The organism is Streptomyces sp. MB09-01 (assembly GCF_033794505.1).
Classification (GTDB): domain Bacteria; phylum Actinomycetota; class Actinomycetes; order Streptomycetales; family Streptomycetaceae; genus Streptomyces.
On sequence record NZ_JARAYQ010000013.1, the window covers coordinates 1 to 55,317 of the forward strand.

The window sequence follows — 55,317 nt, forward strand, 5'->3', positions numbered from 1 at the left end:
CCGCCCGCCCCGCCCGGCGGCGTCCGCCCTCCCGAAGTGGGCGGCGCCCCTGCTGGACCGCATCGAGCAGGGTCCGGGGGCAGCCTCCTGACCCGGGCCGGCTCCGTCGTGAACGACAAGCCCTTCGCGCCGTACTGCGACGAGGTGCCCGAGCCGGGCGTCCTGCTGCCCTCCTCCGGCTCCCCGCAAGGGATCCGGCGCGGATTCCGGGCCTGCGCGCACGCCCTGGAAGGGCAGGGGGACGGCCCCGGGCGGTAATCTCCCGCCCGGGGAAGGGGGTCGGGTGTCCATCGCCGAATTGCAGGTGTACTCCGTCGAGGAGGCCGACGTCACGGGCGGCGTGTGCGTGGTCCGCTGCGTCGGCGGGGTGGCCCGGGCCGGGCAGGTCTACGCCGTCGGGGAGTCGCGGATGGGCCTGCGCCACATCGAGCGGTACGGGCGGCCCGTCGCCTCCTTCGACGCCGGCCACGTCGCGAAGGTCCACTTCACGGGCGCCGTGGTCGCCCTGCTCACCCGGGGGCAGGTGCTGACCTCGGTGCCGCCCGACGGGCACTCGCTGGAGGACCTGGAGGCCTGGCTGGCCACCGGGCCCCCGCTGCGGGACGAACCCCAGCCGCGGACCCTGCGCGTCCTCGCCGGAGTGCGGATGCGGGACGAACGGCTCCCCGACGAGGTCCGGCTGCGCTGGGGGCGGGTCGCGCTGGCCGCCACCCACCGGTGCGCGCAGGCCGAGGGCACACCCGCCCTGGCCGCCGCGCCCGAACTGGCCTACGTACAGGGCTACTTGATCCAGCAGTTCGGTCCGGCACGCGGTGGCGACCCGGCGGCCCTGTGCCGGGAGCTGCTGGCGCTGATCGACCTGACCCCGACGCAGGCGGCGGCGCAGGGCCGCGGCTGGCGCGACCTCCCGCACCACCGCATTCGGCACCTGCGCCGCATCAAGAGCCTGATCCCCTGGCTGACCGCCGTACGCCCGCACCTGCCGGACGACGGCCCCCTGGCGGAAGCGGTCGACGCCTGGTCGGCGGTCCGGCCCGACCTGCCGTGACCGGGCCCGGGACGATCTAGCCCGCTGCGCGCGCGGCGTTGCCGAGGACCTTGGTCGGGGTGATGCGGACGACCACGCGGACGTCCTCCGCCGGGGCGTCCCGGTACTCCTTGCCGCCGCCCGGTCCGAGGTACTCCTCGGCGATGCGGACGGCCACCGCGCGGCCGACATCCTCGGTGACGGTGGCCGTGCCGCGGATCTCGGCGTAGAGGAAGGGGTTGGCCAGGTCGAAGACGGTGACGCCGACCCGCCCGTCCCGGAGGATGTTGCGCTCCTTGCGGCGTCCCCGCTCGGTGGAGATCAGCAGGTCGCCCCCGTCGCGGCTCACCCAGATCACGGAACTCTGCGGACTGCCGTCGGGGTTGATGGTCGACAGGACGGCGGGGTGCGGGGAGTCGAGCAGCCCGCGCACGGTCTCATTCAGCTCAACAGTCATGGCGGCGAGGCTAGTCGGGGCGCCGGCGGGCCGCCGCCGGTTTCCGGGCCCTGCGGTGACTAACCGAAGTCGGTCAGTTCCAGGGGATGTTGAGCCACGGGCTGGCCGGGTCGGTGGTCAGTGCGACGTGTGCGGCGAGGGCCGTCGTGTACCAGGTGCCGAACTCCTCCTCGTCGAAGTGCAGGCACCGGCCGAGGACGTACCCGGCGGAGAACTCCTCCCACGAGCGGTACGTCTGGCGGGCGGCGTCCCCGGCGCGCAGTACGGCCTTCTCGGCCTCGTGGAGGGTGCCGTAGCGGCAGCCGATGCCCCAGCGGGCCATCTGCGAGGCCCGGCCGAGGTCCCAGGCCTCCACCGAGCGGACCCAGCCGTCCTCGGGGAGCAGCCCGTCGGCGCGGAAGCGCTGCTCGTAGCGGGCGATCCGGCCGATGAGCCGCTTGACGCCGGTGATCTCGCCCTCCACTTCGGCGGTGGGGCGCGGCTGGGCGACGGTGACCCCGTCGGGGGTGAGCTGCGGCTCGGCGGAACGCTCGGCGCTGCGGCGCAGGCTGGCCTCGGCGGCGTGCCGCCAGTGCTCGATGTCGACCGGCCCCGCGAAGTCGGAGGCGAGGACGCGGCGGACGCGGAGCGCGAACTCCCAGACGGGGCTGACCACGTCGACGGTCAGGAGCTGCTCCAGGGCGGAGAGCCAGCCGGCGCGGTCGGTGATGCTCCAGCTCTTCGCGACGCGGCGGCGCTCGTGCTGGTAGCCGCTGCCGTGGTAGGCGAGGGCGTTCCAGAACTCGCCGTTCGTCACGGCGAGATGGCCGCCGACGGCGAGGCCGTGGGCGATGGGCCCGTGCAGCGGCCCGCCGGTGAAGAGGGCGTGGACCTTCCCCTCGGGGAGGCCGTACGCGGGCGCGGCGTCCGCGTGCGCGCGCCAGCGGGCCAGGTCGGCGGGGGCGGTGGTGAGGTACGCCTCGGTGGGGGAGCCCGGGTTCACGGCGAGGAAGGCGGGATCCCCGGGGCCCCAGACCTTGGAGAACCAGCCGAGGCTCCGGGACTCGAAGACCGTTTCGGGGGCGGGCGCGGGCAGCATGCCGGCGGTGTGGACGACGAGCATGCGGTCCGGGGTGGCGTGGAAGAACACGGAGTCGGGATGCGCGTCGGACTGGACGCGGTGCTGGACCAGGTAGAGCTGGGCGCGGGCGAGTACGTCGAAGTACGCGGCCCAGTCGCCGGCGGCCTTGGCCTCGTACAGCTCTCTCTCGATGACGCTCGGCGCGATCCAGGTCCCCATACGGGGACCTTATACGGGCCCCTCCACGGGCCGCCCGGCCCGTACGGCCCTCTCCCTGACCGGCGCCTCCCGGCGTAGGCTCCGGGGCATGACCCGGTTCCCGTGCGTGAAGTCCGTCCACCCGGCGGCGAGATGAACGACGGCGCGATGAACGACGGCGCGATGAACGACGGCGGGACGAGCGACGGCACGGCGAGTGACGGCACGGCGAGCGGCGTCACGATGTACTGGCGGCCGGGGTGTGCGTTCTGCATCAAGCTCCGCACGCAGCTGCGCCTGGCCCGGATCCCGTACCGGAAGGTCAACATCTGGCGGGACCCCGAGGCGGCGGCCTTCGTCCGCAGCGTGGCCGACGGCAACGAGACCGTTCCGACGGTGGTCGTCGGCGACCACCCGGCCATGGTGAACCCGTCCGTACGCCGGATCCGCGAGGCCCTGCAGGGCTGAACCCGCGACGGCACGGCAGTCGGTGCCGGGCCCTACCGGCCCGAGGCCGCCTTCATCGCCGCGAAGACGGTGATCACGACCGTGGCCAGGACGACGACCTGGTTCCGCTTCCCCTGCAGGCGCCTGCGCTCGGCGGGCGCGATGCCGCTCTTGTCCGCGGCGCTGCGCCAGGGCTTGGTGGCGCGCCAGAGGAACGTGACGGCGAGGGCGGCCACGGCAAGGGTTCCGACGACCTGCCCGGCGGCGTAGTTCTGCGAGGCGGGGTCCACGGACAGGGGGATCATGAACCGCATCGTATGCGTGATCGAATGGCCCGTGGATCACGATCGGGCATCGTCCGAGCCGCCCGCGCGCGTGCGGGTCCGGCCGCCGCCGAGGCGGCCGCCCTGACGGGGCGTCACCTGGAGGTGATGGGGTATCCGCTGGTCAGGGGCGTAGGTACGCCGGTTGCGCGGCGTGTCACCGGCGGGCCGGCGGGCTCCAGCGTCGTGACCGACCTGGTCGCCGCCCTCGTCGCCCTGCTCACCGGCCTCGGCCAGCCCGGATTGCCCGGCCTCCCGCTCCCCGTTCCCCCGCTTCCCGTCAAGTAGCCCCCGAGCGCCGCCGCCCGGCCCGGGGGAGGTCCGGGCGGCACGCCCCCCGTGCCACCGCGCGACCGTGCGGACCCCCTTGACGCCCCCCGGTGGGGGAGGGACGCTCGCGGGTCTCGCATCCGAGCGGTTGCACACTGGGGGGCCGGTATGCCGGAGGAGTCTGTCCAGACGGTGGGGGAGCTGCGGGCGCGGCTGGCGGCGCGGGGGGCGCGCTGGTCCGTCCTGGAACACCTGGCCGACGAGGAGCCGGTGCCGCGGCCCTCGCTCGGCCTGGAGCCCGGGGCGAACCTGACGCGCGCCGAGGACGTGGGGCCCGTCGATCTGCGGGGGATCATCGGGCACGAGAGCGGGAATCCCCACCTGACCCGGCGCCGGGCCGCCCACGGGTTCCTGCCGGGCCCGGCGACGACCGGCGCGGCCCGGCCCGCCGCCGTGGACTGGCGCAGCCGCTGGGGCGTGCCGTGGATCACCAAGGTGAAGGACCAGAACCCGTGCGGTTCCTGCTGGGCCTTCGGCGCCGCCGGCCTGGTGGAGTCCATGGCCCGCATCGAGCACTGCGCGTGGGCGGAGCGGTCCGAGGGGGACGTGCACGACGGTCTGCGCTTCACCTGCGGGCAGGGTTCCAATCCGGAGACCGCGCTCGACTGGATCAAGGGCAACGGCGGGCTGGCCGACCCGGACTGCTGGCCGTACAGCACCCCGCCCGCCGGGCTGCCCGCCGCCCGCCGCGACGCCTGGCGCGCCGAGTACACGCCCAGCTGGGACCGGTCCGGGCGCACCGTCCGGATCACCGACTACGTGCGGCTCGGCGACGTCGAGCAGCAGAAGGTCTGGCTGGACACGGTCGGCCCGCTGACCGCCTGCTTCGACGTGTACGACGACTTCTTCGGCCTCGGTTCCGGCGTCTACCACCGCACCAGCGACCAGCTCGCGGGCGGCCACTGCGTGCTGATCGTCGGCTACGACGACGCGGCCGGCTGCTGGCTGTTCAAGAACTCCTGGGGGACCGGCTACCACGTCGGCGGCTACGGCCGGATCGCCTACGGCGAGGTCGCCATCGACCACTGGGCCAAGTGCGGCCTGCGCGGCACCAACATCGACCCGTGGACCAAGCGCCGCCTGCACACCGGCAACGTCTACGAGAGCGGCAACGGCCGCGCCCACCGCAACTTCGAGCTCCTCGCCACCACCACCGGAGGCCGTCTCCAGCACTGGTGGCGCGAGGGCGACGCCCCCTTCGCGTGGGCCCGCGCGGACGCGTTCGCGCACGACGCCTCCGGCCAGCCCGCCTTCACCGGGACCACCTACAACCGCAACATGGAGTCCCTGCACGTGACCACCGGCGGCCGGCTGCGCCACTGGTACTTCGAGCAGTCCGTGCGCGTCTGGCGCGACGGCGGCGCCTTCGGCCCGGGCGACGCGGCCGTCGGCTCGACCCCCGCCTTCATCCAGAGCGACTACGGCCGGCCCGGCAACTTCGAGGTGGTCGTGCGGACCGCCGACGGCCGCCTCAACCACTGGTGGCGCATCAACGGCGCCCCCTGGACCTGGAACGACGGGGGCCGCTTCGCCTCCGGCATCGCCCACTACGGCCCCGCCCTCGTCCAGACCCGCAGCCGCCACCTCGACCTCGTCGCCGCCCGCACGGACGGCCGCATGCAGCTGTGGTGGCGCGACGACCCGAACGGCTTCGCCTGGCGCGCCGGGGAGGTCTTCGGCAGCGGTACGGCGGCCGTCTCCGCGCCCTGCATGATCGAGGGGCAGTACGGGGCCGCCGACGAGGACACCGCCGGGAACTACGAGCTGTGCGTGGCCGTCGCCGGCGGCCGCGTGGAGCACTGGTGGCGCGGCAACGCGGGCGGCTCGGCCTGGAGCCGCAGCGCGGTCTTCGGGCACGACGTCGCCGCGGTCACCGGGATGCTCCAGGGCAGTTTCGGGTTCAACCTGGAAGTCGTCGTCCTGCGCACCGACCGCCGCCTCCAGCACTACTGGCGTGGGGGCACCTCCCGGACGGAGTCTGGGGGAGGCGCGGGCTGGCACGAGGGGGCGGTCATCGGCCCCGTCGGCTGAGATCCGACAGCGGAGAGGACCTGCCGGGCGTGGAGGTACGGAGCGTCGTGCTGAGCCCTGGTGAACCGTACGAGCTGCGGCTCACCGGGCGCGGCGCGCGCGGGTACGTGTGGACCTGGCAGGTCACGGGGGACGCGGACGTGGTGGCGGTGACGGAGGGGCCGACGGCCTCCGGTGACAGCCTCCCCGGGGCCCCGGTCGAGCGGACGTACGTCGTACGGGGCCTTCCCCCGGGCGGTGGCCGGGCCCGGATCCGCTTCGCCCAGGTCCGGCCGCCCTACCCGCAGGAGGCTGCGTACGACGAGTTCGTGCTCGACGTGGAGGTCACCCCGCGGACGGGCGGCGCGGCCTGAGGACCGCGTGCTGCACGGCCTCCAGCGGACCGCGCTCGAAGCGGCGCAGCCACAGCCACGCCCCGGCCGTCAGGGTCAGGCTCACTGCGGCCCACAGGCCCATCACCCACCAGGGGCCGCTGCCGCCCAGCCGGGCGGCGAGGCCCAGCCCGATGCCGTAGCAGAGCAGCATGCAGAGCAGGTTCTGGCCGACGTAGCAGGACAGGGCGGTGCGGCCGACGGAGCCGAGGGCGGTGGTCATGGAGCGGGGGACCCACAGCCGGTCGAGGGCGATGCCGATCAGTCCGATGTAGCCGAGGGCGACCAGCGGTGCGGCGCCGTAGCGGCCCAGGGCGAAGAAGTCGTCGCCGCCGAGGGCGGTCGCGGCGTTCAGTGGCAGTCCGAGGCCCAACCCCCAGGCGGCCAGCCGGGCCCGGATGCGGCGGCCTGCGCCGGTGGCGGTGAAGGCGCCGGCGCGGTGGAGCCGCACCCCGAGGAGGAAGAGGAAGACCAGCAGCCCGAAGGAGAAGACGGGCTCGATGCGCAGGGCGAGGGGGTTCTCCAGGCGGAAGGCGATCTGCGCGCCGTAGCCGCCGTGCGCGTACAGCTCGACGGCGGCCGGATCCGGTCCGTCCGGTGCGCCGTCCGTCCGGCTCAGCGAGTCGAGCGTCACCAGGGCGACCAGGGCCAGGTGCACCCCGCCCGCCGTCCACATGGCCACCCGCCGGACCTTCTCGGAGCGGGCCAGGAGCCGGGCCACCAGCAGTGCGGTGACGGCGTAGCCCATCAGCACGTCCCAGGCGAAGACGAGGACGAAGTGGACCGTGCCCTCCAGGAAGAGGAACGCGGCCCGCCGCGGGTAGCGGCCGGGCCAGGGCTCGCCGCGGCGGGCGGCGGAGTCGTACTGGATGGCCAGGCCCACCCCGAACAGGATCGTCAGCAGCGCCAGGAACTTGCCGTCGGCGAGGAACCGGAAGACGGCCTCGGCGAGGTTCGCCGCGGAGGGGTCCGCGATCGGGTCGGGCGTTCCCAGACCTCCCTGGAGCACGCTCCACTCCGAGCCGGGGGAGGCGAAGATCCAGACGTTGGTCATCAGGGTGCCGAGGACGGCGGCGCCGCGCAGGACGTCCAGCAGGGGGAGCCGGGTGGTCGTGCGGACCACCGGGGCGAGGGTGTCGGCCATGACTCCAGGCTCCCGGCGCGCGGGGCCGCGTACGTCCTGCGGCCGGACGAAGACGCGGTACATCCTTCGATGCAGAGGGAGCGCGAACGGGTCGGAGGCCGGGCCGGTCCGCATCCTGGACCGGGCCCGACCATGCACCTGTGTTGTATCTATGCTGTGCGCATGTCCGCCGCCCCTGCCGCCACCAGCACCGCGACCGCCGCCGAACGCGTCTACCGGCACGTCAAGCACGGTGTGCTCGACCGCCGCTACGAAGGCGGCACCCTCCTCACCGAGGGCGAACTCGCCGAGGCCGTCGGAGTGTCCCGCACCCCGGTCCGCGAGGCGCTGCTGCGCCTGGAGACCGAGGGGCTGCTGAAGCTGTACCCGAAGAAAGGCGCGCTGGTGCTGCCGGTCTCCGCGCAGGAGATCACGGACGTGCTCGAAACCCGCCTGCTGGTCGAGGAATTCACCGTACGCAGGGCCGTACCGGCGCCACCCGGCCTGCTGGACCGGCTCGCCGCCCTGCTGGAGGAACAGCGCCGGCACGCCGCCGGGGGCGACCTCGCCGCGATGATGGCCGCAGACCGGGGCTTCCACGCCGAGATCGTGCGCAGCGCAGGCAACCAGATCCTGTGCCGCCTCTACGACCAACTCCGCGACCGGCAGCTGCGGATGGGCGTGGCCCTGCTGCACGCCCACCCCGACCGGCTGGAGCGCACCCTGGCCGAGCACGCCGAGATCCTGGACGCGCTGCGCGCCGGGGACGCGGACACGGCCGCCGCGGCGGTCCGCGGCCACATCGGGCGGGTCGGGGAACTGGTCCGGGGGCCGGGCCGGTGACCGCCCGGGGGAGCGCGCCTCAGCCCGTCGAGGACCGGCCCGGCGGCGGACGGGCCGTCGCCGTCTGGTCCATCGGCGTCGCCGTGTACTTCGTGGCGGTGATCTTCCGCACCAGCCTGGGCGTTGCCGGTCTCGACGCCGCCGACCGCTTCCACGTCAACGCCTCGGCGCTGGCCACCTTCTCCCTCCTCCAACTGCTCGTCTACGCGGGCATGCAGATACCCGTGGGCCTGATGGTCGACCGGCTCGGCACCAAGAAGGTGCTGACGCTGGGCGCGGTGCTCTTCACCGTCGGCCAGCTCGGCTTCGCGCTCTCTCCCTCCTACGGGATGGCGCTCGCCGCGCGGGCGCTGCTCGGCTGCGGTGACGCGATGACCTTCATCTCGGTGCTGCGGCTCGGCACCGGCTGGTTCCCGGCCCGGCGCGGGCCGCTGATGGCGCAGCTCGCCGGGCTGGTCGGCATGGCGGGCAACCTCGTCTCCACGCTCGTCCTCGCCCCCGTCCTGCACGGCGTCGGCTGGACCGCGGCCTTCGCGGGGAGCGCGGTGGCCGGGCTGGTGGTGCTGGTGCCGCTGGTGCTGTTCCTGCGGGACCACCCGGAGGGGCACGAGCCGGCGCCGGCCGGCGTCCGGGCCGCAGGGGCTGCCGCGGGGCCTGGCGCCGGGGCTTCCGCGGGGGCTTCCGGGGGGTTCGTCCGCCGTCAGATCAGGGAGTCCTGGAGCGAACCGGGCACCCGCCTCGGCCTGTGGGTGCACTTCACGACGCAGTTCCCGGCGATGGTGTTCCTGCTGCTGTGGGGGATGCCGTTCCTGGTGGAGGCGCAGGGGCTGTCGCGGACCACCGCGGGCGGACTGCTGACGCTGGTGGTCGCCTCCAACATGGCGCTCGGACTCGTCTACGGCCAGATCGTCGGACGCCGCCAGTCCGCGCGGATCCCCCTCGCGCTGGGCACGGTCGGCCTCACGGCCCTCCTCTGGGCGGCCGTCCTCGCCTACCCGGGGGACAGTGCGCCGATGGGCCTGCTGATCGCCCTGTGCCTGGTCCTCGGCGGCTGCGGTCCGGCCTCGATGATCGGCTTCGACTTCGCCCGTCCGGCCAACCCGGCGGAGCGCCAGGGCACCGCCTCCGGGATCACGAACATGGGCGGCTTCATCGCGTCGATGACCACGCTGCTGACCGTGGGCGTCCTGCTCGACGCCACCGGCGACAACTACCGCATCGCCTTCTCGACGGTGTTCGTCCTCGAAGCGCTGGGCGTCTCCCAGATCCTCCGGCTGCGCCGCCGCGCACTGGCCCGGGAGGCGGCCCGGGAGGCGGCCCGCCACCGCATCACGATCCCCGCGCCCGCACCCGTACCCGCAGGTGGGGCCGTACGCGGCGGCGCCGGACCGGGTAGGGACCGGGGTGCGGAACCGGGCCCGGAACCGGACCCGGTCTCCCGCGCGTGTCCCCTGCCGGACGCCGCAGGGCGCGAGGGACCGTAGGGCAGCCGTCCCGGGAGGGAGCGGCACCAGGAGGGGGAACCGCAGGAATGTGGACGAAGCTGTCCGCCGACGCCGTGCCGGTGGTGGAGAGGTTCGACTGGTTCAACGACGTCGTCTCCCACTCGCTGATGCCGCTCGCCCTCGCCAGTGAACGGTCCGCCGACTTCCAGGCGGAGGCGGCGGTGCTGGACCTCGGCGTCGTACAGGTGTCGTCCTTCGCGTACTCGCACGTACGGTCGCGGCGCACGCCCGCACTCATCCGGCGCGGGGACCCCGAGCAGTACCAGCTGTCGCTGCTGACCCGCGGCCGGATGTGGATGTCCCAGTGCGGCGGCGAAGCGGAACTCGCCCCCGGCGACATGATCCTCTGGGACACCTCGCACCCCTTCGAGGCCGACTGCCGCCCCGGGAAGGGCACGCTCGGGGCGCTGGTCGTCCAGCTCCCGAGGACCGCGCTGCCGCTGCGCGCCGGCCGGATCGACCCGCTGCTCGGCCGCCGCATCGGCGCGGAGAGCGGGATGGCCGCGATCCTGGCGCAGTTCCTCACCTCACTCGGAACGCACGGCTCCGAATGCTCGCCGCAGGAGCTCCGGCGGCTCGGCACGGTGGCCGTCGAACTGTCCGCCGCCGTCCTCGCCCAGCGCGCCGACGCCTACGGGGAACTCCCCGCCGAGACCCGCACCCGCGCCCTGCGCGAGCGGATCGACGTCTTCGTCGAGCACCATCTCGGGGACCCCGAACTCACCCCGGGCCTGATCGCCGCCGCGCACGGGATCTCCGTACGCCGCCTGTACCTGCTGTTCCGCGAAGGACCGGAGAGCGTCTCGGCCACCGTCCGGCGCCGCCGCCTGGAACGCTGCCGCGACGATCTGGCCCGCCCCGAGCTGGCCGGCCGGCCCGTCCACGACATCGCCGCCCGCTGGTGCTTCGGCAACGCCGCGGCCTTCAGCCGCGCCTTCCGCGACGCGTACGGAATCAGTCCTACCGAATTCCGCCGCGCCGCAGCGCGCGTCGAGCAGCCCCGGCAGCCGCAGCAGTCCCGCCAGTCCCGGCAGTCATAGCCGTCCCGGCAGTCCTAAGGCGTCACGGAGAACTGCGTGAGGATGGCCTCCGCGAGCTCCGCGTCGCCCTCCACCTTCACCCGGTCGGCGACGACGTGCGCCCGCACCCGCCCCGCCGCCAGCCGGACGTACGTCTCCCAGTCCAGCGTCAGCGTCACGGCCGGGCCCAGCGACGGCGACTTGTCCACCGTGCCGCGGCCGTCGGCGTCCACCCGCACCGTCCGCATGAACTCCAGCGCACCGTGCACGTCGATGACCACCGCCGAGTTCACCGGCGCCCCCGCCCGCTTCGCCACCACCTTCGGCAGCCCGGCCAGCAGGAGGTCCCGCGTCACGTACGCGCCCGGCGAGTCCCAGTTCCCCGGCACGCCCAGCGCCGCCCGCAGGTCCTGCTCGTGGATCCACACGTCGAACGCGCGCAGCCGCAGCGCGTGCTCCAGCGTCACCTGGTCACCCAGCGGACCCCGCACCATCGTGTCCGGATCCCGCTTCTCGTTGCGCAGCTGCCGCGAGCGCCGGATGACGGTGTACTCCAGCTCCGAGGTCATCTCCGGCGCGGTGTGGTGACGCCGCACGTCGACCTGCACCTCCATGTACCGGCTGAACTCGTCCACCACGTGCCGCAGGTCCCGCGCCACGGTGTGGATCGGCCGCGGGTCCCCGAGTTGCTCGCATTCGATGCCGATGATGTGTGACACGACGTCACGCACCGACCAGCCGGGACACGGCGTCGCCCGGTTCCACTCGCCCTCGGTCAGGGGGAGGACCAGCTCGGATATCGCCTCGATGGAGTGGGTCCACGCGTCGGCATAGGGCTGAAGGCTGGGATGGACGGTCAACGGGACCCCTCGCGGTGCTGTTCAGTGGCGCGTTTTCGGAAGCAGTGGACTCAGTTTCCAAAACTACGCTGCCGGTGAGCACCCCGGCAGTGCTTTCGTGTGACGATCGTAGGCCCGAGTTGACGGCTTGAACGCCAGGACGGTGGTAGTGTGCGCGCCTCGCTGATCCAAATCGCAGTGAACGAGGGCGAGTCGGTGACTTCCCGACGCGCCCGCGTGGCCGAGCTCGTTCGCGAGCAGGCGGACTCCGACCTCGTCGTGCTGCCGGAACTGTGGCCCGTGGGCGCCTTCGCCTACGAGCAGTTCGAGACCGAGGCGGAACCACTGGACGGCCCGACCTACGAGGCCATGTCCAAGGCCGCCCGCGACGCCGGGGTCTGGCTGCACGCCGGCTCGATCGTGGAGCGCGCGGGCGACGGCTCCCTCTACAACACCGCCCTCGTCCTCTCCCCGGCGGGCGAGCTGGCCGCCACCTACCGGAAGATCCACCGCTTCGGCTTCGACCAGGGCGAGGCGGTGCTCATGTCGGCCGGCGACTCCCTGACCACGGTGGAGCTGCCGGAGCAGACCCTCGGCATCGCCACCTGCTACGACCTGCGCTTCCCGGAGCTGTTCCGCGGCCTGGTCGACGCCGGAGCCACCACGATGGTCGTCGCGGCGGGCTGGCCCGCGCGCCGCCGGTCGCACTGGACCCTGCTCAGCCGGGCGCGCGCCGTCGAGGACCAGTCGTACGTCCTGGCGTGCGGGCTGGCCGGCACCCACGCGGGCGTCGAGCAGGCCGGGCACAGCCTGGTGGTGGACCCGTGGGGCGAGGTCCTGGCGGAGGCGGGCCCCGGCGAGGCGGTCCTCACCGTGGACCTGGACCCGGCCAAGGTGCCCGACACCCGCGCCCAGTTCCCGGCCCTGAAGGACCGCCGCCTGGGCCGCTGACCCGGTCAGCCGGTGTGGAACCAGGACCGGACCGCGAGCGCGGTGGGAACCGGGCAGGCCAGGGCACCCAGGAGGAGCAGCCGGCCCGCCACGGCCAGCCGGCGGATTCCGGGAGCGAAGGCCAGAGCGGTGAGCGCCGCGGCGGCGCCCACGGTGATCAGGGCGACCCGCAGCACGAGACCTCCGACCGGGGCCCCGGCCGCCGCACCCCAGACGACGGCGAGGGCGAAGAGGCCGGCCAGCCAGGCGAGCGAAAGGGAGGTGACCGTCCACAGCAGGGCCGCGAGCACGGCGACGACGGGCCGCTCCTCGGGAACGGCTCTCGTCGGCCGCCCCGGGCCGTACAAGGCCGCGTACGTGCTGGGGTTCACCGGGGGCTCCTTCCGTGGGGACGTGCACGATCCTCGCCCCCGGCCCGCCGCCACGGCATGAGCGCGCGTGCTCACTTCCCCCGGGCCCGCACGTGGGGCACGGAGGCGGGCACCGGCACGTCCTAGAGGCCGTCCTCCCGCTCCTCCTCCGCCATCCGGATCACGCACACCGCGACCGCGACCAGCAGCGCCGCGTCCGCGTCCTCGCGGACCACGTCCACCGCGTACGTCTCGCGGACCCGGTACCACTGCCGTGAGATCAGCGCGAGCAGTTCCCCGTCGTACTCGACCTTGAACTCCCGGTCCAGGATCCGCCCGCTGACGTCGAGCTCGGTGCCCTCGGCCATGGTCACGCGGAAGTGGTTGCGCAGCAGCGAGAAGCGTTTCCTGCGGATCACCGCGAGCCGCCGCTCGTCCCGCTCCAGGGTCATCGCTTCGCGGAAGCTGAGCATCTTCTCCCGCAGGGTGATCAGGATCCGCCCGTCCGGGTCCTTCAGCTCCAGGGTGTCCCGGACCCGCAGCGCCTTCCCGTCGACGAGGAAGGCGTGGCGCCCGTCCTCGTCCTCGATCCAGTAGTCGTCCCCGATGGCCAGCACTTTGTCCCGTACGAGGTATTTCATGCGCTGATCAGTGCCCGCGATAGGTTTCCGCCATGCCACTCCTCTACGTGACCGACCTGGCCTACCCGGCGCGCGGCCGCCGCTACTGCGACGAGGACATATTCCTCACCTCCCGGCTGCGGGCCGACTTCGAGCTGGCCCTGTGCCACCCCGCGGACGCCGAGGTGCTCCTCCCCCTGGGCTTCGACGCGGTGATCGTCCGCAACAGCGGCCCGGTCCTGCACTACCAGGAGGCCTACGACTCCTTCCGCGCCGCCGCCCTCGCAGCCGGCACGCCGGTCTACAACCCCCTCACCGGCCGCGGCGACATGGCGGGCAAGCAGTACCTCCTCGACCTGACGGCCGCCGGCTACCCGGTCATCCCGACGATCGACGACCCGGCCCGGCTGGCGGAGCTGCCGCAGGTGCCCCAGTACGCGGTCAAGCCGAAACAGGGCGCCGACTCCATCGGCCTCACCTTCACCGCGACACCGGACGGCCCGGCCGGGGCCGTGCTGATCCAGCCGCGCATCGACTTCACGTACGAGGTGTCCTTCTACTTCGTCGACGACGCCTTCCAGTACGCGCTCCACGCCCCGGATCCGTCCCGCCGCTGGGAGCTGGAGGCCTACGCCCCGACCGAGGCGGACCTGGCCTTCGCCCGCGCCTTCATCGCGTGGAACACCCTCGAGCACGGCATCCAGCGCGTCGACGCCTGCCGGGCCCCCTCGGGCGAACTGCTCCTGGTCGAGCTGGAGGACCTGAACCCCTACCTCTCCCTGGACCTCCTCCCGGCGGAGGTCCAGAACACCTTCGTGGCGGCGCTCACCCGGTCGCTCCGCAGCTTCATCGATTGATCAGAGGATCTCTCCATTCCCTCCAGGAATCCTTCGCAGGCGATGTCAGTGCCGGGTGCCAGGCTTTTCCCATGGACAAGCAGACGTTCTGGCAGCTGATCGAGACGGCCCGCGCGGGCAGCGATGCGGACGAGGTGGCGGGGCGGGCGGCGGAGCTGCTGGCCGCCCGTCCGGCGGGGGAGATAGCCGCGGCCCAGCAGGTGCTGTGGGACCTGCTGGCGGAGTCCTACCGCAGCCCGCTCTGGGCCGCGGCCTACATGATCAACGGCGGTTGCTCGGACGACGGCTTCGACTACTTCCGCGGCTGGCTCCTCACCCAGGGCCGGGACGCCTTCGAAGCGGCCCTGGCCGACCCGGACTCCCTGGCGGCCCACCCGGCGGTCCGCGAGGCCGCGGCCGACGGCCACGAGCTGTGGAACGAGGAGGCGCTCTCGATCGCCTGGACCGCCTACGAGTCCGCCACCGGCCGCGAACTCCCGGCGGACTCCTTCACGATCAGCTACCCGCCCCTGGACCCGTCCTGGGACTTCGACTTCGACGACACGGCCGAACTCGCGCCCCGCCTGCCGCGCCTGAGCGCCCTCTTCTACTAGGCCGTCTACTCGTAGCGGTACTGCAGCGACTCGCGCTCCTGCCGCCGGATGTCCTCGATCGTCAGTCCGGGCAGGTCCAGGTGGGAGAGGGTGACCTCGGCGGAGCTCGGGGCGGCGTCCTCGGCGAGCCACTGCCCGGGCTTCCACGCGTTGCCGCGCAGGAACGCCTTCGGGCAGTGCTGGTAGGCCTCCTCGACCGCCACGACGATCGCGCTGCGCGGGGGCTTGCCGACGGCGGTCAGCTGCTCCAGCAGCCGCGGATCGGCGGAGACGCAGGCGCGCCCGTTCACGCGCAGCGTGGTGGCCCGGCCGGGGATGACGAAGATCAGCCCGGCCCGGCCCGTCTCCACGATGTTGTGGGCGGTGTCGAGCCGCTTGTTGCCGGTGGCGTCGGGGACGGCGAGGGTGAACTCGTCGAGGACGGCCACGAATCCGGGCGGACCGCCCCGGGGCGTCACGTCGCAGCTCCCGTCGGCGCCGGCACTGGCGACGAACACCAGCGACGACCGCCCGATGACCGCCCGGGCGGCCTCGTGGATCCGGTCCACGGCCTTGCGCCGGGCCATCTCACCCGGATCCTCGTACAGCTCGCGCAACTGCTCCGTGCTCCGGACGGCGGTGGCGTTCACGGCGTCGAATATCGTCACGCCTCCGCACGCTACCGGGTGATCACCGGTCAGAGCCCGCTGGTGTCGAGCTCGATCCCGAACGGCTCGGGCAGCGGCACCGGCGTCCCGAACGGATGCGGCCCGTCCACCTTGGTGTACTCGAGCCGCCCGGGCTCGGCGAACAGCGTCACCGCCTGCTCCATCCGGTCGACCAGCAGGTACAAGGGTGCGCCGTATTCGGCGTACCGCTTGCGCTTCACGACCCGGACGGTCTCGGCGTTCGACTCGGAGGTGATCTCGACGACGAGCAGCACCTGGGCCGGCACCAGCGCACTCCCGCCCTTCGCCAGCGCCTTGGGGACGACGGCGAGGTCGGGGACGTACCAGTTCGACGAACCGGGAAGGTCCAGGTTTCCCGAGCCGGTGACGCAGCCCAGCTCCTTGACCCGGGGGCGGATCTGATCTCGGATCTCGTCGGCGGCGTTCTCGTGGTCCCAGCTCGGCGTCACGTTGCTGATGACCCCTTCAACGATCTCGGTGCGGTCTTCGCTGTGGTGCTGGACGGCGTACTTCAGCGCGCGCTCGGGATCGATGCCTTCGCTGTAGTCGTGCGCGGTGGCCATTCCGGACGCCTCCCTTGCTTCCCGTGACCAGACTCCCACGGGCTCCCACCGCCCGTCGTCACCCCTGCGGGTGCGCCAGGACCTGTGACCCGGTGTTCATACCCGGATGGCAAGCTTGAAGGATGAACGATGCTGCCCCGGCGCCCACCCCCGCGCCCGCGCCCCGCCGTGCCCGTGTCCGTGCCCCCGAGCTGATCGGCAAGGGTGGCTGGCTGAACACCGGTGGTAAAGAGCTCACCCTCGCCGAGCTGCGAGGTAAGTGCGTTGTTGTAGATTTTTGGATTTCCTGAACCAATGTGCGCACTTCTCGTTAGCGTGGGGACGTGCACCAACACACCACTGCTGACCTGTACTTGCGCCTGTCCCTGGACCGGGAGGGCAAGACCGCGATCGACCGCCAGGAAGCCGACTGCCGGGCGTGGGCGGAACGCAACGGACTGACCGTCCGCAAGGTCCACATCGACCGTGGACGTTCCGGCTACAAGAACGTCAGTCGCAAGGGTTTCGACGCGGCGATCACAGCAGCCACGGCCGGCGTCGTGGGCGTCCTGATCGTCTGGAAGCTCGACCGTCTGTCCCGCAAGGGCATCGGAGAGGTCGGCAAGGCGCTGGACGATATAGGCCGGGTCGGCGGACGGCTGGTCTCCGTCATGGACGGGCTCGACACGCGGAACGACAGCGCCCGCGTCACCATCGCGATGCTGGCGGAACTCGCGCGCAATGAGTCGCGCAATCTCGGGATGCGTGTCGGCAGCGCAAAGAGATACCTGCGGCAGCGCGGGCAATGGATCGGTGGGCAGCCGCCCTACGGGCTCCTGGTGGACCCGGAGACGAAGAAGCTCGTCCACGACCCCGAGACCGCCGTCTACGCCCGCCTGATCGCTGACGAAGCACTGTCCGGGAAGGCTCTCGTTCACATCGCCCGACTGCTGAACGAGAACGGGGTGGAGTCGGCCCGCGGAGGAGAGTGGAACTCATCCAGCGTCATGCAGCTCCTTCGCTCACCGGCCTTCGCCGGTCTCATGCCGCAGACCGAGTACGAGGAGCAGCCGGATGGGACACGCAAGTACATGAACCGGGTCTCTCCCTACCGGGACCCGGAGACGCTCGAAACCGTGAGTATCGGCGAGGGGATCATCACGGTCGGGGAGCGTGAGCTCATCCTCCGCCAGCTCGAAGCGCGCACGTTTCCTCTGGCGGGGAAGCGGCACGGTCACAAGCAGGGGAAGTCGCTGCTCACCGGGATAGCGCGTTGTGGGCTCTGTGGGGCCCGGATGAGCAAGGCCGGCACGTCGTACCAGTGCTCCAGCCACCGGATGGGGCGAGGATGCTCCGGCGTATCGGCTCGGGTGGAGAGCATCGACGACTACGTGACCCGGGCGTTCCTCTCACGCCTGCCGTCCCTGGAGCCCCAGGACCCGCTGCTCGCCGTGATCGCCGATCGCTGGGTACAGAGGGAGGACCCGGAGGTTTTCGCGAAGCGGGACGCGATCGAGGCGGAGATCGCGGACGAAGGGGCCCGTCTGGCGGACCTGGAGGAGGCCAGGTACGTCCGTGGTGAGTTCACCGGCGCAGACGCGATCGACCGGTACAACCGACTCGCCGGGCGACTTCGTACCCGCATCGAGGGGCTGCGCGCGGACCTACTGCGGATGCCGACCCCTTCCGTGGACATCTCTCCGCTCCTGGACGCGAGCCTGCTGCGTGAATCTTGGGAAGCCGACGATGCGGCCGGAAGGCGTGAACGCCTTGGCCTCGCAATCGATCGCGTGGAAGTCCGGCGAGGCAGGGTGGGCGTGAGGTTCAACGGTGACGAGCGCTGCCGGATAGTCTGGGCGACCAGAGGCGAGGCTGGGGCGGAGTCAACGGGTGACGAAGTGACGGAATGACGGTCGAAGCCCATTACCCCTTTAAGAGATGTTCTGAGTCTCTATAGATGGAATAGAACAAAACGTCATTCCGTCACTGGGGCCATCGGAGGGTCGGCGCGAAGTTGCGCTGTGGTCACCATCCCGACCCCGGCCCCAGCTCGGAACGCGCACGCTGGGTGCGACGCCGTTTTTCGGGCTCATCATGGCTCTGACCAGCGCATATCGACCGCCCAAGGCGCGAGAGCGGCACAGTTAACGCCCTGCAAAGCCCGCCGAAGGCCCCACGGAGCCGCCCGGCGGCCGGTGGAACACCCTGAGCCCCCGTGCTCGTCGCCCCTGATCTGGGCAGCGGGTGCGGGGGCTTTCGTCCGTTCGATGACAGCCCAACCGCCTTGTCTGAACGCCCTCTTGCGCGGCTCAGTCGCAGGGGTGAGGCTCGTGCACGCTGGTGCAACCCACGCGACGGCGGGAGCGACCATGACCCTAAAGTTCCTCGGCATCATCCCGAACACGCCGACTGACGAGTCTCCGACGATCTGGCTCCATGAGGAGACCGGCGACCTTCTGATTCAGTCGTACAGGGCGACCGAGGACGAGGTGAAGACGTGCCAGGAGATCGGTTCGATCCCGGGCCACTCCACGGACGTTCCGGACCACGAGACGATCATCCGGCTGCCCGCGGTGATGCTGAAGTACATCCCGCGCCCGGACGACAACTGAGAGGCAGGCCGCGTGCAGCCACCCGCCCGTCATGCACTGGCACGAGCACAGCACTCGGCGGTGCACCTTGAGTTGCGTGACAGCTACATGCTCGATGACCCTGAGTTCATCGCGTGGCGGCAGGGGAAGCGCCTCGACCCCGCTGACCTGTATTCGTGGTGGGGCGGCTGGCACGACGCGGTGAAGGAGGCGACGGCCCGCGGGGTCGTGGTCCGTCGGGTCCGGATCGTGTCGGAGCCGATCAGCGACTACGTGCGGTACGAGTACGACTGCACCTTCACGAACATCGCGGCGGGTGAGCTGGTCCGGTGGCTGCCCCGGCGGCAGACCACGGACTTGGCCTTGCCGGGCACCGACTTCTGGCTGTTCGACGGCGCGCAGGCGCTCTTCCACCACTTCACCGGGAGCGGGCAGCTCGACCAGGACGGGCGGGAGTACAAGGACGACCCCGAGCGGGTGAAGCTGTGCGCCGGCGCCTTCGAGGCAGCCTGGCAACGGGCCGTTCCACACGAGGAGTATCGACCGCGCTGAGCTGTCACCCACCATGGCCGTCTCACCCTCATCAAGCGCACAGCAGGCCCGGCAGGCTCTGGCGAATCGACTCGCTGAGCTGTGCCGGGATGCCGGCCTCACCGGACGGGACATCGCCCGTCTGTGCTCCTGGCATCCGTCCAAGTCGTCGCGGATCATGAACGCGCGCACGCCCCCGTCCGCTGACGACATCCGGGCATGGTGCCGGGCGTGTGGCTCGGAAGAGCAGACGGAAGACCTGTTGGCCTCGCTGCGCACCGCCGAAGGCATGTGGGTCGGGTGGCGGCGCAGGAGCGCGCCGGGCTCAAACAGGCACAGGAAGCCCGTCTCCCGCTCTTCGAGCGAACCCGCCGGTTCCGCGCCTACTCCTCGTGGTTCGTTCCGGGCCTGATCCAGACCTACGGCTATACGGAAGCCGTTTTGCGCGCGGTCCAGCGCAGACGGGTCGAAGTGGACGACGTCGCCGATGCGGTCGCCGTCCGCATGGAGCGTCAGCGCGTGCTCTACAAGGGTGATCGGCGGTTCGCGTTCCTGGTTGAGGAATCGGTCTTGCGGAACGGGCTCGGCGGGGCGGAGGTACAGGAGGAACAGCTCCGCCACCTCCTCACGGTCGGCTCTCTGCCCAGCGTCAGCCTGGGCGTGGTCCCCACGTATACCGAGCGATCGCGGATGCCGGTGGAGGGGTTCTGGATCTTCGACACCGGACAGGTCAACGTCGAGTTGGTCTCGGGCTACCTCACGCTGACCCAGCCCAGCGAGGTTGCCGCGTACGGGGACACGTTCAGGGAGCTGGCCGACATGGCGGTCTACGGAGCGAAGGCGCGAGTACTGATCACCAGCGTGATTCAGACCCTGCGGTGACAGCCGTGCAATCTCATGCAATCTCGTGGGAAGTGCGACCTCGGCGTTCCTAGCGTGGTCACCATGCGGACGACACGAGATCGGGCCGTGAAGCCGATCACCTATGCGCAGGCCCCGGTAGAGCTGCCGCTGCGAACAGATCCGGAGCCCGTACCGGCAGCCGGCTGCGGAGTCTGCGCCGCCCTGGCCGTGCAGCGTCGAGAGGCCCGCCTCGAAGGCGACGGCTCCGTGGTCAGTGACTGCAACGTGGAGCTCCGGAACCACCCGCACCCCGGGGAGTCGACGTGAGCGTGAAAGCCGTGCTGCGGTACGTGAGGTACATCATGCGGCGCCACCCATCGGCCGAGACCACGGCAACCGCGCAGTGCCTGAACCCGGAATGCCGGTGGACCTCCGAGCCGACCGGGAACGCGGACGTGTGCACCGACATGTGCATACAGCACACTGGCCGGACCGGGCATATGACCTACCTCCGAGAATTCTCGGAGGTCGCCGTGGTGGAGCGGATCCCATAGCTGCGCGGGACAACGGCGTCGTACGGCCGTGATCCGGTGTTCATGGGCCAATGGCAAGCTTGAAACATGAACGATGCTGCCCCGGCGCCCACCCCCGCGCCCGCACCCCGCAAGCGTGCCCGTGTCCGTGCCCCCGAGCTGATCGGCAAGGGTGGATGGATCAACACCGGCGGGAAGGACCTGAAGCTCGCCGACTTCCGAGGTCGCACATTGATCCTCGATTTTTGGACCTTCTGCTGCATCAACTGCCTGCACGTCCTCGACGAGCTGCGCGAGCTGGAGGAGAAGCACCGCGACACCGTCGTGATCATCGGTGTGCACTCGCCGAAGTTCGTGCACGAGGCCGAGCACGCCGCCGTCGTCGACGCCGTCGAGCGGTACGAGGTGCACCACCCCGTGCTGGACGACCCCGAGCTCGCGACCTGGAAGCAGTACGCCGTACGCGCCTGGCCCACGCTCGTCGTGATCGACCCCGAGGGCTACATCGTCGCCCAGCACGCCGGTGAGGGCCACGCCCACGCCATTGCGAAGCTGGTCGAGGAGCTGGAGGCCGAGCACGAGGCCAAGGGGACGCTGCGGCGCGGGGACGGGCCGTACGTGGCGCCCGAGCCGGTCGCGAGCGACCTGCGGTTCCCCGGGAAGGCGCTGCTGCTGCCGAGCGGGAACCTGCTGGTGTCGGACACCACGCGGCACCAGCTCGTCGAGCTGGACGCGGACGGGGAGAGCGTCGTGCGCCGCATCGGCAGCGGCGAGCGCGGCTTCGGCGGGGACACCTTCAGCGAGCCGCAGGGGCTGGCGCTGCTGCCCGACGGGAGGGTCGTGGTCGCCGACACCGTCAACCACGCCCTGCGGACGTACGACCCGGCCACCGGGCACGTGGAGACCGTCGCCGGGACCGGGCGCCAGTGGTGGCAGGGCTCGCCCACCTCCGGGCCCGCCCTGGAGGTGGACCTGTCCTCGCCGTGGGACGTGGCCTGGTGGCAGGGCAAGGTGTGGATCGCCATGGCCGGTGTGCACCAGCTGTGGACCTGGGATCCGGAGAACGGCACCGTCGCGGTCGCCGCCGGTACCACCAACGAGGGGCTGCTCGACGGGCCGGCCGCCGAGGCCTGGTTCGCCCAGCCGTCGGGGCTCGCGGCCGCCGGGGACCGGCTGTGGATCGCCGACTCCGAGACCAGCGCCCTCCGGTACGTCCACCCCACCGACACCGGATACGCCGTCACGTCCGCCGTCGGGACCGGCCTGTTCGACTTCGGGCACCGGGACGGGGACGCGGGCCAGGCCCTGCTCCAGCACCCGCTCGGAGTGACCGCCCTGCCCGACGGCTCGGTGGCGGTGTCCGACACGTACAACCACGCGCTGAGGCGCTACGACCCCGCCACCGGGCAGGTGTCCACGCTCGCCACCGATCTGCGCGAGCCCAGCGACGCCGTGCTGGTCGGCGCCGACGTCGTGGTCGTCGAGTCCGCCCGGCACCGGCTGACCCGGCTGCGGCTCCCGGAGGAGGCCGTACGGGTCGAGTCCGTGGCCCACCGTACGCAGCGGGCCGCCACCGAGGTGGCGCCCGGCACGCTCCGGCTCGACGTGGTGTTCCAGGCGCCGGCCGGGCAGAAGCTCGACACCCGCTACGGGCCGTCCACCCGGATGCTCGTCTCCTCGACCCCGCCCGAGCTCCTCGCCGGGGGCGAGGGCGCCGGGACCGACCTGTTCCGGGAGCTGGCGCTGAACCCGGAGGTCACCGAGGGCGTGCTGCACGTCTCCGCGATGGCGGCGTCGTGCGACGACGACCCCGCCAACGAGTACCCGGCCTGCCACGTCCACCAGCAGGACTGGGGGGTGCCCGTACGCGTCGGCGCCGACGGCGCCTCCCGGCTGCCCCTCGTCCTCGCCGGGATGGACGAGGAGGGGTGACACCCCCCTGAGGCCCCAGGGCCTTCCTGGGGTCAGCCCTCCAGGAAGGCCACCAGGGCGTTGGCGAGGAGGTACGGGTCGTCGGCGCCGCACAGTTCGCGCGCGCTGTGCATCGACAGGATCGCGACGCCGATGTCCACGGTCTGGATGCCGTGGCGGGCGGCCGTGATCGGGCCGATCGTCGTGCCGCACGGCATGGAGTTGTTGGAGACGAAGGTCTGCCACGGCACGCCGGCCCGCTCGCACGCGCTCGCGAACACCGCGCGCCCGCTGCCGTCCGTCGCGTACCGCTGGTTGACGTTGACCTTCAGGATCGGGCCGCCGTTGGCACGCGGGTGGTGCGTCGGGTCGTGCCGTTCCCCGTAGTTGGGGTGGACGGCGTGCCCGGTGTCCGAGGACAGGCAGATGGTGCCCGCGAAGGCCCGCGCGCGGTCTTCGTACGAGCCTCCACGGGCGAAGACTGAACGTTCCAGCACGTTCCCCAGCAGCGGGCCGTCCGCGCCGGTGTCCGACTGCGAACCGTTCTCCTCGTGGTCGAAGGCGGCCAGCACCGGGATGTGGTCGAGCTTCTCGGCGCCCGAGACCGCTGCCAGCGCCGCGACGCCCGCGTGCACCGACAGCAGGTTGTCCATGCGCGGGCCGGCCACCAGCTCGCGGTCGCGGCCCAGGTAGGCGGGCGGCTCGATGGAGTGGACCATCAGGTCCCAGCCGGCCACCGAGCCCTGCTCCAGGCCCTCTTCCTCCTCCAGGAAGGCGATCAGGTCGCCCTCGTGCACGTCGCCCAGGCCCCAGATCGGCTGCATGTGCCGCTGCTTGTCGAGCTTGAGGCCGTCGGTGTTCACCGACCGGTCCAGATGTACGGCGAGTTGGGGCACGCGCAGCAGTGCGCGGTCCACGTTCACCAGGCGCTCGCTGCCGTCGCGCAGGGTCAGCCGGCCGGCGAGGCCCAGGTCCCGGTCCAGCCAGGTGTTGAGCAGGGTGCCGCCGTAGATCTCGACGGCGATCTGCCGCCAGCCCTGGGAGCCCGTGTCCGGCTGCGGCTTGACGCGCAGGTTCGGGGAGTCGGTGTGCGCGCCGACGATCCTGAACGGGGTGTGCGCGGCCGCGCCTTCGGGGACGTACCAGGCGATGAGCGCACCGCCGCGGAGCACGAACTTGCCCCCGGTGCCCGCATCCCAGGCGTCCGTTTCCGACAACTGCCTGAAGCCTGCCTTCTCCAGCCGCTCGGCCGCGTTGGCCACGGCGTGGTACGGCGACGGACTGGCCGTCAGGAAGGTCATCAGATCGTCGGTGTGGCCGCGGTCGAAGCGGGCGGGAGAGCTCATGTGGTTCACCTTAACGACGGTCGTGTTCGTCATGGCCGGACTGCGACGGATGGCCGGAGGTCGGGGGCCGCAAGGTGGGTGATCTGCGGTCCCGTCGGTTTTCAGCCCGGCGGGCGCTCGAATCGGCGCTGCAGCTGTCTGCGCTCGCCCCGGCGGATGCGCGGGAGCATCTCCGGGGTCTGCGGGGAGCGCTGCGCGCGTCTCTTGCGTCCGGCGCAGAAGATACAGGCCTCACCGGGGGGTGCATCGGGGTCGATGGGCGCACCGGGGTGCTCGGAGCAGCCGGAGGCGTTGCGCGGCCGGGACAGCTCGCGGGCGACGATGAAGGCGCGGTGGAGGTCGTCGGCGATGCGGACGAAGTCCTCGGCGGGGGAGGACAGGCCCAGGTGGAACCGCTGGTCCTCGACGGTGCGCACGCACGCGCGCAGTGCCTGGAGCGTGTACGGGCCCTCCGGTACGGGGTACCCGAGGCGGCGCTGTTCCCCGGCGGGGGCGGCGGCCGGGCCGCCGTGCCGGCGCTGTCCGAGGCGTCGCCGGTCGTTGCAGATGAGGCAGCGGCCCCAGCCGTCGGGTGCCTCGGGGTCGAGGGCGCCGTTGGGGTGCTCGGAGCAGCCGGTGTAGCTCTTGGCGGGGGCGAGTCCGGCGGCCGTCTGGAAGGCCACGTACAGCGCGTCGGCGATGGCGTCGTACTCGGCGGGGTGGGCGCCTTCGTACAGCTCGCGCAGGTGGTCGCCGAGACTGCCCAGGCTCGCCTGCAGCTCCTTGAGGGCGTACGGGCGTCCGGTGGGGACGGAGTACCCCCTGCTGCCGTGCTGATCCTGTGGACTCATGCGTACGAGCGTCCCATGAACGACTGACATCGGGGGAAAGCCGCAGGACAGGGCCCTGGGGCGGACCGGGCAGCGCATGCGCCAGCGGCCGGGACCCCGTGCTGGGGACCCGGCCGCTGTGCGTACACGGCGTACAGGTGTGGCGGGCGGGCGGTGCCCGCGCGCAGCCTAGAAGGCGGCTTCGTCGAGCTCCATGAGGGAGTTGTCGACGGCCTCGGCCAGCGCGCGCTGGACCGAGACGCCCGGGAGGACCTCGGCCGCGAAGAACTTCGCGGCGGCGATCTTGCCGGTGTAGAAGGGGACGTCCTTCGCGGAGGCCGTCGCAAGCTTCTCGGCGGCCACGGCGGCTCCCCTGAGCAGCAGGTATCCGACGACCACGTCGCCGGAGGCCATCAGCAGGCGGGTGGTGTTCTGGCCGACCTTGTAGATGTTCTTGACGTCCTCGCCGGTGGCGGTGAGGTCGACGATCATCTGGCCGACGATGGCCTCCAGGTCCACGGCGGCCTTGGCGAGCGCGTCGCGGGCGCCGGCCAGCTCCTCGCCGCCGACGGCCTCGGCCAGGAACTTCTTGATCGTCTCGGAGAGGAGGTTCAGCGAGGCGCCCTGGTCGCGGACGATCTTCCGGAAGAAGAAGTCCTGGCCCTGGATGGCCGTGGTGCCCTCGTAGAGGGTGTCGATCTTGGCGTCGCGGATGTACTGCTCGATCGGGTACTCCTGGAGGTACCCGGAGCCGCCGAAGGTCTGCAGGGACTGCGCGAGCTGCTCGTACGACTTCTCGGAGCCGTAGCCCTTGACGATCGGCAGGAGCAGGTCGTTCAGGCCGATGAGGGCGGAGGCGTCCTCGCCGGCGGCCTGCTTGACCTGGATCTCGTCCTGGACGGTCGCGGTGTGCAGGACGAGGGCGCGCATGCCCTCGGCGTACGCCTTCTGCGTCATGAGCGAGCGGCGCACGTCGGGGTGGTGCGTGATGGTGACCTTGGGCGCGGTCTTGTCCATGAAGTTCGCCAGGTCGGGGCCCTGCACGCGCTCCTTGGCGTACTCCAGCGCGTTCAGGTAGCCCGTCGACAGGGTCGCGATGGCCTTCGTGCCGACCATCATGCGGGCGAACTCGATGATCATGAACATCTGGCGGATGCCGTCGTGCTTGTCACCGATCAGCCAGCCCTTGGCGGGGTGCTGGTCGCCGAAGGTCATCTCGCACGTGTTGGAGGCCTTGAGGCCCATCTTGTGCTCGACGTTGGTGGCGTAGACGCCGTTGCGTTCGCCCAGCTCGCCGGTCTCCCAGTCGAAGTGGAACTTCGGGACGAGGAAGAGCGACAGGCCCTTGGTGCCCGGGCCGTGGCCCTCGGGGCGCGCGAGGACGTAGTGGAGGATGTTCTCCTCCATGTCGTGCTCACCGGAGGTGATGAAGCGCTTCACGCCCTCGATGTGCCAGGAGCCGTCGGCCTGCTGGACGGCCTTGGTGCGGCCGGCGCCCACGTCCGAGCCGGCGTCCGGCTCGGTGAGGACCATGGTGGAGCCCCAGCGCTTCTCGACGGCTATCTGGGCGACCTTCTTCTGCGCCTCGTTGCCCTCTTCGAAGAGGATGCCGGCGAACGCCGGGCCGGAGGAGTACATCCAGATGGCCGGGTTCGAGCCGAGCAGAAGCTCCGCGTAGGCCCAGATCAGGGAGCGGGGCGAGGTGGTGCCGCCGATCTCCTCGGGCAGGCCCAGGCGCCAGTACTCCGAGTCCATGAAGGCTTCGTAGCTCTTCTTGAAGGAGGCCGGGACCGGCGCGGTGCTGGTGGCCGGGTCGAAGACCGGCGGGTTGCGGTCGGCGTCCGCGAAGGACTCGGCCAGCTCGTTCTCGGCGAGGCGGGCGAGCTCGGACAGGACGCTCTTGGCGGTCTCGGTGTCCATCTCCTCGAACGGACCGGTGCCGTACTGCTTGTCGCGGCCGAGCACCTCGAAGAGGTTGAACTCGATGTCGCGGAGATTCGACTTGTAGTGCCCCATGGCGACGGCTCCGTTAAGGCTCGGGGAGAGAGGTTCCTCGTACATACCAATCGGTAACGTAATGATGCTACCCGTCGGTAATAAGGCGCAACCCCTGACGACTGTGACCAGCGTCAAGCCTGGCGGGAAATGCGTGTCCGAGCGCGACGGGCCGGTCGGTAGTCTTCCCCCCATGTACGGCTACGACCAGAACGTGAGCGCAGGGCAGCAGTACGCCGCCCCGCAGCAGATGGCCGGCGGGTACGGCGAGCAGCCGCTCTACCCCGAGCCATCGCCGCCGTCGCTCGCCGACGCGGTGCGGGCCTTCACCACCGGCTCCCTCTCCGCGGAGGACTTCCAGCAGATCTTCGCCACCTCGAAGGTCTACTGCCCGCGCGGCGAAACCCCCGGATTCCTGGCGCTGCACAACACGCAGCAGCCGGTCATCCCCATGTTCACCACGCTCAAGGAGCTCCGCCGGTACGCCGGCAAGGAGTCCAAGTACTTCGTGATCACCGGCGCCGAGGTGATCGACCTGCTGCCGACCGGGTACGGCTTCGTCCTCGACATGGAGGGCGACCACCGGATGGTCTTCGACGCGAAGGCGGTCGAGCAGATGGTCGACTTCGCCATGCGCCGCATGTACGGCTAGACGCCATTGCTGCGCAGACGGCTGGACGCCGGTGCTGCGCAGACGGCTGGACGCCGGGCCTGACGGGGGGCGGCATTGCTGAGGGTGCACTTCACGGCCGAGGACCTGTTCAACGTCACCTTCGCGAGCGGGCCGCTGCCGATGGTGGAGCTGGCCATGGCGCTGGTCGTGGCAGCGCACCGACGAACCGGCGGTTTTCGGCCGCTGGCGGGACAGGACCGGCCGGGAGCTGCCCGGCCGGGTGCGCCCGCTGCTCGACCTGCTGCGCCCGGACGGTGACAACCCCCATGTGCTGATGTACCCGGCGATGACCCCGCTGCCCCTGGTCGGTTCCGGTCCCGCGGAGCGCGCGCTGGACGCGCTCCTGGGCCGGACCCGCGCGGCGGTGCTCCAGCAGCTGGTGCAGCGGCGCACGACCAGCGAACTGGCCCGGGACCTCGACATCAGCCTCCCCTCGGTCTCGGAGCACACCCGCACCCTGCGCGCAGCCGGCCTGATCACCACCGAGCGGGACGGCAAGGCGGTCCTGCACTCGGTGACGGGCCTGGGCGCGGACCTGCTGCGCAGCGGCGGCTGAGCCGCGCGGGCGTACCGAACAGGGGTCAGGGGGCCCGGGTGAGCAGGACCGGAAGCGCGCCGACCTCGACCGTCCGATCGCCGCCGAGGGCCGAGACGGTGCCGTCGAGGCGGTGCACCGCCGCCGTCTTCCGTGGGGCCGGGACACGGGCGGTGCCCGTCGCGTGCCAGACGATCACCAGCTCGGAGCCGTCGCGGTCGAACCGGCACTGCCAGACGCCGACCGGGAGCCCGGCGGCCACACCGGTCCCGCACGAGTGGATCCGCGTCCCGTGCACCCAGCGGCGCAGCTCCTCGACGTAGAGGGCGGCCCGGGTCGGGGGCTGCCCTTCCGGCTGCATCACGATCGGGATCTTGGTGCCGCCCCAGTTGTAGTAGTACATGCGCGGGTAGCGCGCGTACAGGCCGACGAGGAAGAAGCGGACGGCGTACGCCGACGCGGTGCTCTCGTCCAGCGGCTTCTGAAGGGCGATCTCGTACGAGGTTCCGGTGCTCCACAGCTTGGGGTGTGCGCCGCCCCGGTGGAACGCGCGGTCGATCTCCTCGACCAGGCCGAGCAACTGCTCGGGCGGGTCCGAGGCGGAGCGCTGGTACAGCTTGACGCCGGCGACGTCGCAGGAGTCGTAGCCGCGGAGCTCGGCGAACCGCTCCAGCGTGCGCAGGGCGTCCGGCTCCCAGAGCCGGCCCATGGACGGGCAGACGACGGTCGCGTCGGGGTCCACGGCGTCGAGCACGGCCTTCGCGCTGCGGGTCATCTCGGCCAGAGCCTCCACGTTCCCGCTGAAGTAGCGCGAGTCGTTGCCCATGACCCACAGCTCGTACGCGTCGATGCGACCCCGGTAGCGCTCGGCGACGGCGGTGACGAAGGCCTGCCAGTCGGCCGGGTCGTCGGGCGGGCTGGTGCGCGAGCCGTCGTCGTAGGCCGTGCGGGGGCCGTGGGGGCTGGCCCAGTCGGGTGTCCCGCCCATGGTGAAGACCACGGGCAGGCCCGCCTGGTTCGCGGCGGTGACGAGCCGGTCGAGGACGGACCAGTCGTAGGTGCCGCGCCGCGGCTGGATGTTCGCCCATCTCGTACGGGTGTCCCAGAGGCGGACGGTGTCGACCTGGAAGGTGGGCATGGCGCCGGTGCTGGAGTTGAGGGTCATGCCGAAGAGGCCGTTCGACACCGGGACCGGTGACTGGGCCCAGGGCGCGGGCCCTTGCCCGGCGGTGGCTCCGGGGAGGGGGCGGGACGGCGCCGGAGGGGCCGTGGCATGCGTGGATCCGCTCAGCGAAGCCACGCACAGCAGGATGAAGGCCACGGAGGCGAGGGCCAGCCGGGCGCCGCCGGGCGGGGACGGCGCCGTACGGGGCGCGGCCGGTGGCGGTACGGCCTGCACCGGTAGGCCCTGGACCGGTACGCCCTGCACCGGTAGGCCCTGCACCGGTAGGCCCTGCACCGGTACGCCCTGCACCGCCGGCTCCGGGGAGCGGTCCTCCCCTCCACCCGCGGTGTCCGGCTCCGTCTCCCTTTCGGTCTCCGGGGCGGAGGCGGCCGCCCAATGGCGGTAGAGGTCCGCCAGTTCGCGGGGAGTCGCCCTGCATATCCGAGCGATTCTCTCCGCCGCGCCGAATTCTGCGGGAATGATGATTCCCCGGCAATACCGGTGTACGGACGAGCGGCTCATGTGTGCCTTGCGGGCCAGCGTTTCGTAGCTGTGGCCGCGCCGGTCTTTCAGCTCGGTGAGCAGGTCGGCGAAATCCTGTCGGCTTTTGGTGCGGTCAAGCGCCCCCGGCGGCGTGCCCTCCGGTTGCTCTCTGGCGGATTCACTCACGAAAAATTCCCCCCTCCGCGCCGGACTCCCGTCCCATGGCACGGCATATCCGCAGGTCAGGGCGGATGAATTATCCCAGCGTCCCAGCCTAGTCCAATCGGTTGCGAGCTCGCAGTGCTCTCTTTCAGGCTGTGTCTCAGCGGGGGGCCGAAATCAGTCGCAGACAAATGGCTACAACGGAGGAATGAGAGACATGTCTTTTCTCGACACGCGTCACCGGATGGAATCGGTCATGGTTATCGCGGCTGCTCTCGCGGGCCTTTCCGTTGCTGCGGCCCAACCTGCTGCGGCCGCAGTCGATGGGGCGACCGGTCAGTCCTGTTCCTGGGCTTGCGGGAAGCTGACGAATTCAACCAACGCCGGCCTCTGGGCCACGGTGGAATGGGGGACGTCGGACTCGGAACGCTTCTACTGGAAGCGCTGGGTTCCCGCCGGCACTTCCATGGGCGGCAACAGCAGCGGGGTCGACGTCGACGGGGTGTACGTCGCGGGCGGATGCGTGGCGTCCGGCTACGTGGCCGGCATCCTCAGCCGCCCGGTCTGGTGGAGCGGCGGCTGGCACAAGATCTCGGGCGACGAGCACGTCGTGCTCTCCGGCCTCTCCTGCTAGCAGCCGGCCCGCGACCTTTCGGGCTGGAGCGAAACCATCGCGGCGCGGGTGTGCCGCGCCGGAACATCAGTGCCGCGGGGGACGTCACGGCGTCACGGGGGCCCCGCCCATTCACATCAAGGAGACAGCAATGGCTCGTATGTCGATCCGCAAGAAGGTCGCAGCAGTGGTGGCCACCGGCGTGATGGCGCTCGGTACGGGGGTGCTCGGTGCGGGGCCGGCGCAGGCGGACTCGTTCCAGTGTCCCGAGGGTGACGTGTGCATCTACGGCCAGAACGCGGGATGGGACACCACGCCGACCAACCAGTACCGGACTGCGGGCGTCCACAAGCTCTACAACCAGTGGGGGTCCCACATCGTCTACAACAACCAGACCCACGGTTGGACGGTGCAGCTCTGCCGGACGTCCTACGGGACGGACTGCCTGCCCAAGATGAGGCCCGGCGACGGCTGGCCGGAGAACCTCACCCCGATCAACTCGATCCGGATCGCGTCCTCGTGAAGGTGAAGGAGGCCCTCATGGACCGGAAGACGGTGCTCCGGAGTCTTGCCGTCGCGTCGGTGGCGGCGTGCGGCCTGCTCGTCGCGGTCGCCCCCGCCCATGCCGTCCCGCCGGCCCCTGCCGTCGTCGGCGGCGACGTCATCCGGCACGACGGCATCCAGAACCTGATCATCGCCAAGGACATCGCCGCCACGAACGTCGGGCGCGGCAGCAGCTGCTCGATCTGGAACTGGGACGGCGGCAGCGCCGGCAACCCGGTCAATCCGGGCGGCAACTGCCGGACGACCAGCATGAACGGCAGGACGTACAGCTGGACGGTGTACAGCGACACGGATGCCTTCACCGTGCGGGACGAGGCCTACTGGCTGAACATGCACGGCACCTGGCACCGCATCGGGGCCAGCATCTACACGAAGATCAACGACGCGGAGAACGCGCACTGCTATCGGGAGTCCGACGGTGTGAACTGCTACGTCGAGTGGGGCTGAGCCGCACCGCGCGCCTGCACCTGAGCCCGGGGGGAATTCCCCCCGGGCTCCTTCTGTTCTGCGGGGTGTGGCAGAAAGTTCGAGTTTCAACTAAACTCGAAGCAGAAGGAGGTCCTGACCATGCCCGCAGTGACTGTTGAGAACCCGTTGACGCTTCCGCGAGTGGCCGAGCCGCAGGCCGCCGTCCCGCGCAAGGTGCTGGCCGTCGTCTCCGCTCCCGGTGGGTTCGAGGGCGAGGGATTCCCGGTGCGCCGCGCGTTCGCGGGGATCAACTACCAGTACCTCGACCCGTTCATCATGATGGACCAGATGGGCGAGGTGGAGTACGCGCCGGGCGAGCCCAAGGGCACGCCCTGGCACCCGCACCGCGGCTTCGAGACCGTCACGTACCTGATCGACGGAACCTTCGTCCACCAGGACAGCAACGGCGGCGGCGGAGTCATCAACGGCGGTGACACGCAGTGGATGACCGCCGGGTCCGGACTGCTGCACATCGAGGCTCCGCCGGAGGCCCTCGTCGTCAGCGGCGGCCTCTTCCACGGCCTCCAGCTGTGGGTGAACCTCCCGGCCTCCGACAAGATGATGCCCCCGCGCTACCAGGACATCGGCGGCGGCCAGGTCCAGCTGCTGACCACCCCGGACGGCGGCGCCCTGCTCCGCGTGATCGCCGGCGAGCTCGACGGCCACCAGGGCCCGGGCATCACCCACACCCCGATCACGATGATCCACGCGACCGTCACGCCGGGCGCGCAGATCACCCTGCCGTGGCGCGAGGACTTCAACGCGCTGGCGTACGTCATGGCCGGCCGCGGGTCGGTCGGCGAGGACCGCCGGCCCGTCCAGACCGGACAGACGGCCGTCTTCGGCGAGGGCGGCTCGCTCACGCTGCGGGCGGACGAGTCCCAGGACTCCAACGCCCCGGACCTGGAGGTCGTGCTCCTCGGCGGCCGCCCGATCCGTGAGCCGATGGCGCACTACGGTCCGTTCGTCATGAACAGCAAGCACGAACTCCAGCAGGCCTTCGACGACTTCCAGGCCGGCCGGCTGGGCCGCATCCCCACAACCGCGCGCACCGGGCTCGGCCACCGCGGCGCCGGCGACGCGGAGGACTGACCCGCCCCGACGGGCTCCCGGCCGGGAGCCCGTCCCGCTCTACGCGGCGTCCGCCGGATCCACGGGTCCGGGGGGCGCCGCGTCGGCGTACAGGGCCCGCAGCTCCGAAATCACCCCGAAGAGGGCCGCGGCCACCGGTACCGCGAGGAGCATTCCGAGGATCCCGGCCACGCTCGCCCCCGTCGGTGATGGCCAGCATCACGACGGCCGGATGCATCTGCACCGTGCGGCTCTGCACCACGGGCTGCAGCACGTACCCCTCGATCATCTGGACCAGCAGCACCAGGCCCAGGGTCCACAGCCCGATGATCCAGCCCCGGTCGGCGAAGGCGACGAGGACCACCACCGCGCCCGAGAGGAACGCGCCGAGGTACGGGATGTAGGTCACGAAGACCAGCGCGGCCAGCCCCAGCGCGCCCGGCACGTCGAGGACCAGCAGACCCACGCCGATCAGCACGGCGTCCACCAGGGCCACGAAGGTGGTCCCGCGCATGAAGCCCTCGACCGCCTCGAAGGCGCGCCGCCCCTTGCCTCCATGGATCGCCCGAGCGGCTCGGCACCAGTGAGCGCAGCGTTCCCACGGCCCGGTCGGAGTCGCGGAGGAAGAAGAAGATCAGCACGAGTGCGAGCAGCACCATCGCGAGCACCGAGCCGACCACGCCGAGGCCGGCGACGAGGCCCGAGGCGGCCGTGCCGCCGAACTTCTCCAGCAGCTCCGCGGAGTTCTCGGCGATGTCCTCCACGAGGTCCCCACCGCCCCGAAGGCTCGGAGAGCGTCCGGCCGGCCCGCCCCAGCGCGTCGACGATCTCGTCGCCCGTCTCCACGAGCGCGAGGACGACCAGGTACGCGGCCCCGCCGACGACGGCGGTCACCGCGAGGCAGGTCAGGGCCGCGGCGAGGGAGCGGTTCATCTTCATGCGGACCAGGCGCCGGTGCATCGGCCCGAGCAGGGCCGTACCGAGCACGGCCAGCAGGACGGGCGTGACGGCGGTCTGGAAGACCACGCACAGCCGGACGGCGACGGCGAGGACCCCGTGACGAGCAGGAGGACCCCGCACCAGGCGGCGGGCCGCCGAACGGGCTCCGGCAGAAGGGGAACGGGAGCATGGGGCACGGAGCATCCGACCACGGCGCGCTCCGGCCGCCGGGGCTCACACCACGGGGTCGGCGTCCGTCTTCGACTGCTCGTGCAGCTCGAACCAGATCGACTTGCCCTCGCCCTGCGGGTCCACCCCCCAGGTGTCGGCGAGCATCTCCATCAGCAGCACCCCGCGGCCGCTGGAGGACATCTCGCCGGGGTGCCGCTTGTGCGGGAGCTCGTCGCTCCCGTCCGCGACCTCCACGCGCAGCCGGCGCGCGCCCAGTTCGCCGACCGCCTCCGCCACCAGCAGTGCGTCGCCGTCGGTGTGCATCAGAACGTTCGTGACCATCTCGGAGACCATCAGCACGGCCGAGTCCACCTGGTCGGCGTCGGCCCAGTCGTGCAGCAGGTCGCGGACCTGCCGGCGGGCGCCGGCGATCCGCTCCGGTTCGGCCTGGGCCACCGTCAGCACCGTACGGCGCGCCGGGCGGGCCGGATGCGTCAGCGGGGCGCCGCAGCCGCAGTCCTCGCCCTCGCGGCCCAGCAGCACCACGGCTATGTCGTCCTCGCGGCGGTCGGCCAGCGGACCCGTGGTGTGGTGCGAGGACGGCCCGTGCACGGCCTGGACCAGGAGGTCGGCCAGCCTTTCGAGGTGCGGGGGCCGGAAGTGCCCGGCCGCCGCGTCCTCCGGCTCGTGCGCGCTCCCGGACCCGTGCGTGTCGGACTCCAGGACCGCGCGCAGCCGCGCCCAGCCCGTGTCCAGGTCGTGCCCGCCGGTCTCGATGAGCCCGTCGGTGCACAGCATCATCGTCTCGCCCGGCTCCAGGGTGAACCGGGTGGTGGGGTAGTCGGTGTCGGGGACGATCCCGAGGGGGAGCCCACCCGCGGTGGGGCGCATCAGGACGGTGCCGTCGGTCATCCGGATCGCGGGGTCGGGGTGGCCGGCGCGGGCCACCTCCAGCATTCCGGTCTTCGGGTCGCACTCGACGTACAGGCAGGTCGCGAACCGCGGGCTCTGGAAGTCCGCGTCCAGCTCGGCGGCCGACCCCGATCCCGTGCCGGTGCCCGCGTCCTCGTACGGGTCGGACTCCGGCGAGGCGCACAGCCCGGCCAGGAAGCGGGAGGCCCGCGAGAGCACCGCGTCGGGCCGGTGGCCCTCGGACGCGTACGCCCGTACGGCGATCCGCAGCTGGCCCATCAGCCCGGCCGCCCGGACGTCGTGGCCCTGCACGTCGCCGATGACCAGCGCGAACCTGCCCGAGGGCAGTGGGATCATGTCGTACCAGTCGCCGCCCACCTGGAGCCCGCCACCGGTCGGAACGTACCGCGCCGCGATCTGCATGCCGGGGATCTCCGGGCCGAGCTGCGGCATCATCGACCGCTGCAGGCCGGTGGTGAGCTCCCGCTCGGATTCGGCCACCCCGGCGCGCTGGAGCGCCTGGGCCAGCATCCGGGCCACGGTCGTCAGGACGGAGCGCTCGTCGGGGGAGAAGGACGCCGGGTGCTTGAAGGCGGCCATCCAGGCGCCCATGGTCCGCCCGGCCACGGTCAGCGGCAGGAAGGCCCAGGACACCCGGTCGAAGCGCTGGGCGAGCGGCCAGGTGGCCGGGAACCGCCGCTTGTAGTCCTCCGGGGTGGCCAGGTAGATCGCCCGGCCGGTACGGACGACCTCGGCGGCCGGGTAGTCCGTCTCCAGCAGCATGTCCGTGAAGGGCTCCTCGTCCCCCGGATCGTGCCCGTGGTGGCCGATGATCGACAGCCGCTCCCCGGCCACGCCGAAGACGGCCAGCCCGTCCGGGCTGAAGCCGGGCATGGACAGCGAGGCCGCGACCCGCAGCACCTCGGCCGTGGACCGGGCCTCCGCCAGCGCGCGCCCTGCGTCCAGCAGGAAGGCCTCGCGGGAGCGCCGCCAGTCGCCGGTGATGGGGGTGTGGGCGGCGGTGGTGCCGGGCTGCGGCTCGGCGATCTCCTGGATGGTGCCGATCAGCTCGTAGTCCACGCCGCCGTCGGCGGACCGGCTCTCCAGCGGTTTGGAGCGGCTGCGCACGGTCCGCAGGACCCGCCCGTCCACGTCCATGATCCGCAGCCGGGCCTCGGCGAGGGTGCCCTCGGCGACGGCCAGGTTCACGATCCCGTTGATCTCGTTCCAGTCCACCGGGTGGAACCGGGACCGTACGGAGACCTCCGGCAGCACCACGGGCTCCGGGGGCAGCCCGAGGAGCCGGGCGGCCTCACCGTCAAGCGTGACCGTCCCGGAGGCGTTGTCCCACCGCCACAGGCCCGTCGCGATGGCGGCCAGGACGTCCTCGGTGCGCACCCGGCCATCTTTACAGGTCATATCCGTCAGGTGCCTGTTAAGAGGGACAGCCGGACGCATTTGCGCAGGCTGGAGGGAGTGCCCGACCCGTCACCTTCCCGGACGGTAACCTTGGGACGGTTGAATCCACCCTGGTATCGCGTAGAACTGGATGACTGATGCATCGGTACAGGTCCCACACCTGCGGCGAGCTCCGCGCTTCTGACGTCGCCGCCGACGTCCGGCTGAGCGGCTGGCTGCACAACCGTCGAGACCTGGGCGGCATCCTCTTCATCGATCTGCGGGACCACTACGGCATCACGCAGCTCGTCGCCCGGCCCGGCACCGCCGCGAACGAGGCGCTCAGCAGCCTCACCAAGGAGACCGTCGTCCGCATCGACGGCAAGGTCGTCTCCCGTGGCGCGGACAACGTCAACCCCGAGCTGCCGACCGGCGAGATCGAGATCGAGGTCGCCGAGGTCGAGGTGCTGGGCGCGTCCGCCCCGCTGCCCTTCACGATCAACACCGACGACGGTGTGAACGAGGAGCGGCGCCTGGAGTACCGCTTCCTCGACCTGCGCCGCGAGCGCATGCACCGCAACATCATGCTGCGCTCGGCGGTCATCGCCTCGATCCGCTCCAAGATGGTGGCCCTCGGCTTCAACGAGATGGCGACCCCGATCCTCACCGCGACCTCCCCCGAGGGCGCCCGTGACTTCGTGGTGCCGTCCCGCCTGAACCCGGGCAAGTTCTACGCCCTGCCGCAGGCCCCGCAGCAGTTCAAGCAGCTGCTGATGATCTCCGGCTTCGACCGGTACTTCCAGATCGCGCCCTGCTTCCGCGACGAGGACGCCCGCGCCGACCGCTCGCCGGGCGAGTTCTACCAGCTCGACGTGGAGATGTCGTTCGTCGAGCAGGAGGACGTCTTCCAGCCGATCGAGCGCCTGATGACCGAGCTCTTCACCGAGTTCGGCAACGGCCGCGAGGTCACCTCGCCGTTCCCGCGGATCCCGTTCCGCGAGTCGATGCTGAAGTACGGCAACGACAAGCCCGACCTGCGCGCCAAGCTGGAGCTCGTCGACATCACCGACGTGTTCGAGGGCTCGGAGTTCAAGGCGTTCGCCGGCAAGCACGTGCGTGCCCTGGCCGTCCCGGACACCGCCGGCCAGCCGCGCAAGTTCTTCGACGGCCTCGGCGAGTACGCGATCTCGCTGGGCGCCAAGGGCCTGGCCTGGGTGCGCGTGGGCGAGGACGGTGCCCTGACCGGCCCGATCGCCAAGTTCCTCACCGAGGAGAACGTCAAGGTCCTCACCGAGCGCCTGGGCCTGGCCCCCGGCCACGCGGTGTTCTTCGGCGCGGGCGACTTCGACGAGGTCTCCAAGATCATGTCCGGCGTTCGCGTCGAGGCGGCCAAGCGCGCGGGCCAGTTCGAGGAGAACGTCTTCCGCTTCTGCTGGATCGTCGACTTCCCGATGTACGAGAAGGACGAGGAGACCGGCAAGATCGACTTCTCGCACAACCCCTTCTCCATGCCCCAGGGCGGCATGAAGGACCTGGAGGAGAAGGACCCGCTCGACATCCTGGCGTGGCAGTACGACATCGTCTGCAACGGCATCGAGCTGTCCTCCGGCGCCATCCGCAACCACGAGCCCGAGGTCATGCTGAAGGCCTTCGAGATCGCCGGTTACGAGGCGGAGACCGTCGAGCGCGAGTTCGCCGGCATGCTGCGCGCGTTCCGCCTCGGCGCCCCGCCGCACGGTGGCATCGCCCCGGGCGTGGACCGCATCGTGATGCTGCTGGCGGACGAGCCGAACATCCGCGAGACGATCGCCTTCCCGCTGAACGGCAACGCGCAGGACCTGATGATGGGCGCGCCGACGGTGCTGGAGGAGGCCCGTCTGCGCGAGCTGAACATCGCGCTGCGCAAGCCGGTCGAGACGAAGGCGGCGGAGCGTCCGGTCTCCGACGCGGTCGTCCCGGACGCCGGGTCCCCGCGGGGCTGAACCCGCCGAACACGCCGAAGGCGGCGCCCCCTCTCCTTGCGGGAGGAGGCGCCGCCTTCTGCGTACGGCCGGGGGCGGGGCCTAGAACCGGTCGAGGACGCCCTTGAGCAGGGCGGCGGAGGTCAGCTCCGTGGGGGCCGGGCCGGCGTGGAAGAAGCCGGCGTTCTCGGCGTCCAGCTTGCGCAGGAAGTCGAAGGCCTTGTTCTCGTGGTCGCCGAAAGCGACGAACTGCCAGTGGATGCCGGGCGCGGTGGCGGCGGCGTCGGTGATCGCCTGACGGGCGGGCTGACGGTTGTCGGGGGCGCCGTCGGTCTGGAAGACGACCAGGGCGGGGCCCTCGCCGCCGTCCTTCTGGTAGCGCTCGACGACGGCCTCGACGGCCACGTGGTAGCTGGTGCGGCCCATCCGGCCGAGCTCGGCGTGGCGGGCCTCGACCCACGCCGCGTCGTGGGTGTCGAGGGCCAGGTCGGCGGTGCCGTCCACCTCCGTGGAGAAGAACACGGTGTGCACGGTCGCCGCGTCGTCGAGGTGCGCGGCGAGGGCGAGGGCGTGGTCGGCGAGGTACTGCGCGCTGCCGTCCTTGTAGAAGCCGCGCATCGACCCGGACCGGTCCAGGACGAGGTACACCTTGGCCCGCGCCCCGGTCTTCCCCTTGCTGCGGAGCACCTGGCCGGCGGCCTTGTACGCACCGACGACCTCGGGCGCGCGACGCCGTACGGCGGCGAGCGCGTGCGCGGCCGTCTGGGTGGCCCCGTCGACCTCGTCCGCCGTCTGGGTGGCCCCGTCGACCTCGTCCGCCTGCGGGGTGGCCCCCTCGACCTCGTCCGCCTCCGGCGCGGGTACGTCGGCCTCGGCGGCCAGCGGCTCCGCCTGCGGCGTGGCGTCGGCGTCGGGCTGCTCCTGCGCCTGCGGCGCGGCGGCTTCGGCTGCTGCCGGCTCCGGCGCCGCCTCCGGCTCGTCCTGCGCCTGCGGCGCGGTGTCGGGCTCTGCCTGCTCCGCAGCCGCGGTGGTGTCCGTCTCGGCCACCGGTGCGGTGGCTTCGGCGGCCAGGGGCTCGTCCTGAGCCTCCGGCGCGGCCACGTCGGCCTCTGCCGCCGGCGGCTCGGCCTCGGGCTGCTCAGCAGCCGCGGGGGCGTCCGCCTCTGCGGCCAGGGGCTCCGGTTCGGCGGATCCGGCAATCTGCGGGTCCGGCTCGGCCGCCGGTGCGGCCCCCGCCTCCGGCGCGGGTGCGCCGGCCTCGGCGGCGGCAGGCTCGGGCTCCGCAGTGGTGGCAGCCGGCTCGTCCTGTGCCTGCGGCGCGGTGTCGGGCTCCGCGGTGGCGGCCAGGGGCTCCGCCTCCGGCGCGGGTGCGCCGGCCTCGGCGGCGGCAGGCTCGGCCTCGGCGGCGGCGGCAGGCTCGGCCTCGGTGGCGGCAGGGTCGGGCTCCGCAGTGGTGGCAGCCGGCTCGTCCTGTGCCTGCGGCGCGGTGTCGGGCTCCGCAGGGGCGGCCGGGGCCTTCGCCTCCGGGGCGGGGGCCTCGGTGGCGGCAGGCTCGGGCTTCGCAGGGGCGGGAGCCTCGGGCCGCTCCGCTGCCGGCGGGGTGGTTTCCGGGCCGGGCGCCGCCGCAGGCGAGGGCGCGCGGCGGGCTTCGGGGACCGTGGGGTCCGCCGCCGGGGCGGGGGCCGTGAGGACCGTCCCGGGCTCGCGGTCCCGCGGGGCGGACTGAGGAGGAACAGTGGGGTTGTCGAAGGACGCCGCCACCAGATCGGCGGCCACGTCCAGGGGAGTACGTTCCGCCTGGTTGGGGACAGCGGCCGAGGGGGCGTCCGTAGTCTCCGGAACGGGTTCTTCAGACCGTCCGAACACCTTGCGCAACAAGCTCCGAATACCCATGGGCCAGGCCTTTCGCATGAGTGCGTGCGTCATTTGTCCGTGCTGCGCGGATGATCCCTGCCCAGAGTGGACACGTAAGGTTATCGGCCGCCCGGCTGGATCTTCGGCAGGGTCGCCTTTCGTGGCGTCCGGCTTCCAAACACCCGCAGACCGCCCTCGAACTGCCGCTCCGACGTGCCGGGTTCACCGACCGTTCATCCCCGCGCCGCCGCTTCGGCGCAACCCGGGCCTAGCGTCACGGCTGGATCGTTCCGACACGTTGTCGGCGCTCACGCAGCTACTCGGAGGACACTCGTGCGCAAGCTTCTGCCGCTCATCGGCAACCCGCATGGGAGCGGCCGGTCCGCTCTCACCTGTCGTTACCGCTGTGGCGACGCCTGCTTCCACGAGGTGCCGAACACCAGCGACAACGAGTACGCCGGCGACGTCATAGCCCGCGCGTACTCCCGCCGCTCGATGCTGCGTTCCGCCGCCGTCGTGACGGTCGCCACCGCCGCCGGTACCGCCGTGGCCCTCAGCGGCCCGGGGCAGACCGCGAACGCCAGCCCCTCCGGTGAGGCCGCGGCCGCCGGCGCCGGCAAGGGCGGCGAGGCCGCCCGCGGCCTCCGCTTCAAGGCCGTCGCGCCCAACACCGACGACAAGGTCACCATCCCCGAGGGCCACGAGCAGAACGTGGTCATCCGCTGGGGCGAGCCGATCATCAAGGGCGCTCCGGGCTTCGACCCCGACAAGCAGACCGCCGCCGCGCAGGCCGGTCAGTTCGGCTACAACAACGACTTCCTGAGCCTCCTCCCGCTCGGCGGCGACTACGAGCGCCAGCAGCTGCTCGTGGCCAATCACGAGTACACCGACGAGATCCTCATGTTCAAGGGCTACGACCCGGCCAAGCCGACCCGCGAGCAGGTCGAGATCGCCTGGGCCGCGCACGGCCTGTCCGTGGTCGTCGTCCAGGAGGACCACCGCAGCGGCAAGCTGACCGCCGTCACCCGCCACCAGCTCAACCGCCGCCTGACGGCCACCAGCGAGTTCAGGCTGACCGGCCCGGCCGCGGGCAGCGCCCTGCTGAAGACCTCCGTCGACGCCACCGGCACCAAGGTGCTCGGCACCCTCAACAACTGCGCCGGCGGCACCACCCCGTGGGGCACCACCCTCCACGGCGAGGAGAACTTCAACCAGTACTTCGGCAACGCCGGCCAGGTCACCGACCCGGCCGCGGCCGCCCGCCTGAAGCGCTACGGCGTGACCGCCGGCGCCACCGAACGCAAGTGGGAGCTGTTCGACAAGCGCTTCGACGTGGCGCAGGAGCCCAACGAGTCGCACCGCTTCGGCTGGGTCGTCGAGCTGGACCCGTACGACCCGAACTCCGTCCCGCGCAAGCGCACCGCGCTGGGCCGCTTCAAGCACGAGGCCGCGCAGCCCCGCCTGACCGAGGACGGCCGCCCGGTCGTCTACATGGGCGACGACGAGCGCTTCGACTACTTCTACAAGTTCGTCTCGTCGAAGCAGATGAAGAAGGGCAACTCGCGCGCGGCGAAGGAGCACAACCTCACGCTGCTCGACGAGGGCACCCTCTACGTCGCCAAGCTCACCGGCGACTCCCCGGCCGCCGAGCTCGACGGCACCGGCAAGCACCCCTCCGACGGCGAGTTCGACGGCTCCGGCGTCTGGATCAAGCTGGCCACCGGCAACGTCTCGCACGTCGAGGGCATGACGGCCGAGGAGGTGTACATCTTCACGCGCCAGGCCGCCGACAAGGTGGGCGCCACCAAGATGGACCGCCCCGAGGACGTCGAGCCCTCCCCGCGGACCGGCCGCGTCTACGTCGCGCTGACCAACAACACGGACCGTGGCAAGCCGGGCAAGGAAGGCGCGACCGAGGCCAACCCGCGCAATCTGAACAAGCACGGCCAGATCCTGGAGCTCGCCGAGAACTTCGACGACCCGGCCGGCGACGGCTTCGCCTGGCGCCTCTTCCTGGTCGCCGGTGACCCGAACGACCCGGCGACGTACTTCGCGGGCTTCCCGAAGGACAAGGTCAGCCCGATCTCCTGCCCGGACAACGTGGCCTTCGACCCGCACGGCAACCTGTGGATCTCCACGGACGGCAACCAGCTCGGCTCCCACGACGGGCTGTTCGGCGTCGCGACGGCCGGTGAGCGCCGCGGTGAGCTGAAGCAGTTCCTGACCGTTCCGCGCGGCGCCGAGACCTGCGGCCCGCTGATCCAGGACAAGCGCGTCCTGGTGGCCGTCCAGCACCCGGGCGAGATCGACGGCGCGTCCGTCGAGAAGCCGCAGTCGGTGTGGCCCGACGGCCCCGGCAAGATCGTCCGCCCGGCCGTCGTCTCGGTCTGGCGCAAGGACGGCAAGAACATCGGCGTCTGATCCGGTGGTCGGGCCGATGTTCCACGTGAAACACAGCTCACGTGAAGCGTCGGCCCCACATCGGCCCGTCGGCGTCAACTTCCGTCGGGCAGCCGCCCGACCGGAAGTCTGAGTGTCGTCAGCGCGCCCCCGTCGGGCGCGTTGGCGAAGCTCAGCGCGATCTCCAGCACCGCCGCCTGCCCCGCCACGATCGTGAGCCCCAGCCCGTGGCCGCGTCCGCGGCCCGGGTCTCCGGTGCGGAACCGCCGGGGGCCCTGCTCGATCAGCTCCGGCGGATAGCCGGGCCCGTGGTCGCGGACCGTCACCACCGGGCCCTCCACGCTCACCTCGATCGGCGGCCGGCCGTGTTTGTGGGCGTTGACCAGCAGGTTCGCCAGGATCCGGTCGAGGCGCCGCCGGTCGGTGAGCACCACCGCGTCCCGGACCACCCGCACCGAGGCGGCCGGCCCGGCCGCGGCGACGGCCCGCTCCACGGCCCGGCCGAGTTCCACGCGGGCCAGATCGGCCCGTTCCACCCCCGAGTCCAGCCGGGAGATCTCCAGCAGGTCCTCGGTCAGCAGGTGCAGGGCCTTCAGCCGGTCGTTGATCATCTCCTTGGGGCGCCCCTCGGGCAGCAGCGCCGCCGCGGCCAGTGAGCCGGTGAGCGGGGTCCGCAGCTCGTGCGCGACGTCCGCCGTGAAGCGCTTCTCCGCCTCCAGCCGGTCCTGGAGGGACCCGGCCATCGAGTCCAGTGCGTGCGCCACGTCCCGTACCTCGTCCCGGTCCCGGGAGCGGCGGCCCGGCCGCCGGCCGTCCGCGCGGGAGGGAAAGCCCACCCGGGCGTCCAGGTCCCCGGCGCTGATCCTGCGGGCCACGGCGGCGGTGGTCGAGAGCCGCCGGCTGATCCGGTCGGCGAGGAAGAGGCCGGCCAGCGCCACCACGCCGGCGGCGAGCGCCGCGGAGGCGAGGATCGCGGTGTCGATGTCCCGCAGTCGGCTGCGGGTGCCCTGGAACGGGATCCAGACGGCGAGTGCCTGTTCGTCGGCGGGGGCGGCGGCCCACATGACGGGCTTGCCGTCGTACGAGCCGACCATGCTGCCGGTGTCCCCGCGGGCGACGAGTTCACGCAGCAGGCGGGGCAGCTGGGGCGGGTCGAGGACGACGTTCACGTCGCCGTGCGTGGTGCCGTACTCGTAGTGGCTGAGGGCGTGCTCCAGTGCCGTGTCCGCGTCCTTGCGGACCTCGCCGACGATCTGCTGGGCGACCACGTTGTGCACCAGGATCCCGAGCACGGCGGCAACCATGCAGCACACCGCCGTGGTGGTCAGGGCGATCTTCCAGCGGAGGCTGCTCAGCGCGTGCATCGCTGTGCGTCCGGGCTGAGGGGGACACCCGTGAGGGACGAGCAGTCGTCCAGCGTGAGCTGGGTGAGGTTCATGGTTCGCGCCTTGGGGTCCCACACGTAGTCGGAGACGGCGACGTACGCGGGGTTCGAGGTCGGTTCGCGGACCGCCAGGTGTTCGGCGGCCACTTCCACCCCCTCCAGCACTGCCCGCCGGGACAGGATCCTGGCGATCCTCCCGTCGTCCTGGACGGTGTAGACGCGCAGTTCGCTGAGCCGGCCGTCGAGGTCCAGTGCGGTGATCAGCTCTTCCCGGCCGTTTCCCGTCAGGTCGTGCAGGACCGCGCGGCGCACCGGGCAGTCGGGCCCGCCGTCCACAGCCTGTGTGCAGAGTGCGAGCCGCTGCACGGCCCGGGGGTCGACGAGCCGGCCCGTCCCCCCGTCCTGTTGCGTCGCCGAGGTGATGTCGGCCCGTACGACGGACAGCGCGTCCACCCCGCGCATGCTCAGGTCCACCACCTTGGGGAGCCCGGGCACCACGGCGGCCGTGCCCGGCTTCTGGTCCGGTTCGGGCGGGTCGGGGCGGATGCCCTTCCACAGGCTCTGCGGGGCGTGCACGGTGCCGAGGTCGCCCTCGCTCTGCAGCCCCTCCACGTCGGCGCACCCCGCCAGGAGGACGGCGAGGACGATCACGGCGGGGGCGCGGTGCATGCTCCGATGCTCTCCCGCCGGGCGGCTCCCGGCCCGGACTCAGGCCCATCCGGGGGACCGGTCCCGCACAGAGCGCCGGGCGGACGGCCGCACCGGGGCTCTGCCGCGAGCCCGCGCGCCGAACGCCGACGGGGCCGGATTCGTCAGGGCTCCGGCTGGGCGATGGCGCGGGCGGCCGCGACCTCCTGGTGGACGGGGGCCAGGACGCTCGACGTCCCGCCCGGGAGCTCCGCCTCGACGCGTACCGGGACGGTGCTGCTGCGGACCCGCCCGGCCAGTTCGCGGAGCTGGCGTGCGATCCCCTCCACCTCCTCCGCGTCCGGCGGCGCCGCGCCGTGGTTGACGCGGACCCGCGCGGCGGTGGTCGCGTCCACGATCCGCTCGACGGCGACCACCAGCGGCCACCAGGCGGCGGCGCGCGCCCCCGTGGGCGGCGGCTCGGTCAGTGCCCGCTGGAACTCGCTGCGCACGCCCGACAGGTCGCGGTAGATGCGCCGCCGGGCCTGGAGGCGGGCGGTGCGCGCCGCCGCGTGCGCGGCCTCGTCGGCGGCCGGCGCGAAGGCCCGTTCCACGTAGCGGGCGGCGTCGTACACGGTGTCGGCGAGCCGGTCCCCGATCCGGGTGTGCCAGCTCTCGGGCCACAGCAGGTATCCCGCGACGAGGGTGATGGCGCAGCCGATCAGGCTGTCCAGCAGCCGGGGGCGGATCAGGTCGAAGCCCTGGTGGTTGAGCATGTCCGAGAGCAGCAGGATCACCGGGGTGATCGCGGCGGTCTGGAAGGCGTACCCCTTGACCGAGAAGGCCGGGATCAGCCCGGCGAGCACCATCATCACCGGCACGACCGCCCAGCCGCGCGGTACCTCGGCGAGTACGGCGGCCGCGATGACCAGTCCTCCGGCGGTGCCGAGCGCGCGCAGTACGGCCCGCGAGAACACCGAGCCGAAGTCGGGCTTGAGGACGAAGGTGACGGTCAGCGCGACCCAGTAGGACCGCTCGAACTCGATCACCGATACGAGCACCTGCGCGAGCCCGATGCACAGTGCGAGCCGCAGCCCGTACCGCCAGGAGGCCCTGGACAGCATCATGTCGCGCACGGCCCGCCGGGCGCGCACCCGCAGCGCGGCGGGCCGGCCGAGGCGGTCGTCCACGTTGTACGGGTCCGGTTCGGCGAGGTAGACGATCCTGGCCGCATGGCGCAGGGCCCCGTCGACGGCCCGCTCGGCCGGGGTGTGCGCGGCGGGCAGCTCCAGTACGGGGGTTCCGGTGCGGCCCTCCTCGACGGCGGTGGCGAGGGACCGTACGGCCGCCGGGATCTCGGGTGGCAGCGGCCTGCCGCGCAGGTGTGCGGCAGGCGCGGCCTCCACGAGCGGGATCACCACGTTGAGCTGGGCCAGCATCCGCACCAGCGAGGGGCTGCGCCCGTGCACCCGGGCACGGCGGCCGAGCACCAGGTCGTAGGCCCGGTTCAGGGTCTGGGTGACCTCCAGGCGGCGCTCGTCGTAGGCGGCGCCGGGGCGCCCGGCGGCCTCCAGGGCGTCGGCCAGGGCCCGGTAGGTGGCGGCGACCGCGGCCCGCTCGGGCTGCCTGCCGCGCAACGGCCAGCCCAGCAGGCTGAGCGCCAGCACGAACAGTCCGCCCGCGCTCAGCAGCAGCGGGGCCGTCCACCAGGGCTCCGGCATCGGGATCCCGGCGCCGATCACTGCGTTGAGCAGGAGCAGCAGCCCGGACACGGAGGCGACCGTGCCGATGGAGGAGATCATCCCGGAGACGAGGGCGACGAGGGTGAGCACGCCGACGGCGAGCCAGCCCTGGCCGTAGACCAGGGTGCCCAGGGCCACGCCGACGGCGCCGAAGAACTGCGGGACGGCGATGTTGAGGACCCGCATCCGGTAGGCGTCGGCGGTGTCGCCGATGACCCCGGAGAGGGCGCCCATGGAGACGAGCGCGCCGTACTCGGGCTCGTCCAGGGCGAAGCCCACGGCGAGCGGGGCGGACAGGGCGACCGCCGCCCGGGCCACGGCGGCCCAGGGGATCGGTGCGGTACTCGGCTTCAGCCCCTGGAGGAGCCAGGCGGGGGGAGCCAGAGGACGGTGCCGGGCTCGCCGCGACGATATGTTTTCGGTGCGTTCGGTGCTCATCCCGCTTCCGTGCCGCCGCTCGCGAATCGGTTCTTCTGGGCTCTTCTGCGTCGTTCTGCGCGTGATTGGTACCTTCCGAGCTTATGGGGTGCGGCGCACTCGGCCCATCACCCATGCGGCCAGTGCGGCGGTGAGCCCGATCACGAGCACCACCGAGGCGGTGGTGCGCAGGAACGCGGTGAGGGCGTCGTACACGGCGCCGGCGGCGGGCCGGTCGATGTCGGCGGGCAGGTCGTCCAGGGTGAGCCGGCGGCACACCTCCACCGTGAGCCACAGCAGCCCCGCCCCGACCGCGAGCCCGAGGCCGGTGGCCATCACGGCGCGCCGCCGGTGGACGGCGACCGCGATGGCCGCCGCGGCCAGGACCAGGGTGAGCACGGGGAGCCAGACGCCGGCGATCTGGAGCATGTGGAAACCCTCCCGGAGAGCGCCGAGGTTGTCGTACTCCATGACCTTCACGGACAGGTGCGTCACCGGGATGCGGTCGGCGAAGGGCACGCCGCCCTCGACGAGTTCGCCCTTGACCTCGGCTATGACGGGCGCGAGGTCGATGGTGAGGGCGTCGCCGTGGCCGGTGGTGAGCGCGTCGAGGAAGGCGGCGTGGGCGGCGCGGTTGGCCGCGTCCCAGGCCGTCTGGTAGGCGGGGGTGCCGGCGAAGGAGTGCAGGGCCTCGCCCAGCAGCGCGTCCACGCCCATCTGGAAGGGTCCCGCGTCGATCTGTCCGGCGAGGGCGCGGGTGACCTGGGTGATGACGACTTCCTGGACGTCTCGGTTCGCGGCGAGGGGGGACATGGCGGCGGTGTAGCGGTCGGCGTTGCCGAGCTCGTGGTCCGCCCAGTACGCGACGGCGCTCGCGGGCACCAGGAGGGCCACGAGCGCGATGAGTACCGCCGACAGGATGGTGCGCACGTCACCAGGGAATGCGGGCGCGGGGCCGGGCGCGAGCGGTGTTGCTGCGGTTGGGGGAGGACCGTCCGGCGGCGCGGCACCCTTGCCTTCCTTATCCTGGATATCTAATATCCAGGATATGAAGATGAGCGAGGGCGTCGAGTGGGCGCTGCACAGCTGCGTCAACCTGGCCTGGAGCGGCCCGGACCGGGCGGTGTCGGCGGCGCGGTTGGCCGCGTGGCACGACCTGCCCGCCGCCTACCTCAACAAGCAGCTGCAGGCGCTGGCCCGGGCGGGCATCGTCACCTCCGCCCCCGGCCCCCGGGGCGGCTTCAGGCTGGCCCGCCCGCTCGCCGCCATCTCGCTCATGGACGTGGTCGCCGCCGTCGAGGGGCCCGAGGAGGCCTTCCGCTGCGCGGAGATCCGACGGCGGGGCCCCGGCGCCGGCGAACCGGCGGCCGACGCCGCCGACTGTGCCATCGCGCACGCCATGACCCGGGCCGAACTGGCCTGGCGCAGGGCACTGGCGGCCCAGAACCTCGACGAGATCCGGCGTCAGGCCGAACGGCAGGCCCCCGAGGCCCCGGCGCGGCTCCGCGCCTGGCTCGCCACGCGGTAGCACCTGCGGCGGCGCCACGGCACGTACGGAGGTGCGGCGCCACGGCACGTACGGAGGTGCGGCGCCACGGCACGTACGGAGGTGCGGCGCCACGGCGCGTACGGAATCGGAAACGGCAACGTGAACGGCAACGCGAACGGAAACAGGGAGCTCGGAATGACGCGCAGCATCATCAACCCGGCCGGACTGCACACCCCGACCGACTACGGCTACAGCCACATCGTCTCCGCCCCCGGCGAGCAGGTCTTCATAGCCGGCCAGTACGGCTCCGACGAGAGCGGCCACGTCGTCTCCGAGGACTTCGCCGACCAGGTGGAGAAGGCCTTCGCGAACCTCCGGACCGCCCTCGCGGCCGTCGGCCTCGCTCCCGCCGACGTCGTCCGCATCGGCACCTACGTCGTCGGCCACGACCAGCGCAAGCTGGAGGTCCTCCTCAAGCAGCTCCACGCCACCTGGGGCACCGAACTGCCCGCCCAGACCCTGATCGGGGTGGCCTCACTCGCCCTGCCCGGCATGCTCTTCGAGATCGACGCCGTGGCGGTGCGCACGCCCTGACCGTTGATCCACTTGCCGGTCCGGGGTGGCGGGTGTGCTCTGGATGATGGAAGAGAGGAGCCCGTCATGGCACATGCGGCACCCACCGCCCACCGGCGGCCCACCTGGCAGTCGGCGGACATGGCCCACCTGAGCAAGAGCGCCTACGTGCGCCCCCTGCTCGCCGGACTCGTGTACGGCGTATGGGCCGCCTTCATCCAGCGCCAGACGGGCCCGGTCGACGCGGGCAACGTCTTCTACGGGATCCTGTGCGGCGTGCTGTTCGCCGGGATCATGTTCGCCCTGGCCCGGATCGGCCCCCGCCTCAGGCGGGAGTTCCACGCCGCCGCCTACGGCGTCTTCACCGGCGTCGCCGCGGGCTACCTGCACAGCCTCACCAACGAGTCCGTGCTCAGCTCCACCGTCATCGGCCTCTTCGTCGGCCTGGGCGTGGGCCTGGCGGCCTTCTACCGCTACTACACGCGCGAGGACTGACGCAGGGGACGAGAGGGACGGTTTCCGAGGCGCCCGCAGGCCGCACGGCCCTGCGGGCGCCTCGGGGCGCTCCTACCCGGCCGAGTCGGCGGCCTTCTGCTGCGGTTCACTCTCGGACTCGTCGGCGACCGCGACGGACACGGCCTGGGCCTTCGGTGGCTCGGCCGGCTCGGTCTGACGGACCGGCGGGGTGAACCGCGTGACCTCGGCGCGAAGCATGGCGTTCAGAGCGGCGTACGGGTCGATGGGCATGGCGGAACCTCACGGTGCTCAGGGTGTGGGGGCTGCGCTGTCACTGGGGGTGTCGCGGGGATGTCCTGCCGGTAATGGGGCCGGACAGCTCCTCGGTCCTCTCAGCAGCGCAGGACCACACTCCGCACCGTCCGCAGGGACAGGGCCGGTTCGGCCGTTTTTGCGATCGGCCCGCACCGCGGCGCATCCGGGTGTTTCACGTGAAACACCGCGAGCGGTGTCCGCCGTACGCCCGGCAGCCCGCGCGCGATGCTCCGCACAGCCGTCCGTGCCTCGGGGTCGGCGGCCGGATCGGACGGGCCCTCGCCGGGTTCGCCCGGCTCGGAGGGCGCGGTGGAGGCGGGACGGGACTCCGCGGCCGCGGCGCCGGCCGGACCGGCGCCGAACACGCACAGCAGCACGACACAGGCCGCCGTCAGGGCCCTGGTCAGTGCCGAACGTGCGCGTTGCTTCCCACTCATGCGAGGGGTGTGCCCCGACACGCCGGACGACTCCCGGACCGGCCCCAAGAAGCCCCCGACCGGAGGACGAAGACACCCCCCACGGCTGACAGACGGCCGTAGGAGGTGGGTTGGGTCTGCGGGCGGGGCGCGGGGCGGCGGGCTCGCCGGACCGGGTCAGCGGGTGCGGCGCTGCCCGGTCAGCCGGGCCAGCACGGCGGTCTCGCCGCCGAGCAGCCGCAGTTGGGGCCGGCCGGCCGGATCCTCGCGGACGGTGGTCTCGCCGGGGGAGACCCGTACGACGGTGAACACGGCCGTACGGCTGTCCGCGCGGGGGATCTCGATGGTCCGGCCGCGCCGCAGCTCGCCGAGGCGCAGCCCCTCACCGGTGACCACGGCGGTTCCGGCCGCCCCGGGCGCGGGACCGTCGGTGTCCCAGGAGACCTCGTCGCGGTCGTCGCCCACGGGCACGTCGACGTCCAGGCTCGGGATCCGCAACCGCAGCGGCTGCGCGGGTCGCAGGGGACCCGTGACCGTTCGCAGCGGCCCGGCGGCGGTTCTCGGCGACCGCTCCCCCCGGCCGGGGACGTGCTGCCCGGACTGCTCCAGCTCCCGCACGAGACGGCGGTGTCCGGAGATCCCCAGTGCCCGCGAAGGCAGCGCGTCGTCGGTGGTCACCGCAGCGGGCTTGGCGCCCTCGGTCCGTTGCAACACCACGATGCCGGTGGACAACAGAGCCACCGTCAGCGAGGCGACGACCCACTGGGCGCGGGGCATGGGAATCCCTCCTGTCCGGCACGTGCGGCCGGGTCATGTGAGCAGTGGACACCTCCTCTGCCCATCGGGACCCGGTGAAACACGGGAGACTGACGATGCGTCACGGGCGTGTCGTCCCCGGATCGGCGCGTTTCCGCAGCTCGCGGCGGATGCCCGCGCCCTGCGCCGGCAGGGGGAGGGATGCCCCCGAACGGGTGAGACGGCAAGCGCGAGTCCGGCAGCCGGCGCCGCCGGCCGAGGTCTCACATGACGACGGCGGCCGTGCCCGCGCCCATCAGGACGGCGGCGAGGTGCACGGCCGGGTGGCCGTAGTCGCCGTACCAGAGATGGCGGGCCAGGCCGCCGAGGGCGGCCAGCGCGGCGATGATGCCGATCTGGCCGAACAGTGTGACCGCGCAGCAGGGGGCCAGGAGCAGCAGGAACGAGTTCAGCCAGAACGGGGCGGCGCCCGTCCAGCCTCGCCATTCCCTGATCGCCGTCGGCATGTGCTACCGGCCCCCTCGTGGTCAACTCGTCGGCTGCACAGCCTCCTTGGGTGTGGAGGCGGGCGCAAGGGCCCGTTCGGCTAGATAGCCGAAGGCCAGGCCGAAAGTCGTCCACAGTGCGGTCTGGATGGCCAGGGACGCGAGGCGGAAGTCCCAGATCAACGCGGCCGGGAAGTCCGCCGGGACCTCCTTGATCCCGGGCAGGACGGCGTACGAGACGCCGATGACCAGGACGAAGGCGGCGCCGGCGACGATCGACGCGTTCCAGTTGCCGAGCTTCGGCGCGAGCCGCCGGCCGAGGATCAGCGCGCCCGCCGCCAGCAGCGCGCTCAGGGCGATCATCAGGAGGTAGAGGGCGGTCCGCCGACCGGCGGTCTCCGGGTCGCCGACGGCGGGGGGATTGGCGGGGTACTTGAAGAACGGCACCAGGGTGACGGTGACGAACAGGGCCGCGGTGACCAGCGCGGCCGTGGCCAGCGGGCCGAAGCGGCCGATGCGGCCCAGCGCGTAGCAGTAGACGAGCGCGGCGATGCCGCCGAGCGCGACTCCGTAGAGCAGGACGCCGGTGCCGAGGCCGGCCGTGGCCTGGAGGGCCCGGCTGACCGGGGCCTCCTCACCGTGGTCGTGTCCGGCCGCGGCGGCCTCTTCGATCGCGATGGCCGCGTCCACCTTGGACTCACCGAGGAGGTACGCGACGAGGAAGGCGGCCACGCCGGCCAGCAGACCGGCGAGCATGCCCCTGACGAGCAGCGTGCGGGGGGAAACGTTCATGGTTCGGTTCCCTTGCGGAGACGGAGGTCTGTGGCAGGGGAATCAGTGGCAGGGGAAACCGAGGAGGTGGCGGCCGTCGTGCAGCCACTCGTGGATCGTCTCGCCTTCGAAGAGCGCGGTGGCGCCCTGCTCGGCGCCGACGAAGTAGAGCAGGACCAGCATCAGGATCCCGACGAACACGGCCCAGGGGGCCAGCGCGGAGAGCGAGATCGGGGCAATGGCGGGGGCGTTCGTCGTCGGCGCGGCGGAGTGGGCCATGGCAGAACCTCCAGAGGGAACACGCGTCCCGGTCAGTGGTGCTCGCGACGACGGTGACGGGTCTGACTTGCCTCCCCCTCCGGGAGGTTTCACAGTGGCGCGACCGTGCCGGATTCTCACCGGTGCTTCCGTCCTACCGTCGTCATGCAGTTGTCTCGTCCGGACCGTACCGCGCATACGCTCCCCTTATGAAGACCCCGTTGATACGTGTCCGTCTTTCCAGGCTCCCACTGGACACGGCGGCCCGCCTGGGCCGCTTCGGTCACGCGCAGCCGTGCCCGGGGTACGAGGGCCTGCGCGGCCTGGACGCGGGCGAGTGGGCGGGGCGCACCCTGGACGGGGTGGCGGCCGAGGATCCGGCGGCCCTGCACGCCTGGATGACGGACCCCGGGTACGCGCCACCGGGCGGCGAGTCCGTGGACGCGCTGATCGCCCGCGTCGGGGCGGAGCTGGCCGGGCTGGCCGCGGGCACCCACCGGATGGCGGTCGAGCAGGCCGTCGTACGGGCGGCCGTGGTGTACGCCCTGGAGCTGCCCGCGGCGGCCTTCTGGCGGCTGGACGTGCGGCCGGAATCGGTGACCACCCTCACCGGGCGGGCGGGGCGCTGGAACCTCCTGGTGGGCCAGCCGGAGGACGCCGATCAGACGGCGCAGCGCTTCGGCCCGGACCCCGCGACGCGGTCCGGGCCGAGCACGTCTTCCTGACGGGTGTTACGCGACGATCCAGTCGGACGTGGCGATCACCGGCTGCACGCCGTCGCGGTGCACGGTGCCCTCGATCAGCCCGTACATCCGGTCCGCCGCGAAGTAGACCTCGTTGTCGTTCTTGAGGCCGAAGGGCTCCAGGTCGACGAGGAAGTGGTGCTTGTTGGGGAGGTTGAGGCGCACCTCGTTGACCTTGGGGCAGTTGTCGAGCACGCGCTCGGCCATCTGGTTCAGGGTCTGCTGCAGCGAGTACGAGTACGTCTCGGCGAAGGCTTCCAACATGTTCTTGCGGACCTTCTTGTACGCCTGGTCCCAGTCGTACGAGGAGTCGTCGGCGGCCAGCGCCGAGTGCGCCCAGCGCGCGGTGACCTTGGTCGCCAGGATGCGGTCGTACGCCTCTTGGAGGGTCGTGTACTTGTCCTTGATGTAGCCGTGGAACTCGGAGTTGGTCGAGTTCATCACCGTGAGGTCCTTCAGACCGGAGATGACCTGCAGGCCCGTCGTCTCGCTGTAGGTGATCTGCGCCGTGCGCACCTCCTGGCCCTTGCGGACGAAGGAGTGCTGCTCCTTGCGCGTCGGGACCGGGATGCGGTCCCACACGTACTCCTCGATGCGGATCTGCGCCTCGCGGATGGGCTGCTGCGAGGAGACGAAGTGCTTGGCGAGCAGGATGCCGAAGGCCTCGGGGGAGTCGATGCCGTGCTCCTTGCCGAAGGCGTAGACCGTGTTCTTGGTGGTGTCGGTCGGCAGGCAGTTGGCGTTGTTGCCGGTGAGGTGGACGTCGCGGAACTCGCCGCGGAGCGCGACCGAGACGTTGAGGTCGCGGATCTCGTGCCAGGAACCGTCGCCGCCCTTGCGGGTGACCTTCACGATGCGATTCTCGGCCTTGCCGTACTGGTTCTGTGCCAGGACGTGCTTGCTCATGGCTGTCTTCCTTCGGGTACACGGAGTCCGGCTGACTGGATCCCGTACGCCCGGCGTCCAGCGGAAGGCCCGCTCCCCGCCGTTCGGTCACGGAGGACCGCCCCGGGACTGACGTGCATCCCGGTTCGTAGGTGCTCTGTTCGGATTTCAGCACGTTCACGTGCTGTTCGTAATGGCGCGGAACATCCAAGACAGGCACCCACGGATTGGGCGACCGTATGTTTCGGCAGATCAGATCGTGTGCGCGTCGGCCACCGAGAGGGCCTGGCCGAGGATCTCCAGTCCCGTGGCCACGTCCTGCGGCGCGATGTTGCAGGCCGGCGCGACGTGGATGCGGTTGCCGGCGACGAGCGGCCAGACCCCGCCCTTCTTGCACGCGGCGGCGAACTCGGCCATCGGCGCGTTGTCCGCCCCGGCGGCGTTGTACGGGACCAGAGGCTCGCGCGTCTCCCGGTTGCGCACGAGCTCCAGGGCCCAGAAGGTGCCGAGGCCGCGGACCTCGCCGACCGACGGGTGCCGCTCGGCCAGCGCGCGCAGGCCGGGGCCGAGCAGGTCCGCGCCGGTGCGGGCGGACTGCTCGACGATGCCCTCCTCCTCCATGACGTTGATCGTCGCGACGGCGGCGGCGCAGGCCAGCACGTGCCCGGAGTAGGTCAGCCCGCCCGGGTAGGGCCGGCGGGCGAAGGTCTCGGCGATGGCGGCCGAGACGGCGACGCCGCCGAGCGGTACGTAGCCGCTGGTCACGCCCTTGGCGAAGCAGATCAGGTCGGGGGTGACGTCCCAGTGCTCGGAGGCGAACCACCGGCCGGTGCGCCCGAAGCCGACCATGATCTCGTCGAGGATGAAGACGATGCCGAAGCGGTCGCAGAGCGCGCGCACGCCGGCCAGGTAGCCGTCGGGGTGCACGAGCACGCCCGGGGCTCCGCCGACGGTCTCCAGGATGATCGCGGCGATCGACTGTGGGCCCTCGAAGACGATGGTGTCCTCGAGGTGGCGCAGGGCCCGCTCGCACTCCTCGGCCTCCGTGGCCGCGTAGAAGGGCGAGCGGTAGGTGAAGGGCCCCCAGAAGTGCACGACGCCGGCGGTCGCGGAGTCGTTGCCGAAGCGGCGGGCGTCGCCGGTCAGGTTGATCGCGGTGGAGGTGGCGCCGTGGTACGAGCGGTACGCGGACAGCACCTTGGGCCGGCCGGTGTGGAGCCGGGCCATGCGGACGGCGTTCTCCACGGCCTCGGCCCCGGCGTTGGTGAAGAAGATCTTGTCGAGGTCGCCCGGGGTGCGCTCGGCGATCAGCCGGGCCGCCTCGGAGCGCACGTCGACGGCGAAGCCGGGCGCGACGGTGCACATCCTGGCCGCCTGCTCCTGGATGGCCGCGGTGACCTTGGGGTGCTGGTAGCCGATGTTGGTGTAGACGAGCGCGCTCGAGAAGTCGAGGTAGCGGTTGCCCTGGTAGTCCCAGAAGTACGACCCCTCGGCACCGGCGACGGCAAGCGGATCGATGAGCTCCTGCGCAGACCAGGAGTGGAAGACGTGCTTCCGGTCAGCGTCTTTCACGGTGGCGAGGGCGTCGGCTTCTGCGTTCATGAAACGAGCGTAGTTGTCCAGGATGTGGACGCGGCGGGGGTCGCCCGCCGCGTCCGCCGCGTGGCGCCCGGCGAAGACCGGGGCCGGGCCGGGCGGGTCCCTGCGGGGCCCGTGGGAGGCGGGGCCGGCGGCCGGGCCGGTCCGGGCGAGGGCCGGGCCGGGGACCCGTCGGGTGGGCGCCGCCCACGGGTCGTCGGCCGGTACCCGGGCGTCCGCCGCGGGTGCAGGAGCCGGAGCGGCAACGGCGGCCGCCGAGGGAGTCGCCGCCGGGGGGCGGTGGCCTTGGTGACGGCAGCGACGGCCTGGTCCACGCCGG

General features: G+C 71.9%; 55 protein-coding genes and 2 pseudogenes. 29 read left to right on the forward strand and 28 right to left on the reverse strand.

Going from position 1 to position 55,317, the window contains the following annotated elements:
• The first annotated feature begins 108 nt into the window (after positions 1 to 108).
• Positions 109 to 258 (forward strand): hypothetical protein, encoded by a 150-nt coding sequence (locus PV721_RS04675; protein ID WP_319721508.1) that lies wholly within the window; start codon positions 109 to 111, stop codon positions 256 to 258.
• A gap of 25 nt (positions 259 to 283) precedes the next feature.
• On the forward strand, positions 284 to 1,048 hold the full coding sequence (locus PV721_RS04680; protein ID WP_319721509.1) for a hypothetical protein: 765 nt from the start codon (positions 284 to 286) through the stop codon (positions 1,046 to 1,048).
• Between the two features lie 16 nt (positions 1,049 to 1,064).
• Here the strand turns inward: PV721_RS04680 and PV721_RS04685 are convergent, their stop codons facing one another.
• Both PV721_RS04685 and PV721_RS04690 read right to left on the reverse strand, forming a co-directional pair.
• On the reverse strand, positions 1,065 to 1,484 hold the full coding sequence (locus PV721_RS04685; RefSeq protein WP_319721510.1) for a PPOX class F420-dependent oxidoreductase: 420 nt from the start codon (positions 1,482 to 1,484) through the stop codon (positions 1,065 to 1,067).
• A 73-nt stretch (positions 1,485 to 1,557) separates the two neighbouring features.
• Positions 1,558 to 2,763 (reverse strand): DUF1266 domain-containing protein, encoded by a 1,206-nt coding sequence (locus PV721_RS04690; protein ID WP_319721511.1) that lies wholly within the window; start codon positions 2,761 to 2,763, stop codon positions 1,558 to 1,560.
• A gap of 102 nt (positions 2,764 to 2,865) precedes the next feature.
• Between PV721_RS04690 and PV721_RS04695 the strand changes: the two genes are divergently transcribed.
• Positions 2,866 to 3,210 carry a glutaredoxin domain-containing protein gene (locus PV721_RS04695; protein WP_319721512.1) on the forward strand — a complete coding sequence of 115 codons (345 nt, stop codon included), beginning with the start codon at positions 2,866 to 2,868 and terminating at the stop codon, positions 3,208 to 3,210.
• A 32-nt stretch (positions 3,211 to 3,242) separates the two neighbouring features.
• On the opposite strand, the gene PV721_RS04700 is transcribed toward PV721_RS04695, so the two are convergent.
• A complete protein-coding gene (locus PV721_RS04700; protein WP_319721513.1) occupies positions 3,243 to 3,494 on the reverse strand; it encodes a hypothetical protein in 252 nt (83 codons plus the stop codon).
• A gap of 456 nt (positions 3,495 to 3,950) precedes the next feature.
• On the opposite strand from PV721_RS04700, the gene PV721_RS04705 reads away from it, so the two are divergent.
• Together PV721_RS04705 and PV721_RS04710 are read left to right on the forward strand one after the other, a co-directional pair.
• Positions 3,951 to 5,873: a C1 family peptidase gene (locus PV721_RS04705; RefSeq protein WP_319721514.1), complete on the forward strand. Its 1,923-nt coding sequence runs from the start codon at positions 3,951 to 3,953 to the stop codon at positions 5,871 to 5,873.
• Positions 5,874 to 5,902: 29 nt separating this feature from the next.
• Positions 5,903 to 6,226, forward strand: coding sequence for a protease inhibitor I42 family protein (locus tag PV721_RS04710; RefSeq protein ID WP_319721515.1), 324 nt, complete (start codon positions 5,903 to 5,905; stop codon positions 6,224 to 6,226).
• Here PV721_RS04710 and PV721_RS04715 read toward each other — a convergent pair.
• Positions 6,198 to 7,388, reverse strand: a complete 1,191-nt coding sequence (locus PV721_RS04715; RefSeq protein ID WP_319721516.1) for a DUF418 domain-containing protein — start codon at positions 7,386 to 7,388, stop codon at positions 6,198 to 6,200. The two genes, PV721_RS04710 and PV721_RS04715, sit on opposite strands and share 29 nt — an antisense overlap.
• Before the next feature lie 162 nt (positions 7,389 to 7,550).
• On the opposite strand from PV721_RS04715, the gene PV721_RS04720 reads away from it, so the two are divergent.
• Genes PV721_RS04720 through PV721_RS04730 form a run of 3 tightly spaced genes read left to right on the forward strand, consistent with a single transcriptional unit; the run spans position 7,551 to position 10,755 of the window.
• The gene (locus tag PV721_RS04720; RefSeq protein WP_319721517.1) at positions 7,551 to 8,210 is read left to right on the forward strand and encodes a GntR family transcriptional regulator; all 660 of its coding nucleotides are present in this window, start codon (positions 7,551 to 7,553) and stop codon (positions 8,208 to 8,210) included.
• The gene (locus tag PV721_RS04725) at positions 8,207 to 9,694 is read left to right on the forward strand and encodes an MFS transporter (RefSeq protein WP_319721518.1); all 1,488 of its coding nucleotides are present in this window, start codon (positions 8,207 to 8,209) and stop codon (positions 9,692 to 9,694) included. Before PV721_RS04720 ends, PV721_RS04725 begins: the two co-directional genes overlap by 4 nt.
• 47 nt (positions 9,695 to 9,741) lie before the next feature.
• Positions 9,742 to 10,755 (forward strand): helix-turn-helix domain-containing protein, encoded by a 1,014-nt coding sequence (locus tag PV721_RS04730; protein ID WP_319721519.1) that lies wholly within the window; start codon positions 9,742 to 9,744, stop codon positions 10,753 to 10,755.
• Between the two features lie 14 nt (positions 10,756 to 10,769).
• Here the strand turns inward: PV721_RS04730 and PV721_RS04735 are convergent, their stop codons facing one another.
• A complete protein-coding gene (locus PV721_RS04735) occupies positions 10,770 to 11,594 on the reverse strand; it encodes a maleylpyruvate isomerase family mycothiol-dependent enzyme (RefSeq protein WP_319721520.1) in 825 nt (274 codons plus the stop codon).
• A 150-nt stretch (positions 11,595 to 11,744) separates the two neighbouring features.
• Here PV721_RS04735 and PV721_RS04740 point away from each other — a divergent pair, with 150 nt between their 5' ends.
• Positions 11,745 to 12,524, forward strand: coding sequence for a carbon-nitrogen family hydrolase (locus PV721_RS04740; RefSeq protein WP_319721521.1), 780 nt, complete (start codon positions 11,745 to 11,747; stop codon positions 12,522 to 12,524).
• Between the two features lie 5 nt (positions 12,525 to 12,529).
• On the opposite strand, the gene PV721_RS04745 is transcribed toward PV721_RS04740, so the two are convergent.
• The gene (locus PV721_RS04745) at positions 12,530 to 12,895 is read right to left on the reverse strand and encodes a hypothetical protein (RefSeq protein ID WP_319721522.1); all 366 of its coding nucleotides are present in this window, start codon (positions 12,893 to 12,895) and stop codon (positions 12,530 to 12,532) included.
• A gap of 122 nt (positions 12,896 to 13,017) precedes the next feature.
• On the reverse strand, positions 13,018 to 13,515 hold the full coding sequence (locus PV721_RS04750; RefSeq protein WP_319721523.1) for an LURP-one-related/scramblase family protein: 498 nt from the start codon (positions 13,513 to 13,515) through the stop codon (positions 13,018 to 13,020).
• Between the two features lie 32 nt (positions 13,516 to 13,547).
• Here PV721_RS04750 and PV721_RS04755 point away from each other — a divergent pair, with 32 nt between their 5' ends.
• Complete coding sequence (locus PV721_RS04755; RefSeq protein ID WP_319721524.1) at positions 13,548 to 14,351, forward strand: hypothetical protein; 804 nt, start codon at positions 13,548 to 13,550, stop codon at positions 14,349 to 14,351.
• Between the two features lie 71 nt (positions 14,352 to 14,422).
• A complete protein-coding gene (locus PV721_RS04760) occupies positions 14,423 to 14,944 on the forward strand; it encodes a DUF4240 domain-containing protein (protein WP_319721525.1) in 522 nt (173 codons plus the stop codon).
• A 5-nt stretch (positions 14,945 to 14,949) separates the two neighbouring features.
• Here the strand turns inward: PV721_RS04760 and PV721_RS04765 are convergent, their stop codons facing one another.
• Positions 14,950 to 15,591 carry an MSMEG_1061 family FMN-dependent PPOX-type flavoprotein gene (locus PV721_RS04765; RefSeq protein ID WP_319721526.1) on the reverse strand — a complete coding sequence of 214 codons (642 nt, stop codon included), beginning with the start codon at positions 15,589 to 15,591 and terminating at the stop codon, positions 14,950 to 14,952.
• Positions 15,592 to 15,620: 29 nt separating this feature from the next.
• Entirely contained in the window at positions 15,621 to 16,175 is a 555-nt protein-coding gene (locus tag PV721_RS04770; protein WP_319721527.1) for a Uma2 family endonuclease, read from the reverse strand.
• A gap of 323 nt (positions 16,176 to 16,498) precedes the next feature.
• Here PV721_RS04770 and PV721_RS04775 point away from each other — a divergent pair, with 323 nt between their 5' ends.
• The 6 genes and pseudogenes from PV721_RS04775 to PV721_RS04800 all read left to right on the forward strand — a co-directional run bounded on the left by PV721_RS04775 (position 16,499) and on the right by PV721_RS04800 (position 22,584).
• Positions 16,499 to 18,064 (forward strand): recombinase family protein, encoded by a 1,566-nt coding sequence (locus PV721_RS04775; protein ID WP_319721528.1) that lies wholly within the window; start codon positions 16,499 to 16,501, stop codon positions 18,062 to 18,064.
• Between the two features lie 459 nt (positions 18,065 to 18,523).
• Positions 18,524 to 18,766 (forward strand): hypothetical protein, encoded by a 243-nt coding sequence (locus tag PV721_RS04780; RefSeq protein WP_319721529.1) that lies wholly within the window; start codon positions 18,524 to 18,526, stop codon positions 18,764 to 18,766.
• A 12-nt stretch (positions 18,767 to 18,778) separates the two neighbouring features.
• A complete protein-coding gene (locus PV721_RS04785; protein ID WP_323806074.1) occupies positions 18,779 to 19,297 on the forward strand; it encodes a DUF6879 family protein in 519 nt (172 codons plus the stop codon).
• Between the two features lie 13 nt (positions 19,298 to 19,310).
• A pseudogene (locus tag PV721_RS04790) lies at positions 19,311 to 20,158 on the forward strand (helix-turn-helix domain-containing protein).
• A gap of 63 nt (positions 20,159 to 20,221) precedes the next feature.
• A complete protein-coding gene (locus tag PV721_RS04795) occupies positions 20,222 to 20,446 on the forward strand; it encodes a hypothetical protein (RefSeq protein WP_319721531.1) in 225 nt (74 codons plus the stop codon).
• A 293-nt stretch (positions 20,447 to 20,739) separates the two neighbouring features.
• Positions 20,740 to 22,584: an NHL domain-containing thioredoxin family protein gene (locus PV721_RS04800; RefSeq protein ID WP_319721532.1), complete on the forward strand. Its 1,845-nt coding sequence runs from the start codon at positions 20,740 to 20,742 to the stop codon at positions 22,582 to 22,584.
• 32 nt (positions 22,585 to 22,616) lie between these two features.
• Here the strand turns inward: PV721_RS04800 and PV721_RS04805 are convergent, their stop codons facing one another.
• The 3 genes from PV721_RS04805 to PV721_RS04815 all read right to left on the reverse strand — a co-directional run bounded on the left by PV721_RS04805 (position 22,617) and on the right by PV721_RS04815 (position 26,734).
• Positions 22,617 to 23,909 (reverse strand): M18 family aminopeptidase, encoded by a 1,293-nt coding sequence (locus PV721_RS04805; protein ID WP_319721533.1) that lies wholly within the window; start codon positions 23,907 to 23,909, stop codon positions 22,617 to 22,619.
• A gap of 101 nt (positions 23,910 to 24,010) precedes the next feature.
• Positions 24,011 to 24,739, reverse strand: coding sequence for a hypothetical protein (locus PV721_RS04810; protein ID WP_319721534.1), 729 nt, complete (start codon positions 24,737 to 24,739; stop codon positions 24,011 to 24,013).
• Between the two features lie 168 nt (positions 24,740 to 24,907).
• A complete protein-coding gene (locus PV721_RS04815; RefSeq protein ID WP_319721578.1) occupies positions 24,908 to 26,734 on the reverse strand; it encodes an acyl-CoA dehydrogenase in 1,827 nt (608 codons plus the stop codon).
• Positions 26,735 to 26,906: 172 nt separating this feature from the next.
• On the opposite strand from PV721_RS04815, the gene PV721_RS04820 reads away from it, so the two are divergent.
• Complete coding sequence (locus PV721_RS04820) at positions 26,907 to 27,365, forward strand: SseB family protein (RefSeq protein ID WP_030302361.1); 459 nt, start codon at positions 26,907 to 26,909, stop codon at positions 27,363 to 27,365.
• A 241-nt stretch (positions 27,366 to 27,606) separates the two neighbouring features.
• Positions 27,607 to 27,942 carry a winged helix-turn-helix domain-containing protein gene (locus PV721_RS04825; RefSeq protein WP_319721535.1) on the forward strand — a complete coding sequence of 112 codons (336 nt, stop codon included), beginning with the start codon at positions 27,607 to 27,609 and terminating at the stop codon, positions 27,940 to 27,942.
• A gap of 25 nt (positions 27,943 to 27,967) precedes the next feature.
• Here the strand turns inward: PV721_RS04825 and PV721_RS04830 are convergent, their stop codons facing one another.
• On the reverse strand, positions 27,968 to 29,755 hold the full coding sequence (locus tag PV721_RS04830) for a helix-turn-helix domain-containing protein (RefSeq protein ID WP_319721536.1): 1,788 nt from the start codon (positions 29,753 to 29,755) through the stop codon (positions 27,968 to 27,970).
• A gap of 193 nt (positions 29,756 to 29,948) precedes the next feature.
• On the opposite strand from PV721_RS04830, the gene PV721_RS04835 reads away from it, so the two are divergent.
• From PV721_RS04835 to PV721_RS04850, 4 genes are all read left to right on the forward strand, one after another.
• A complete protein-coding gene (locus PV721_RS04835; RefSeq protein WP_319721537.1) occupies positions 29,949 to 30,365 on the forward strand; it encodes a hypothetical protein in 417 nt (138 codons plus the stop codon).
• Positions 30,366 to 30,495: 130 nt separating this feature from the next.
• Entirely contained in the window at positions 30,496 to 30,867 is a 372-nt protein-coding gene (locus PV721_RS04840; RefSeq protein WP_319721538.1) for a hypothetical protein, read from the forward strand.
• 17 nt (positions 30,868 to 30,884) lie between these two features.
• Positions 30,885 to 31,355, forward strand: a complete 471-nt coding sequence (locus PV721_RS04845; RefSeq protein ID WP_319721539.1) for a hypothetical protein — start codon at positions 30,885 to 30,887, stop codon at positions 31,353 to 31,355.
• A 120-nt stretch (positions 31,356 to 31,475) separates the two neighbouring features.
• Positions 31,476 to 32,468, forward strand: coding sequence for a pirin family protein (locus PV721_RS04850; RefSeq protein WP_319721540.1), 993 nt, complete (start codon positions 31,476 to 31,478; stop codon positions 32,466 to 32,468).
• A gap of 39 nt (positions 32,469 to 32,507) precedes the next feature.
• Here PV721_RS04850 and PV721_RS04855 read toward each other — a convergent pair.
• Positions 32,508 to 33,583: pseudogene (locus tag PV721_RS04855) on the reverse strand (AI-2E family transporter).
• 37 nt (positions 33,584 to 33,620) lie between these two features.
• Positions 33,621 to 35,867, reverse strand: coding sequence for a SpoIIE family protein phosphatase (locus PV721_RS04860; protein WP_319721541.1), 2,247 nt, complete (start codon positions 35,865 to 35,867; stop codon positions 33,621 to 33,623).
• A 158-nt stretch (positions 35,868 to 36,025) separates the two neighbouring features.
• Here PV721_RS04860 and aspS point away from each other — a divergent pair, with 158 nt between their 5' ends.
• Entirely contained in the window at positions 36,026 to 37,849 is a 1,824-nt protein-coding gene (gene aspS, locus PV721_RS04865; RefSeq protein ID WP_319721542.1) for an aspartate--tRNA ligase, read from the forward strand.
• An 81-nt stretch (positions 37,850 to 37,930) separates the two neighbouring features.
• Here aspS and PV721_RS04870 read toward each other — a convergent pair whose 3' ends face one another.
• The gene (locus PV721_RS04870) at positions 37,931 to 39,604 is read right to left on the reverse strand and encodes a VWA domain-containing protein (RefSeq protein ID WP_319721543.1); all 1,674 of its coding nucleotides are present in this window, start codon (positions 39,602 to 39,604) and stop codon (positions 37,931 to 37,933) included.
• Between the two features lie 411 nt (positions 39,605 to 40,015).
• On the opposite strand from PV721_RS04870, the gene PV721_RS04875 reads away from it, so the two are divergent.
• Positions 40,016 to 42,103 carry a PhoX family phosphatase gene (locus PV721_RS04875; protein ID WP_319721544.1) on the forward strand — a complete coding sequence of 696 codons (2,088 nt, stop codon included), beginning with the start codon at positions 40,016 to 40,018 and terminating at the stop codon, positions 42,101 to 42,103.
• 74 nt (positions 42,104 to 42,177) lie between these two features.
• Here the strand turns inward: PV721_RS04875 and PV721_RS04880 are convergent, their stop codons facing one another.
• From PV721_RS04880 to PV721_RS04895, 4 genes are all read right to left on the reverse strand, one after another.
• The gene (locus PV721_RS04880) at positions 42,178 to 43,446 is read right to left on the reverse strand and encodes a HAMP domain-containing sensor histidine kinase (RefSeq protein WP_319721545.1); all 1,269 of its coding nucleotides are present in this window, start codon (positions 43,444 to 43,446) and stop codon (positions 42,178 to 42,180) included.
• A complete protein-coding gene (locus tag PV721_RS04885) occupies positions 43,434 to 44,135 on the reverse strand; it encodes a hypothetical protein (RefSeq protein WP_319721546.1) in 702 nt (233 codons plus the stop codon). Before PV721_RS04885 ends, PV721_RS04880 begins: the two co-directional genes overlap by 13 nt.
• Positions 44,136 to 44,278: 143 nt before the next feature.
• On the reverse strand, positions 44,279 to 46,273 hold the full coding sequence (locus PV721_RS04890; protein ID WP_319721547.1) for an FUSC family protein: 1,995 nt from the start codon (positions 46,271 to 46,273) through the stop codon (positions 44,279 to 44,281).
• An 81-nt stretch (positions 46,274 to 46,354) separates the two neighbouring features.
• Entirely contained in the window at positions 46,355 to 47,182 is an 828-nt protein-coding gene (locus PV721_RS04895; RefSeq protein WP_319721548.1) for a hypothetical protein, read from the reverse strand.
• 124 nt (positions 47,183 to 47,306) lie between these two features.
• Between PV721_RS04895 and PV721_RS04900 the strand changes: the two genes are divergently transcribed.
• The 3 genes from PV721_RS04900 (at position 47,307) to PV721_RS04910 (ending at position 48,809) form a co-directional block, all read left to right on the forward strand.
• Positions 47,307 to 47,780, forward strand: coding sequence for an Rrf2 family transcriptional regulator (locus PV721_RS04900; RefSeq protein WP_319721549.1), 474 nt, complete (start codon positions 47,307 to 47,309; stop codon positions 47,778 to 47,780).
• A gap of 156 nt (positions 47,781 to 47,936) precedes the next feature.
• Positions 47,937 to 48,335 (forward strand): RidA family protein, encoded by a 399-nt coding sequence (locus PV721_RS04905; protein WP_319721550.1) that lies wholly within the window; start codon positions 47,937 to 47,939, stop codon positions 48,333 to 48,335.
• Positions 48,336 to 48,401: 66 nt separating this feature from the next.
• Positions 48,402 to 48,809, forward strand: coding sequence for a hypothetical protein (locus PV721_RS04910; protein WP_319721551.1), 408 nt, complete (start codon positions 48,402 to 48,404; stop codon positions 48,807 to 48,809).
• Between the two features lie 72 nt (positions 48,810 to 48,881).
• Here PV721_RS04910 and PV721_RS04915 read toward each other — a convergent pair whose 3' ends face one another.
• The 6 genes from PV721_RS04915 to PV721_RS04940 all read right to left on the reverse strand — a co-directional run bounded on the left by PV721_RS04915 (position 48,882) and on the right by PV721_RS04940 (position 51,792).
• Positions 48,882 to 49,061 carry a hypothetical protein gene (locus PV721_RS04915; RefSeq protein WP_319721552.1) on the reverse strand — a complete coding sequence of 60 codons (180 nt, stop codon included), beginning with the start codon at positions 49,059 to 49,061 and terminating at the stop codon, positions 48,882 to 48,884.
• A 101-nt stretch (positions 49,062 to 49,162) separates the two neighbouring features.
• Positions 49,163 to 49,522 (reverse strand): hypothetical protein, encoded by a 360-nt coding sequence (locus PV721_RS04920; RefSeq protein WP_319721553.1) that lies wholly within the window; start codon positions 49,520 to 49,522, stop codon positions 49,163 to 49,165.
• 156 nt (positions 49,523 to 49,678) lie between these two features.
• Complete coding sequence (locus tag PV721_RS04925; RefSeq protein WP_319721554.1) at positions 49,679 to 50,278, reverse strand: class F sortase; 600 nt, start codon at positions 50,276 to 50,278, stop codon at positions 49,679 to 49,681.
• 242 nt (positions 50,279 to 50,520) lie between these two features.
• The gene (locus tag PV721_RS04930) at positions 50,521 to 50,763 is read right to left on the reverse strand and encodes a hypothetical protein (RefSeq protein ID WP_319721555.1); all 243 of its coding nucleotides are present in this window, start codon (positions 50,761 to 50,763) and stop codon (positions 50,521 to 50,523) included.
• A 21-nt stretch (positions 50,764 to 50,784) separates the two neighbouring features.
• Entirely contained in the window at positions 50,785 to 51,534 is a 750-nt protein-coding gene (locus PV721_RS04935) for a CbtA family protein (RefSeq protein ID WP_319721556.1), read from the reverse strand.
• 42 nt (positions 51,535 to 51,576) lie between these two features.
• Positions 51,577 to 51,792, reverse strand: a complete 216-nt coding sequence (locus PV721_RS04940; RefSeq protein WP_319721557.1) for a CbtB domain-containing protein — start codon at positions 51,790 to 51,792, stop codon at positions 51,577 to 51,579.
• A 188-nt stretch (positions 51,793 to 51,980) separates the two neighbouring features.
• Here PV721_RS04940 and PV721_RS04945 point away from each other — a divergent pair, with 188 nt between their 5' ends.
• Positions 51,981 to 52,496 carry a histidine phosphatase family protein gene (locus tag PV721_RS04945; RefSeq protein WP_319721558.1) on the forward strand — a complete coding sequence of 172 codons (516 nt, stop codon included), beginning with the start codon at positions 51,981 to 51,983 and terminating at the stop codon, positions 52,494 to 52,496.
• A gap of 6 nt (positions 52,497 to 52,502) precedes the next feature.
• On the opposite strand, the gene pucL is transcribed toward PV721_RS04945, so the two are convergent.
• Both pucL and PV721_RS04955 read right to left on the reverse strand, forming a co-directional pair.
• A complete protein-coding gene (gene pucL / locus PV721_RS04950; RefSeq protein ID WP_319721559.1) occupies positions 52,503 to 53,420 on the reverse strand; it encodes a factor-independent urate hydroxylase in 918 nt (305 codons plus the stop codon).
• Positions 53,421 to 53,651: 231 nt separating this feature from the next.
• Entirely contained in the window at positions 53,652 to 55,001 is a 1,350-nt protein-coding gene (locus tag PV721_RS04955; protein ID WP_319721560.1) for an aspartate aminotransferase family protein, read from the reverse strand.
• Positions 55,002 to 55,317 lie beyond the last annotated feature (316 nt).

Excerpts from the sequence above, each read along its gene's own strand:
- PV721_RS04820 (WP_030302361.1), top strand. The coding sequence starts at position 26,907 with ATGTACGGCTACGACCAGAACGTGAGCGCAGGGCAGCAGTACGCCGCC.
- PV721_RS04795 (WP_319721531.1), top strand. The coding sequence starts at position 20,222 with ATGCGGACGACACGAGATCGGGCCGTGAAGCCGATCACCTATGCGCAG.
- PV721_RS04925 (WP_319721554.1), bottom strand. The coding sequence starts at position 50,278 with ATGCCCCGCGCCCAGTGGGTCGTCGCCTCGCTGACGGTGGCTCTGTTG.
- PV721_RS04945 (WP_319721558.1), top strand. The coding sequence starts at position 51,981 with ATGAAGACCCCGTTGATACGTGTCCGTCTTTCCAGGCTCCCACTGGAC.
- PV721_RS04780 (WP_319721529.1), top strand. The coding sequence starts at position 18,524 with ATGACCCTAAAGTTCCTCGGCATCATCCCGAACACGCCGACTGACGAG.
- PV721_RS04700 (WP_319721513.1), bottom strand. The coding sequence starts at position 3,494 with ATGATCCCCCTGTCCGTGGACCCCGCCTCGCAGAACTACGCCGCCGGG.
- PV721_RS04880 (WP_319721545.1), bottom strand. The coding sequence starts at position 43,446 with ATGCACGCGCTGAGCAGCCTCCGCTGGAAGATCGCCCTGACCACCACG.
- PV721_RS04720 (WP_319721517.1), top strand. The coding sequence starts at position 7,551 with ATGTCCGCCGCCCCTGCCGCCACCAGCACCGCGACCGCCGCCGAACGC.
- PV721_RS04920 (WP_319721553.1), bottom strand. The coding sequence starts at position 49,522 with ATGAGTGGGAAGCAACGCGCACGTTCGGCACTGACCAGGGCCCTGACG.
- PV721_RS04800 (WP_319721532.1), top strand. The coding sequence starts at position 20,740 with ATGAACGATGCTGCCCCGGCGCCCACCCCCGCGCCCGCACCCCGCAAG.
- PV721_RS04935 (WP_319721556.1), bottom strand. The coding sequence starts at position 51,534 with ATGAACGTTTCCCCCCGCACGCTGCTCGTCAGGGGCATGCTCGCCGGT.
- PV721_RS04840 (WP_319721538.1), top strand. The coding sequence starts at position 30,496 with ATGGCTCGTATGTCGATCCGCAAGAAGGTCGCAGCAGTGGTGGCCACC.
- pucL (WP_319721559.1), bottom strand. The coding sequence starts at position 53,420 with ATGAGCAAGCACGTCCTGGCACAGAACCAGTACGGCAAGGCCGAGAAT.
- PV721_RS04940 (WP_319721557.1), bottom strand. The coding sequence starts at position 51,792 with ATGGCCCACTCCGCCGCGCCGACGACGAACGCCCCCGCCATTGCCCCG.
- PV721_RS04760 (WP_319721525.1), top strand. The coding sequence starts at position 14,423 with ATGGACAAGCAGACGTTCTGGCAGCTGATCGAGACGGCCCGCGCGGGC.
- PV721_RS04845 (WP_319721539.1), top strand. The coding sequence starts at position 30,885 with ATGGACCGGAAGACGGTGCTCCGGAGTCTTGCCGTCGCGTCGGTGGCG.
- PV721_RS04815 (WP_319721578.1), bottom strand. The coding sequence starts at position 26,734 with ATGGGGCACTACAAGTCGAATCTCCGCGACATCGAGTTCAACCTCTTC.
- PV721_RS04715 (WP_319721516.1), bottom strand. The coding sequence starts at position 7,388 with ATGGCCGACACCCTCGCCCCGGTGGTCCGCACGACCACCCGGCTCCCC.
- PV721_RS04685 (WP_319721510.1), bottom strand. The coding sequence starts at position 1,484 with ATGACTGTTGAGCTGAATGAGACCGTGCGCGGGCTGCTCGACTCCCCG.
- PV721_RS04805 (WP_319721533.1), bottom strand. The coding sequence starts at position 23,909 with ATGAGCTCTCCCGCCCGCTTCGACCGCGGCCACACCGACGATCTGATG.
- aspS (WP_319721542.1), top strand. The coding sequence starts at position 36,026 with ATGCATCGGTACAGGTCCCACACCTGCGGCGAGCTCCGCGCTTCTGAC.
- PV721_RS04930 (WP_319721555.1), bottom strand. The coding sequence starts at position 50,763 with ATGCCGACGGCGATCAGGGAATGGCGAGGCTGGACGGGCGCCGCCCCG.
- PV721_RS04910 (WP_319721551.1), top strand. The coding sequence starts at position 48,402 with ATGGCACATGCGGCACCCACCGCCCACCGGCGGCCCACCTGGCAGTCG.
- PV721_RS04690 (WP_319721511.1), bottom strand. The coding sequence starts at position 2,763 with ATGGGGACCTGGATCGCGCCGAGCGTCATCGAGAGAGAGCTGTACGAG.
- PV721_RS04705 (WP_319721514.1), top strand. The coding sequence starts at position 3,951 with ATGCCGGAGGAGTCTGTCCAGACGGTGGGGGAGCTGCGGGCGCGGCTG.
- PV721_RS04835 (WP_319721537.1), top strand. The coding sequence starts at position 29,949 with ATGTCTTTTCTCGACACGCGTCACCGGATGGAATCGGTCATGGTTATC.
- PV721_RS04750 (WP_319721523.1), bottom strand. The coding sequence starts at position 13,515 with ATGAAATACCTCGTACGGGACAAAGTGCTGGCCATCGGGGACGACTAC.
- PV721_RS04755 (WP_319721524.1), top strand. The coding sequence starts at position 13,548 with ATGCCACTCCTCTACGTGACCGACCTGGCCTACCCGGCGCGCGGCCGC.
- PV721_RS04900 (WP_319721549.1), top strand. The coding sequence starts at position 47,307 with ATGAGCGAGGGCGTCGAGTGGGCGCTGCACAGCTGCGTCAACCTGGCC.
- PV721_RS04850 (WP_319721540.1), top strand. The coding sequence starts at position 31,476 with ATGCCCGCAGTGACTGTTGAGAACCCGTTGACGCTTCCGCGAGTGGCC.
- PV721_RS04810 (WP_319721534.1), bottom strand. The coding sequence starts at position 24,739 with ATGAGTCCACAGGATCAGCACGGCAGCAGGGGGTACTCCGTCCCCACC.
- PV721_RS04890 (WP_319721547.1), bottom strand. The coding sequence starts at position 46,273 with ATGAGCACCGAACGCACCGAAAACATATCGTCGCGGCGAGCCCGGCAC.
- PV721_RS04905 (WP_319721550.1), top strand. The coding sequence starts at position 47,937 with ATGACGCGCAGCATCATCAACCCGGCCGGACTGCACACCCCGACCGAC.
- PV721_RS04770 (WP_319721527.1), bottom strand. The coding sequence starts at position 16,175 with ATGGCCACCGCGCACGACTACAGCGAAGGCATCGATCCCGAGCGCGCG.
- PV721_RS04885 (WP_319721546.1), bottom strand. The coding sequence starts at position 44,135 with ATGCACCGCGCCCCCGCCGTGATCGTCCTCGCCGTCCTCCTGGCGGGG.
- PV721_RS04915 (WP_319721552.1), bottom strand. The coding sequence starts at position 49,061 with ATGCCCATCGACCCGTACGCCGCTCTGAACGCCATGCTTCGCGCCGAG.
- PV721_RS04955 (WP_319721560.1), bottom strand. The coding sequence starts at position 55,001 with ATGAACGCAGAAGCCGACGCCCTCGCCACCGTGAAAGACGCTGACCGG.
- PV721_RS04730 (WP_319721519.1), top strand. The coding sequence starts at position 9,742 with ATGTGGACGAAGCTGTCCGCCGACGCCGTGCCGGTGGTGGAGAGGTTC.